Consider the following 56,525-nt stretch of genomic DNA (forward strand, 5'->3'; position numbering starts at 1 on the left):
CCAGGGACGCTCCGCGTTCCGCTTCTGCAAGGTGACGCAGAGCGTCACGGGATGCATTGCCCACGCAGAGCGTGGGAACGATCAATTGGCCGGTGCGATGAACGATCGCTCCTCACGCTCCGCGTGGGAATGCCACCAGGGACGCTCCGCGTTCCAACTTCACAGCGTCAATACCATCGCTGAATCTCAATCAACCCCTCCATCCCCGCATAATTGCGTGCACTGGAGTAGCGCCAATGCTCCGGTAACTCCACGTACCCGCGCTTCACTGGGTTGAGATGGATGTAATCCAGTTTCTGGCGCATTACCGCTTCGCTATAGATTTGCTCCGCATGTGAGCCTTCTTGCCAGAGTTGATAGACCCTGTCCTGCTTATGCGCTCGCTTGCTGAACCGCAGGCGTTGCAATGCTCGCTCAGCGCCCTTGCTCTGTAGGTCGTTGATGATCTGGCGCGCCGTAAAGGATTTGAACTGACACAAGCACTTGCTCAGATTCGGCGCTTGGGCAACGAAATGCAGATGGTTTTCCAGAACGACATAACCGAACAACTGCAAGTTTTGATGGGTTTGCTGATAGCGCCAGCACCCGAGCAGGTGATCAACGAGATAGGGCCGTATGAACAGCGGCAACCATTCCATCAATGTGCAGGTGAGAAAGTGGGGTTTTTCCGGTTCGGTGATGACGTAGCGGCTCCGGCCCATGGGATGCCTTCCTTTGCGGCGAGGGGAATGACTATGCTGCCGGTTCCGAGGCGCTTGAGGATAGACGAACAGGGCTCGGAGCACGTGGGAAGGGTCGGCAAACCCTCGATGATCGTTCCCATGCTCTGCGTGGGAATGCAGCCCGGGACGCTCTGCGTCCCCTTCAAGAGCCGAACGCGGAGCATCCGTAGAGGCATTCCCACGCGGAGCGTGGGAACGATCGACCGCAGTGGGCTTGTCGTCACAGATGCTTCAGCCGCTTGTGCCTACACGGGCGAAATCGTCGCCAGCACGCCGATCAAAAGAGTCAGTGCCAAAAACCCACCTAGAAAAATCGCCATCTTCGCCATGAGTACTCCTGGACCAAAAAATTGCAGTACACGGCAGCTCACTAGGCTAACCGCGTGGTTATTCTGGGGCCGGGCCCGGGTTCATTACAGAGGCACCTGGCGCAGAAAAATACGGATCAGACGCACGCCCTTCTACCCTCCTCGCGCAACGTCAATGAGCAAAAAAAGATAAAGCCCTACTGCATGCTTCTCTCACCAAAGGGAACGGATATACCAACGTATATTTTCATGTCCCAAGTCAGCGTGGTCATCGACCCGGGCAACACTTAATCTTGCCGGGCACTTAACGCCCCCGTTCAAGTGCGCTTCAACGTCATCACGTCCATTGATCGCAAGTGTGGTCGCAGCCCTGGTTTTCAAAGCGTAATAGAGGTGATCCATGCGCCCTTCATTCCTTGCACCTGCATTGACGCCCTTCAAAAACAGAGAACAACTCCCCGCCCATTCCTGGCGCGCCGACATAGCGTCCTTGGGCCTCCTGGTACTCTTGGCTGCCTTTGTATTCCATGGCCTGGATCAGATGAACCAGCCCCTCGGCGTGCTGGACGCTTCGCCACTGTCCCTGGACCTGGTGCACCTGCCGGAATATACCTTGCGCACCACGTTGCGCATGTTCATTGCCTTGTTTGTTTCATTGGTTTTTTCCTTGGTCATTGCCACCTTGGCAGCCAAAAGCCGCAAGGCAGCCATGGTGATCCTGCCGGCGTTGGATATTCTCCAATCCGTGCCAGTCCTGGGCTTTCTCACTTTTACCGTTGTGTTCTTCATGGGACTGTTCCCGGGCAAGGAAACCGGCGTGGAGTGCGCGGCCATCTTCGCCATCTTCACCAGCCAAGTCTGGAACATGACTTTCAGTTTCTATCAATCGCTGAGAACCGTGCCCAACGATCTCTACGATGTCAGCCGACAGTTCTCGTTTTCGCCATGGCAACGTTTCGTCAGGCTGGAGATGCCCTTCGCCACACCGGGCCTGGTGTGGAACATGATGATGTCGATGTCCGGCGGCTGGTTTTTCGTCGTCGCGTCCGAAGCCATTACCGTCGGCGACACCACCGTCAGCCTGCCGGGCATCGGTTCATGGCTGGCACTGGCGATCGAGCAGCAAAACATCGCCGCCATCGCTTGGGCGGTGCTGGCCATGGTTGGGGTGATCATTGCCTATGACCTGCTGTTCTTCCGGCCGATTGTCGCCTGGGCGGACAAATTCCGCTTCGAACAGACCGCCTCCCAGAAACGCCCACGGTCCAGGGTCTATGACCTACTGCGCTCGACTCGCCTGGTGCCCTTGGTGCTGCTGGCGCTGGGCAGCATCAAGGCCTCGTTGTTTCTGGAAAAGATCCCGCGGCTGCCGTCCATCCGCTTCAAGACCAGCGCCCGCGTCAACCGCGCCGCCGACCTGGCCTGGCTCGCCCTGGTCGCCGCGGCCTGCATCGCCGGCCTCCTGTACTTGTCGCGCTTCATTGGCAGCACGTTGGGCTGGGATGACGTCGCCAGTACCTTCGGCCTGGGCCTGGCCACCCTGTTGCGAGTCAGCGTGCTGATCGTGCTGGCCAGCGTATTGTGGGTGCCCATCGGAGTCTGGATCGGCTTGAACCCGCGCTGGGCCGAACGCCTGCAACCCGTCGCGCAATTGCTCGCGGCCTTCCCCGCCAACGTGCTGTTTCCGTTCGCGGTGATCGCCATCGTCGCCCTGAAACTCAACCCCGATGTCTGGCTCTCGCCTCTGATGATCCTGGGCACCCAGTGGTACATCCTGTTCAACGTGATTGCCGGTGCCAGCGCCCTGCCGACGGATTTGCGCGAGGCGGCGCGCAGCTTCCATGTGCGCGGCTGGCAGTGGTGGCGCCAGGTCGCGCTGCCGGGCGTCTTCCCTTACTACATCACCGGTGCCCTCACGGCAGCGGGTGGCTCATGGAACGCCAGCATCGTCGCCGAGGCGGTGTCCTGGGGTGATCAGCATCTGTATGCGTCCGGCTTGGGTGCCTTTATCGCCCAGGCCACCACGACCGGGGATCTGCATCGGGTGGCGCTGGGCGTCGTGGTCATGTCGATTTTCGTGGTGGGTTTCAACCGGTTGCTGTGGCGTCCGCTCTACGGTTTCGCCGAACGTCGGCTTCGAATTGATTGAGGGCAATCCCATGCAAGTAATAGACAAACGCTGCCTGGTGGATGTGCAGCAAGTCGGCCATGTCTACGGCACGGCTGGCGGTGCCGAGCGCCGGGTCCTGGACAATGTCTGCATGCGCCTGGACGAGGGCGAAATCGTCGGCCTGCTGGGGCGTTCGGGCTCCGGCAAATCGACCTTGCTGCGCTCCATCGCGGGCCTGATTTCGCCCACCACGGGAGTGGTGGATTTTCCGCCCAATGCCCAAGGGCTGGCGAGTTCGGTGCGCATGGTGTTCCAGAGCTTCGCCCTGTTCCCCTGGCTGACGGTGCTACAGAACGTCGAGGTCGGCCTCGAAGCCTTAGGCGTGGCGGCGCCCGAGCGACGTCGACGGGCGCTGGCCGCCATCGACATGATCGGCCTCGACGGCTTCGAAAGCGCCTTCCCCAAGGAACTGTCGGGCGGCATGCGCCAGCGCGTCGGCCTGGCCCGCGCACTGGTGGTCAACCCGGATGTGTTGTTGATGGACGAGCCGTTTTCCGCCCTGGACGTATTGACCGCCGAAACGCTGCGCACCGATCTGCTGGAGTTGTGGCGTGAGGGGCGCATGCCGATCAGGTCGATCCTGATGGTCACCCATAACATCGAAGAAGCCGTGCTGATGTGTGACCGGATACTGATTTTTTCCTCCAACCCGGGGCGAGTCATGAGTGAGATCGTCGTGGACCTCAGCCAGCCGCGCAATCGCGCCGACCCGGCGTTCCAAGCCTTGGTCGAACACATTTACGTGCAGATGGCCGGCGGCGCGAATGTCGGCTCCGCACGCCAGGAGACCTTTGCAGGCAGCGGCGTGGGCATGGTCCTGCCGTCGATTTCCAGCAATGCCCTGGCCGGGCTGATCGAAGCGGTGCAGGATCAGCCGTTTGCCGGCCAAGCGGATTTGCGCGAGCTCGCCGACGCATTGCGCTACACCGCCAGTGATCTTTTGCCGGTCGCCGAGGTGCTGCAGCTCCTGCGCCTGGCCGACCTGCAGGACGGCCACATCACCCTCCTGCCGGCCGGGCTGCGCTACGCCGAGTCAGCGGTGGATGAGCGCAAGCACCTGTTTGCCCGGCACCTGCTTAAATATGTGCCGTTGGTGGGGCATGTGCGCCGGGTGCTGGACGACCGCCCCACCCGCACCGCACCGGCCAGGCGTTTCCGAGACCAACTGGAAGATTTCATGTCCGAGCACGATGCCGCTATTACGCTGGACTGTGTCACGCAATGGGGGCGCTACGCCGAGTTGTTCGCCTATGACGAAGTGGCCGATCAGTTCAGCCTGGACAATCCATCCTGAGGTGCTGCGGTATAAACTGCGGGGATCGGTCGTTGGAGCAATGCGCGATGGACATTCAATGAGAAGAACCCAGTTGACCCTGCGTCTGGTGCTCCTGCTGGGATTGGCCCTCGGCATCGCGGCGATCGATACGGTCACCGACCTGGAAATCGCGGTCGGGGTCTTCCAGATCGTGGTGGTGCTGATCGCGGTGAGAATCCTGCCGGCACGCGCCGTGGCAGGGGTAGCGCTGATCTGCATGGTCCTGACGATCCTGAGTTATCGGCTGACGCGATTTGGCGACACGGAGGCCGGGCTGATCAACGTGCTGATCAGCCTCGCGGCCATCGCCGGCACGACGTACCTGGCGCTGCGGCTCTCGGCCGCCGTGGGCACGGTGCACCAGACCCGCGCCCACCTGGCGCACATCGCCCGCATCAACATGCTCGGCGAACTCGCCGCTTCGATTGCCCACGAAGTCAACCAGCCCCTGGCTGCCGTGGCCGCCAGCGGCGGTGCCTGCCTGCGCTGGATGGCGACCGAGCCGCCCAACCTGCCCAAGGCCCGCCAGGCGGTGGAGCGGATCATCGCCGACACCCACCGGGCGAGCGACATCATCGCTCGGTTGCGCGGCATGGCCCGGCATCAAGCACCGACGAAGCAGTGGCTGAACGTGGCCGACACGGTCCATGCCGCGTTGCGCTTGATGACGGGCGAGCTGAACGAGCAGAACATCACCTTGCAGGTACAGGTCCAGGACGGACTGCCGCCGATGCTGGCGGACGAAGTGCAGATCCAGCAAGTGATCCTGAACCTGGCGATGAACGCGCTCGACGCCATGCGTCAGGTTGACGTCGACCAGCGGGTTCTGCAGTTTCAGGTGACGCTCGAATCGCCTGGGCAACTGCTCTTTTCGGTATCCGACCAAGGCAATGGCTTGCCGGCCAGCGACCGCGAACGGGTGTTCGACGCCTTCTACAGCACCAAGCAGGACGGCATGGGGATGGGGTTGGCCATCAGCCGCTCGATCATCGAGGCCCATGACGGACGACTCTGGGCCACCAGCCATTCGCCCTCAGGTTCGACCTTTCACTTCACCCTGCCCGCCGTCACAAGGGAATCCGATGAGCCAGACTGACATGCATGACCAGCCCGACTCGAGGGTCTTCATCGTCGACGACGACCCTTCGGTACGGGCCTCCCTGCAAGACCTGCTGGCCTCCGTGGGCCTGGCGAGCATGGCCTTCGGCTCGGCCCGTGAATTCATGGACGCCGAACGGCCGGACGTTCCGGCGTGCCTGATCCTCGACGTGCGCATGCCGGGCCTGAGTGGGCTGGATTTCCAGCAGGAAATGGCGCGTTTGAATATCCAGGTCCCGGTGGTGTTCATCACCGCCCATGGCGACATTCCCATGTCGGTCAAAGCCATGAAGGCCGGGGCGCTGGAGTTCCTGACCAAGCCGTTTCGCGAACAGGACCTGCTCGATGCAATCACCCTGGGCCTGAACCGCGACCAGGAACGGCGCAAGGCCGCGGCGAGTGTCGACGCTCTGAAACGTCGGCATGACGCGTTGACTGACGGCGAGCGCGAGGTGATGGACCTGGTCGTGTCAGGGCTGTTGAACAAGCAGGTGGCCGCCCGACTGGGATTGAGCGAGGTGACCGTGAAAGTGCGGCGCGGGTCGTTGATGCGCAAGATGAATGCAGACTCGTTGGCAACGCTGGTGAAGATGTCGGAAAAACTCAAGGAAGCAGATCGCTAGCGGCCCATGATCACGGCTATCATTGCCGTTCGCCCCGTTGACGGGCGATGTCGTTGCCCCCCCTCAAGGACTCAGGTATGAACCTTCTGCCGTCACGCTCCACCCTCCTCGTCTCCAGCCTTTTGCTCAGCTCGCTGTGCTTCGCCGAAGGCGAGCCAACCGACGGCAGCCTCATCAAGGACTCGACCAAGGCAGCCGTCTCAAGCTTCATTACCGCCGGCAAGAACCTGTTGGGCGGCGTCAGCGAAGGCGTGCTCGATGGCCGCGAATCGGCCCAGGGTGCCGACGGCGCGACGATCATTTCTTCCAATGAGCAACTGAAAGACCGCGTCACCATCGAAGTCCTGAAGCTGGAGCCCGTCGACGACACCTTCAGCGTCACCCTCGGCTTCAAGAACAGCACCGACACCCAACTGCGCCTGATCAACCTTGGCCAGACGGGCGCCTTGCTCGCCATCGACCAGGCCGGTTACGCCAACAAGCTCGCAGGGTTTGAAAACCCGGATGAAGTCACCATTCCGCCGAAGACGGCCGTGCGGCAGAAGTTTGTGTTTGAAGGGTTGAACGAGAAAATCAACACCGTGCGCGTGTGGGGCCAGGATTATCAGGTTAAAAAATAAGGGGCGCTGCGTTGATCGTTCCCACGCTCCGCGTGGGAATGCATCCCGTGACGCTCTGCGTCACATGCCAAGGGCGGAACGCAGAGCGTCCCTGGTGGCATTCCCACGCGGGAGCATGGGAACGATCGATCCGCGTCAGCCGGCCTGGCACATCACCATCCGGTCAGGTAATCCTCAGTCAGCGGCGGCTTTTGCCACCTTCGCCGGCTCAAAATTCAACGCAAGCACACTCGCCAACACGATAACCGCCCCAACCATCACCATCGCCGCTGGGCGTTCGGCCAGGACTAGACAAGCCATCGACATCGCCGTGGGCGGTATCAGGTAAAGGGCCATGGAAGCGCGGCTCACGTCGCTGTGGGCCAGCACGTAAGCCCAAGCAAGGTACGCCAGCGCGCTGGGGAAAATACCGAGAATCAACACCGCCAGGTTCACCGAAGCCGAAGCCTGTCGCACCGCGCTCAACATGCCCGGCGCGAAAATGAACAACAGGAGTGTGCCCGACCAGACGGTGTAGCAAACCAGGGTCAAGCCGTCGTAGCGATGGGTATGGTGCTTCTGCAAAGCGAAATACACACTCCAGGACAGCGCCGCCAGCAGGATCAATAGCCCACGGACGTCCATGTCGCCCAAGCCTCGATCCCCCGTGACGACCACGGCAGCACCAAGCAAGCCGCACAGGACACAGCCCCATTGCCAAGCGCCGACTCTGTCCTTGAAGACAAAATGCGCCAGCAAAGTGCTGAACAAAGGCGTGGACTGGGCCAGAATACTGGCCGCCCCAGCACTGACACCCCGCTGACCGTAATTGAGGGCGATGTGGTGCAGACTCACGGCAAAGAAACCCAATACCGCCAGCAACGGTAAATCCCCGAGACGCGGCCAAGAAATACCCTTTGCTATCGCGACGACAGCCATGAACACCGAAGCGATGAGAAACCGCATCAATGCCAGCTGACCCGGTTCGTAAGCCTGCAAGCCGATGCGAATACCAATCGGCGAATAGGCCCAGCAAAGAATCACGAACAGCGTCGCCAGAATCAATTTCACGCGGGGTCTGCAGGGGTTCTTCAAGCCTTCCAACGGCACACATCGGGTTTCCATTCAGAGTTCCTGCGCACTGAGCGTCTGGTCGATTTACGCCGCAGTATCAAAACCACCCATCATCAATACAAGTGACTTAAACTCAGCCAACCATTCACTTTGGGTGAGCCATGGAACTGTCCCAACTGCGCATGCTCAAGACCGTCTGCGACACCGGCAGCATCGCCCGTGCCGCCGAAGTGCTGCACTGCGTGCCGTCCAACATCACGGCACGGCTCAAATCCCTGGAGCGGGAGCTGGGTACACCGTTGTTTTTTCGTGAAGGTCGCGGCTTGCGGGTCAGCCCGGCGGGCGAGGTGTTCCTGGGGTACGCGACCAAAATCCTCGGCCTGACGGAGGAAGCCCGCCGCGCGGTAAACCCCAGCCACACGCCAAGCGGACCGCTGCGCATAGGCGCCATCGAATCCAGCGCCACCGGGCGCCTGCCTCAGTTATTGGCCAAATACCACGCGCAGTATCCTCAGGTGTCGCTGGAACTGAGCACGGGGACTTGGGCACAGTTGCTGGACGATACCCAGCACCATCGGCTCGACGGTGTGATCGTGGCGGTCGATGTGGAACGGCCGGGGCTCAAGCGCGCCGTGATGTACCGCGAAGACCTGATGCTCATCGCCTCCGAATCCCACGGCCCCTTGCGCAACGCCGCAGACCTGCAAGGCAAGGCCATCTTCATGTGGCCCCCGGGCTGTCCGTACCGCCTTGCCCTGGAGCAGTGGTTGCTGCGCCATGACCAAGTGCAACCGATCATCAGCATCGCCAGCTATGGCGCCATCGTCGGCTGCGTCAGTGCCGGTGCCGGCGTCTCGCTGGTGCCTCGTGGGATCTATGAGCAGTATCGCCAGGGGGCTGGCTGGACAGGGTATGAGTTCCCTGAGCTGACGGGCATCGACAACCTGTTCTACTGGCATGAAAACGCTGGCCGGCATCCTGCCAGGGAAGCGTTTTTGACGATGTTGAAGACGGAGTTCGAAGGGTAGTTGCAACCTCGCCACAAACACCATTGAACTGCGCTGAGCGACATCCCGCCGCCCCTTCTTGTGGCGAGGGGATTTATCCCCGCTGGGGCGCGAAGCGGCCCTAAAAGCCGACAACTCGGTCCACCGACCAACACAAACCCCGTGGCGAGGGAGCTTGCTCCCGCTGGACTGCAAAGCAGTCCTGAAAACCTGTGTACCAAGCCAAATCTCAGGGCTTGTTCGAAGGGCCGCTTCGCGGCCGGCGGGAGCAAGCTCCCTCGCCACAGGTTCTCATCAATCTTGCCTGTCAGCGCACGGCTGAAAAATGTTACATAGTTGAAGGATCGGTCCTAACCGCACTACGACAGGGAGTCAGCTTTGGAACCAGCACCACCGTTTATCCTCCATGAAACGAACCATTGGACAGTCAACCATCACTTGGCATCCGCCCTGCCCGGCTACCTCATGCTCGGCGCCAAGGCTCACGTGAATTCATTGGCCCAATTGGCAGGTTGCGTCAGCCATTCAAATCAGCTGTACCGGTCACATGAACATCAAAACATCATCCGTTGCTCTACTCGGCATCTTGTCATTCATGCAAGCGTCAGCGTCCTTCGCGGACAACGCCAATGGGAAAACACTCTATCTTCAGCGATGCGCCGTGTGCCATGGCGCGGACATCAAGGGAACAGGACCATTGGCCAAGAAAAGCAGCCCGCCAACCCCTGACCTTACGACACCCGCCTTCAAGAAACGACTGACCGATTACCCGGGTGTGATTGTCTCTTCAATCATACTTCGCCCCAATGGAAACCTGATTCCAAGGACCTTGAAAGAGAATGGCGTGAAGATCCCGCCGCACCCTTGGAGCGTCAACGACCTGCGCGATCTGCATCAATACATGAGTGAGGTCATTTCAAATAAATGATCTTAGGGGGACTGCACCTCGGCTTATCGATAACAACAGGCAATGCCCAGGTTTCTCGGACTGGGTATTGGAGTGCTTTAAAAAACCGTCAGTAAAGCGTATTGGCAACACGCTCCGGCAGTGCCTTGTCATAAGCGTCGCCATCGACCTGCGATGGGCAAATGCGTTTGAACACCTCGCCTGCCGTGGGCAGTGCACTGCGCTCGATCTGCCGCTTCACATCCCATAGCCCCGCCCTGACCACCGCCCTGCTGCACTGGAAGTAAACACTGGTTACGGTGACTTCCAGAACGGTTCGAGGGAGTTGCCCTTTCACTGCGAAGCGGGACAACAGGGCTGGCTCGATGGATATCCTGGCCGTGCCATTCACGCGCAAGGTTTCCCCCACGCCGGGCACGAGGAAAAGCAGCGCGACCCGGGGATCCTCAACGATGTTTCGCAGCGAATCGATACGGTTGTTGCCGCGGCGGTCGGGCAAATACAGCGTCTTGCTGTCGTGGACATGAACGAACCCCGGCGCATCGCCCCTCGGAGACGCATCCAAGCCTCCGGGGCCTGAGGAAGCAAGAATCACAAAGGATGCAGCCTCTATGAAGGGCTGGTAAACCGGATGGATATGGTCGACTTCCTTGAGCATCGAGGGCGTCGCGACGGGGCCGTAGAGGCTTTCCAGTGCTTGCGTCGTGGTGATGTAGGCGCTGCTGTCGTTGTCGCGCTCCATACTCGTCTCCTCTGTAGATGTTTAAAAATCGCATTCAGTTGCGCCGCGCCCTCTCAACCTTCCAACCCAACGACGACCGAATCGACCGCTCTCAGGTCTTGGAGCTCATGCGCCCCTGGATCGCCACGCGCAAGCAACCCCAGGCAATAAAGCCGACGATCACGCCCTCGGCGACACCCACCAGTAAGTTGAAGGAAAAGCTCAGCGGCTGCTCGGCCCAATAGAACGTCGTCGAGCCCGTTCGAAAGCCACTGACGCGCAGCCGCCCGGTAAAAATGGCCGGCACCAAGGTCATGACGTTAGTCAGTTCCAGCACCGCAAAGAAGGCGCCCAATAGCGTGAGCAAGGCACGCGCCGGCACGCCCAGTTTCTCGGTCAGCTCAAGCGCAGGCGCGTCACCCTGTTCCCGGCGCTGACGGGCTGCCCTTACTGCCTTGCCGCTGCTAGGGGCCGGAGTTGGCCTGTAAGGCACCTTCACAACCAGCGCCGCCCCCTCGACGACCTCAGTGGGCAGCGCCACGCCCAGGTAATCGGCCAGCTCCCGCAGCCACACGTCCGTGCGTTGACTGCCCGGCACCACCGGAACGTTGTCGGTGGTCAGGCGCTGCGCGGTGCCATCGCGCAGTATCAGCCACAGCTGGGTGCGAGCTCGCCCAGCCTGCGGGAGGCGGCGCAGCTCGAGGGATTTGGCAACATCGATCCGGAAGGCCGATTGCACACGCTCGCGGCGCCCGAAAAAGTTACGGGTCAGGCGCTTGCCTTCGCCGTCGACCCGCGACAACACCAACGTCTCGTGGACGCCGGTGTACACCACCAGCAGCAGGCCAAGGGCAGGAATCAGCAGCCACAGCAGCACCATCAATAGAGCGGACAGTGGATCCACCTCCGCCATCAACGAGGCCCCATCAACCATCAAAAACACGGCGAACGCCATCGGCAAGATAAAGGCCAACGCCCCTATCACCAACACGACCAAGCTCTGCACCACGTTGCGCGAATGGATGTGCAGGTCACCCTGCGCGGTGCGCTCGAACCGATGTCCTATCAACATTGCATGCCTCCTGCTGCGTTGCTTTGCAGACTGTTCGAGGGGCCGGGATGACGATTGGAACGCCTCGGGCCGGGATGGTGTTCCAGAGGCGCAGGATACCGGATGTCGCGGCCTCGGGGTTGGGGTGGGGTTTTCTTCGGTGTGAGTAATTGCTCCTACAGAAATGGATAAAGTCGGTTCGTTTCCTTGGAGAGTTCTCATGATTCCTACGAAGGCCTCGGAATCTCTCACCTTGTTCGTCTTGGGTGCGCAAATCTATAGTCCCTCACGTCGCCCAAATGGCGATCAGGTTTGGCGACCTGGGATCACGTGCAAAAGTGCTGCGTTTTTTGCGATGGCTTTGGCACACTTGCGCGGCTGTCCGTTATGGCAGTTGTGCGCGGGAGACCTTCGGGTCTGCCGGTTCCGATCCCGGTTCGCCAACCTGCGTGCAACTGCCACCCAATTGTTTGGCGACGATTGAGTGGTTAAAACCTCACTAGATCGGAGCTTCAAACATGGAAAGATACGTTCCTATCACCGGCATCGACTGTACCCCTGCGTCCCTACTCATCGATACCCAAGCACCGCTTGACGTCTTGCATGCAACCGCTGACTACCGTATTCGCGTGGTTACCCAGGTCTTGGAAAACATTGCGTTTCGCTCCGAGATCGCCAGCGACACCGTGGTGCTGTCGGATTTTGCACAGCTTTTGGTGATTCCGCTGCGGGATGGGTGTGATTTGCTGGAGGTGATTGGTCGGCGGCTTCAGGCGCAGGTTGAAAACTGATGGAATTACGGGCGTCTGAGAACGCCCGTTTTTTCTATCCGTGACCATGAGCGACAGAGAACAACCCACAGCGGCCAAGCACTGGATTGTGTCGCAGGAGGCTATAAATGGCCAAAAAATCTAAGATTGCAGCCGCCCAGACCGCCGAGCCTGTGAAAGCTCTCGCAGCTAATTTAAAAGCCCCGGCCAAAGTTACAACGGCTAAAGAACTATCTGCTGCCGCCAAACCGAAGACTCCCCGAGGGGAAGCCGCTGCATCATCAAAACAGATGTACAACTCCCATTCTGACGCAGCTGAACGAATGCTGCAGTTGGCTCAATTCCTTTCTGAAGATCCGGAGGAAGCCAAGGTATTTGCGAAGAAGACGGGGGTGTACTCTGAAGCAGGCGAACTTACGGCTGCTTATCGATAATGTATCAAAACCTCCCTTCGTTCGTTTTGGGCTTCCATGGATGTGATCGAGATGTCGGCGAGGCTGTACTTGCCGGCGAGTCCCTTACACCAAGCACTAACGACTATGACTGGCTAGGGCAAGGCATCTACTTTTGGGAAAATAGTCCAGAGCGAGCTCTGAGTTATGCTGAAAGTATCAAGCGCTACAAGAAGCGCGGTAAAGGGGCAATCAAGAATCCTTATGTCATCGGCGCTGTCCTCGATCTTGGTCTCTGCTTCAACTTGACCGAGGAAGGTGCTTTATTAGAGCTTAAGAGCGCTTACGCCCTATTGGAAGCAACCGCAGCCGCCACCGGCAACCCTCTTCCGATTAATAGCCCAGGGTTCGAAAGCGACTTGGACCTGCTGAAATGTCACTTGGACTGCGCTGTATTTTAGAACATGCATACAGCCCGTACAAAACTTGATTTCCCCGCTTACGAAACTGCTCGATCACCTTTTAATGAAGGTGTAGGACTATATCCTGGGACAAGTTTTCGAGAAAAAACCCATATCCAGATTTGCGTACGTGAGATTAGCTGTATTAAAGGTTATTTTCGGCCGTTGAACGATGATGGCAGTCTATTTCAGGCTAACGGCTGATGGTGTAAAGAATAGGGTAGATTCATTTCTGTTCAAATACATCCACCCCTTCTTTCAGAGCTAATCTCATAGCGCGCGCTCATCGTTACCTGCCAGTTGCTTCGCCCCCCTAGCCTCAAGGTCGAGAGGGTCAGAGATTGGCTATCTACGGTGCTCATCAAGGACTGCTTTCGGCCCAGAGTGTGTAAAAACGCTTCGCCAAGATTGAAGTGCGCGCGTCTACGTTAAATCTGAAATTTATCGGCACGTCAGCAGATGTGGATTTCGCGTAGAAGCGCGATTTTAAGTCCGGTTTTGAGTACCTTTCGCGCTCAAAAACGTTTTTACACAGCCTCGGCCAGAAGCAGACGGTCACCTAAGATAAGTTTCCACCTCAAACGGCCCCAATGCTTGACATGGGGCCTCCGTAGCGGCGGGCGAAGCATGTGAACGTACCTGTTAGGACGTTGTACATTGACCTCTTTGAAGGAAATCTTTTAGCGCGGCCTGATAGAGCGTTAATGGTTGATTTTCCGCATTGAATAGGGCGAAGGGAATCATCGTGAGATGTGAGAAGGACGTGGAACTTATTGAATAAGTTCTTTGCCTGCAAAAGCTGTGGTCTTTATTCAGTATGAAATTAAACTTGAAAAGGTTTGGCCTTGAACACCAACTAGGAATTAAACCAAGACTCAAGCCCGTTAAGTATTCTTGTGCGCAAGCGCCGCCAGATGAAAATTCCGAGATTTTTATTTCTAAGGTAGGAAGGGGTAAAGCTGTAAGGTTTGAGCTAGTATTTTGCGCGCTTGGAATAAATTTTAGTGTCGTTGCGTATGCGTCCCTGGCAAAGCGACTATCTTTCCATGGAGAGTTTATTTCGTAACTGAAGCTGAAGATATTTTCTTTTTCTTCGGATTCAACGTGTTCGTTGATTGTCGGCTGGGACGAATAGGATGTGCAGCCAGAACACAATATCGCAATGCTGATGAAAACAAGTCCATTTGCTATTAAGCGGTGCATACTCAGTTTCCCCAACTATTAATTAGCCGACATATCTACCGCTTGATAACTGTATTGAATGCAACATAGCGTCTCATCCACACGCATGATTTTTGAATCAGAATAACAGATGAGACTGTGCGCGGGACATCTGAAGGAAGAAAGATGACAACGTTTCACGCACATTCCCGGTACATTCGCTGCTTCCCCACGACCGGCTTTCGACCACAAACAGCCACATGTTCTAAATCGATAGCCAATTGGATCGGCCGCTGCTTTGTCAATGTAGGTGAAAGCCTGCTTCTGGACGATTGCTGGCCTTCCTGAAGGGCAGCTTCTGGCCGAGGCTGTGTAAAAACGTTTTTGAGCGCGACAGGTACTCAAAACCGGACTTAAAATCGCGCTTCTACGCGAAATCCACATCTGCTGACGTGCCGATAAATTTCAGATTTAACGTAGATGCGCGCACTTCAATCTTGGCGAAGCGTTTTTACACACTCTGGGCCGGCTCCTGCCTAGCGAAAAGCGCCAATCGACCCAATCACAACAATAACAACAATAACAACAGAGGCCACAAATGCAGCCTCTCGGAGGGTTTAGTGAAACCGCCTTTCGCGTAATCACACAACTTGCAACGACACCTCTTTAATCGCCAGCAACCTCAGAAATCCACAGTAGCCGACACCTTCAGCGTACGCGGTGCCCCTTGGGTCAGATAACCACCGTTGGCCGAGGCCCAGTAATTCTCATCGGCGACGTTCTCCAGCATCGCGTTGAAGGTCACCCCGCGGCCATCCATTTTCGTCCGATAGCGCGCGCCCAGGTCGACGCGGGTCCAGGCGGGGATGCTGTAGTCGTTGGCGCTGTCAACGAACTGGCCGCCGGTGCGCAGTAGCAGGCCGTTCAGGCTCACCCCGGGCAAGCCGGGCACATCCCAATCGGCGCCCAGGTTGAACTGGAATTTCGGCACCCCCACCGCCTGGTTGCCATCGTCGCGACCGCCAGCGGTGCCGCGCAGTTCGGCTTTGGTCCAGGTGGCACCGCTCAGCAGGCGCAAGCCGTCCAGCGGCTCGCCGAACAGGCTGAGCTCCACGCCGCGATTGCGCTGCTCGGCATCCACTCGGTAGTAGCCGTCGCCACCGAGCACGCCCTGGGGCTGTTCGATGCGGAACAGGCTGAGGCTGCCACCGAAGGTGCCCCAGTCGAGCTTGGCGCCTATCTCGGTCTGCTTGGAGCGATAGGGTGCGAACATCTCGCCGTTGTTGAGTGCGGCGGCCGGCGCGGTCGGGCCCTGTTGCAGAGACTCGACGCGGTTGGCGTAGAGCGACAGGTACTCAGTGGGCTTGATCACCAGGCCATAGGCCGGCGTGGTGATGCTTTCCTGATAGCTGGAGGTGCGGGCACCGCTGGCCGCGCTCCAGGCGTCGGCACCGATGGATTGGCGGCGCACGCCCAGGGTCAGCAGCACGCGGTCGTCGAGCAAGCCCAGGGTGTCGGACACCGCCAGGCTACGGTTCTGCACCTTGGCGGTGGTGTCCGGGTCGTGGATATCGCCGGAGACGCTGGTGGCCGGTGGCTCGGCGACGGGCTGGCCCTGATACAGATTACCGAAACCACGACTGCCCGCCGCGGTGGTCTCGAACGCGTTGCGCTTTTCCTGCCAGATGCCGTTGGCGGCCAGGTTGATGCTGTGGCTGACCGGCCCGGTGGCGAGTTCGCCGCGCAGCCCGGTGACGGCGCTCAGGGTTTCCTGGTCCAGCGGCGAATAAAGGCGGCCGATACGGGCGTCGCCATTCGCGCCGTAGACGTAGTTGGAGGCGTAGACACCGTTCTCCCGCGTGTATTTGCCGCCTGCGCTCAGGTAGGCGGTCCACGTGGGCGACAGATCGTACTCGGCGCTGAACATGCCATAGGTGTCTTCGAGCTGCGACCAGCTCCAGGGTTGCGCGTAGTTGTGGTCGGAGTCCGGTGCCGACGGCGTCTTGCCGTTGAGTGTGCTGGTAGGTCCCGTCGTGGTGAGGTAGACCACCGAGCGCCCCTCATTGACCCGTTGCTTCTGGTAACCGAGATCCGCGGACAGGCGCAGACGGTCACCGCGGTAGTCCAGGCCTAGGGTGGCCAGGCTGAAGCGCGAGTGCTCATCGTCCACCGCGGTCTCGCCCTCGCGCTGGGCCAGGTTCACCCGCACGCCGAAGCGGTTGTCCTCGCCGAAGCGCTGGCCCAGGTCGAGGTGCCCGCCCACTCGGCTGTCGCTGGCATAGTCCAAGGTGGCGCTGCGTGTGGGGGTGTCTTCGGCACGCTTGGAGACCACGTTGATCGCCCCGCCGACACCGCTGCCCGACGGCGACACGCCATTGACAAAGGCGTTGGCCCCCTTGAACACCTCGACCCGCTCGACCGACTCGGTGGAGATGATCTGGCGCGGCAGAATGCCGTACAGCCCGTTGAAGGCAATGTCGTCGCTGAACAGCTGAAACCCGCGCACGACGAACACCTGGGAGAAGTTGCCGAAGCCGAACGACTGACGCACGCCCGGATCGCTGGCCAGCACATCGGCCAGGGTCTGCGCCTGGCGCTTCTCGATCAGCTCGGAGGTGTAGCTGGAGAAGGCGAAGGGCACATCTTGCATGTCCTGGTTGCCCAGCACACCGATGCGGGCACCTCGCGCCGCCTCGCCGCCGGCGTACTCGGCCGGCAGGTCGACACGGCCTTCGGCGAGCCCGCTGATGGTGGTCGGGCCCAGCTCCAGCAAGCCCTGCTCGGGCAGCGGCACCAGGGTGATGGTGCCGTCGTTGCCGGTCTGGAAGGTCAGGCCGCTGCCCTCCAGCAACCGCTGCAGGCCGTCGACCACCGAATAGTCGCCCTTAAGCGCCGGCACCACGGCGCTGCCACGGGTCAGGCCGGCGTCATAGAGCAGCCGCACGTCGGCCTGCTCGGCGAAATCGGTGAGCGCCGCGTCGAGCCGCTGGGCAGGCACGTCGAGCTCGACGGCTTGCGCCTGTGCGGCGGCAATGGCCAGGGGAAGAACGGCTAGCGCCGCGAGGAAGGAGGTCGACCGCATGCTGATGTCCTTGGCTTTCAATACGAAGAAGTCGCATTTGCAGGAACGGAAGACGAAGGCGGCGATGATTTCTGAACCATCGCCGCCTAAATATTTTCTTTTTTTGAAGGGACAGGCGCGGGCCTCAGCGGCGGGACGTGACCAGAATCAACCCCGGCAGGCGCACCAGACGCACAGGCAAGGTGGTTTCCACAGAGCTCAACACCGCCTGTGGGTCGTCAAGGGCGAACACGCCGGTCACTTGTAGCCGGCGAGCGGCTTCGTCGACAAACAGCACCCGCGCAGACTGGCTTCGCTCAAGCTCGGCGAACACTTGCTCCAGCGGCCGGTCGCGGAACACCAGCTTGCCGCGCTGCCAGCCCAAGCGCTGGCGCCCATCCAATGCTTGCGGCGCCTGCAGCGCCCCGCCGCGCCACTGCACCTGCTGCCCGCCCACCACGGGCAGCGGCTCGCACCCCTCGCTGGAGGCCAGCACGCGGCCCTCGCTTACCGCGAGGTCGACACCGCCCTCCTCCAGACGCACATCGAAGCGCGTGCCAGTGACGCGGATGCGCGCCTCGCCGGCCCTGACAATGAACGGCCGGGCCGGGTCATGGGCGACCTGGAAATCCGCCTCGCCGCGGTACAGCCTGACCTCGCGGCGACCGTCGACAAACTGCCAGTCCAGCGCCGAATCGCCGTTGAGGGTCAACAGCGAACCATCGGCCAGACGCACCTCGCGCACCTCCCCCGGCTGGGTACTGATGTCGGCATACAGGCCAATCCAGGTGCCGCGCGGTAGCCACAGGGCGAGCAACAGCATCGCGGCGCAGGCCAGTGGAGCCGCCCAGTGTCGACGACGACGCAGCACGCGCACCTGAGGCTGCTCGGTCGGACGTTCTATCTGGCCGAGCAACGACCACAGCCCTTCCACCTCACGCAACGCCTGCTCATGTTCGGGCGCCGCCTGGCGCCAGGCCTGCGCGGCAGCGCGATCGGCAGCGGTGGCGCGGCCAGAATGCAGCAGCACCTGCCATTGCCGGGCCTGATCGAGAAGCGAAGGATGAGTCACGGCTACGGGTCCATCTGCTGCTGGCAGTGTTCGAGGGCCTTCAGGATATAGCGTCCGGCCATGCTTTCCGAGACACCCAGGCGTTCGCCGATCTCACGCTGGGTCAGCCCGTCCAGGCGATTCCACAACAACGCCTGGCGCAGGTGCGGTGGCAAATCCTGGACCACGCGCTGCAGTCGCTCCAGGCGCTGGGCGTCACTTGCCGCTCGCTCCGGACCCGGCTGGGCACTGACCAATTCGATGGATATCTCCTCCTCGACGGGGCGGGATTTTTGCTGACGGCGGTAGTCGATGATCAGGTTGCGCGCGATGCGATAGAGAAATGCACGAAGATTGCCGATCTCTTGCCCGGACTCGCGCCGGCGAAAGCGCAACCAAGTCTCCTGGCGCAGGTCGGCCGCCAGTTCTGCGCACTTCACCTGGCGTGTGAGGAAGTGCAGCAGTTCACTCGAATGGCTCTCGAACTGGCCGTCGGTGGAATAAGGATCGGATGGCCTGGACACGCAAGCGACTCAAGCGAGGAAGAGTCGCGAGAATATATCAAATGATAATGACTTTCAATCACACCAGAGGCGAACACACGCGGGTCGCGGCCCTCCCCCGTACGAGGTTAAACGTCAAAGGTGAAGGCCTGCCGGACCTCTTGTTGCCAAGCTTCGAATAATCAACCTGCCGCGACTCGGCATCAGGCGATCAAGCCCAGCGTCAATGCCTTCAGGGTCGCGGCAGCTCGGGTCGAGCATTCCAGTTTGCGAAATATGCTTTCCATGTGTGTGCGAACGGTGCTCGGACTGATGTCCAGCAGTCGCGCCACCTGCTTGTTACTGGCGCCACGACTGATTTCCAGGAGTACATGACACTCCCGTGCGGTGAGTAACGAACTCTTCGACTGATGAGTCAGACGCTCGCCACGTGCAGCGGCGATAACCGCTTCGCATACAGCCTTGTCGAACAAACCACTGGCGGCCTCCTGCTCCAGCAGTCTGGCCGCCTCCGATTCGCCGTGGGCCGCCCTCCAGGGCCTGGCTTCCCTGAGTGCGACCCAGGCTACGGAAGTGGCGAGCAGTCGATGCTCGGCACACAGTGCATCCCCCATCACACCTCGAAAGTAGCCACTGCCGTTGAGCCGTTCGTAGGCATGGGCGGCAATCTCGGCAGGCACGGCCAGTTCACTGATAGGCCTGAGCGCCTGTTGCGTCCAGTAGGGAACCAGGTGTACCCGCTCCGCGGCGCCATAAGGAAGCGCCCCGGCGGTGTTCCAGAGCTGGTTGGAAACGGCTGCCCGACCCAGACCGTAGACGAGGGCCGCCTTTCCGAGCGCTGCCAGGGTGGGTTCACCTAGCCCCCACAGGCGCGCAGCCTCCATGGCGACATGCGCCACCCGCCGCGAATGCCCCGCCAGCCAGGGTAACTTCAAGTCAATCACGTCCCCCACCAAGGTCAGCGAGACGGAGCGTTCGGCCTCCCCATGGACCGGGTTTTGAGAGCGGCCATCCAGGTCTGCCAGCCACGCCCTGGCGTTATCCATGAGCAACGACGCGAGGGCAGCGGGATAGCGCCGATCCGACTGGTCGCGGATCCAGCGCAGCGCCGCGTCCAAGCCATGTGCTCGACTGAGAATATCCAGATCACCGGCAAGCACCACCTGATAGGCGACCTCCGGAATGTGCTCATGGGTCAAGCCCAGCGGCCGGCCAGTCCCGTCGTAGGTTTCGAATACGCGGCACAGGCCTGCCTCGACAGCGGCCCCCAGTTCGAGGGTTTTCGCGACTTCGCCGGAGACCTCGCAGTGCACAACGGCCAGCGGGGTCGCCTGATGCACCGCGTTCATGGCCTCTTTGCTCAGGGTCAGGTCGAGCATCGCGCGGCGGCCATCGACGTCATCACCGAGCAGATCCGCAAACCCTTCGGCATTGGCGGTGCAGCCGGACCAGCGCAGCAAGGCAACCTGCTCCGCCACCCTCAGGTGCTCGCCATCGCCGTGTGAGACCTGCGCCAGCCTGCGCGCCAGTGCGGCAACGCGTCGGGAATGGCCGAGTGGCTGGCCCATGCTGAGGTCCCCGACCTGACCGATCGCCTGCAGCGCTGCGCTCAATGAAATGTCCAGTTGCAACGCACTATCCATGAAAAATGCCTTGGGGTCGGATAAATGACCGATGCCCACGAAGCAGGCCAGTCAGCAGAATTGAGCTCCCACACAGGAGTTCATGCCATGAAAACATTCAGATCAAAAGCCGTCACCCTCGCCTTCGCCCTTGCAAGCACATTGGCCGCAGGTATCAGCCAGGCCCAAGATACAACGCCTTCGGTGGTCATCGTACACGGCGCGTTCGCCGACGGCTCCGATTGGGCCAAGGTCGTGCCGCTTCTGCAGGCCAAGGGGGTTGCCGTTTCGGTCGTGCAAAACCCGCTCACCTCGCTTGCCGACGATGTCGCTGCAACGCAAAGAACGCTGAACAATCAGACGGGGCCGGTCGTACTGGTCGGTCATTCCTGGGGCGGCACCGTGATTACCCAGGCCGGCAGCGACGAGAAAGTCCGCGCCCTGGTGTACGTCGCCGCCTTCGCTCCCGATGCCGGCCAAACCAGCGGCGAACAAGGCAAAGGCGCGCCCACACCCCCGGGCATCAGTCAAATCAAGGCTGACGGCAACGGTTTCCTCTACTTGACCCCGGAAGGCATGGCGAAGGACTTCGCCCAGGATCTTCCCGCGGCGCAGACCGCCGTGATGACCGCGACGCAAGGCCCCATCAAGGCATCCGCGTTCGAGGACAAAACAACCGTCTCTGCCTGGAAGACCAAACCGTCCTGGTATCTGCTCGCCACCGAGGACCGGATGATCCATCCCGATGTCCAGCGTTCTGCCGCCAAGCGTATCGGCGCCACCCTGGCACAGGTGCACACCAGCCATGTGCCCCAGCAGTCGCAGCCGGCCGAAGTGGCCAAGGTGATTCTCGAGGCCGTGAAAAGCGTCGGCGCGCAGTGATCGCTGCGACGCGACACCCCTGATAGTCCTGAACTCAAACGCCGCATCGATACGGAACGGACGCATGAATCATCGGCATGATCGGAACTACGACTTCATCGTGTGTGGTGCGGGTACGGCGGGTTGCGTGGTCGCGGCCCGCCTTGCCCAACAGGACAACGCACGCGTGTTGTTGATTGAAGCAGGCAACGAATACGCCGGCCCTGAGGTTGTAGAGCCGGCGCAGTGGCCGCTGAACCTCGGTTCAGAGCGCGACTGGGCATTCGCGGGACAACCCAATCCCCACCTCAACGGTCGTCGTCTTCCCTTGAACATGGGCAAGGGGCTTGGAGGTGGCTCCAGCATCAACGTGATGGTCTGGGCACGCGGGCATCGATCGGACTGGGATTACTTCGCCGCCGAGTCCGGCGATGGCGCCTGGGGATACGATTCAGTACTGGATTACTACCGCAGGATCGAGAACTGGCACGGCAGCCCGGATGCCGCACGGCGCGGTTCAGGTGGGCCCGTGCATGTCGAGCAGCCAGCCTCGCCTCAACCCCTCGCCTGGGCAACCCTGGAAGCGGCCGGTCGTTTGGGTATCCCCCGATATGGCAGTCCCAACGGAGCGATGATGGAAGGCCCGGGCGGAGCCGCTATCACCGATCTACGCATCAACCAGGGCAGGCGCGAATCCGTTTACGATTCCTATGTCCGGCCACGGCTGCACCAACCGAACCTGACTGTCCTCACCGGCGCGCTGGTGGCCCGTGTCCTGCTTAGCGGCACGAGGGCGGTCGGTGTCGAAGTGATCATCGAAGGGCAACGGCAGTGCTTCTATGCCGAAGCCGAAGTTGTCTTGTCCATGGGCGCGGTGAACACGCCCAAGGTGCTCATGCAGTCAGGCATCGGCCCGGAGAGTGAGCTGCGCCCCCATGGCATCGTCCCGATCAGTCACCTTCCCGGCGTGGGTCAGAATCTTCAGGACCACATTGCCTTTGGCTGTACCTGGGAGTACCTGCAACCCCAGGCGGTTGGTGGCGGCGGTTGTGAAACCACGTTGTACTGGAAAAGCGACAGTCGCCTGGACGCCCCGGACCTGCTGCACTGCCAGCTTGAATTTGCGGTGCCCTCTCCTGCTGAAGTGGGTATCCAGCCACCGCAACAGGGTTGGACGATGTTCGCAGGGCTGGCCAGGCCTGTCAGTCGAGGGCGCCTGCGTCTATCGGGCGCCGGGCCTTCGGATGCTCCACTCATCGAGCCGAACTCGCTGAGCGCACCCGAGGATATGGCGGCGGCGTTTGCATCGATCGACCTCTGCAGGGCACTCGGGAACAGCGAAACCTTCAACGACCTGGTAAAGCGCGAGGTGGTGCCCGGGCCGAAAGCTCACCGCGCCATGGAGCAATTCATCCGCAACTCTGCCGTGTCCTATTGGCACCTGTCCTGCACCGCGAAAATGGGCCGAGATGAGATGTCTGTGGTCGACCACCAGCTGCGCGTATATGGCATCGAGAAATTGCGGATCGCGGATGCCTCGGTCATGCCGCGCATCACCGTCGGCAACACCATGGCGCCTTGCGTGGTCATTGGCGAGCGGGCAGCCGATCTCGTCCTCGCGGCCCAGGGTGTTGATGCGTTAGAGAACAGACCTCTTTCAGCCAAAAAAGGAACGACTCCCTCAACTCGGCGATAGCGTCAGCCAGCGAGGCAAAGCGGGTCCGTCATGCCGAGGGCGCCTTGACTGCCCGCAGGTGCATGAAGATCACCCTGCAATTGTGGCGGTTGTCTGATCAGCTACGGTGCTCGCGGCCCGGACAGCACTTGGGGACAAGCCCACCGAACGTTTGAAAGCCCGGCTAAAGGCGGCCAATGAGCCGTACCCCAATTGGCTGGCGACGGTTTCGACAGGTTGATGCTCTCGCAGCGGTGATCAAGGCAACGGGCAGCAACCATCCGGTATTGGTCGGCTGGTCGTTGGGCGGCGTGGTCATATCCAACTACCTGGCCGCCTATGGTGACGCTGACCTCGGTGGCGTCATGTATGTCGACGGTGTAATCGAACTTAACGCTGCGCTGATCAGCGCAAGTACTGGCCGTACTGAAGCCATTCCTTGCCCGGAGCGAAGTCTGATATTCAGGGCATGAGGTCTCGTTGCGATGCAACGGTCAAGGGCCCATCAACCAGAGTCTGGATCTCTCTGAAGACATCCGAGGCCAACGTGGCCGGTACGCCCCAATAATCAAATATTCCCCCGTCATCTCGATGTTGGCCGCAAGTGACGAAAACACCTGTTCCAAAGCGCTGTTTCAGTCGAGTGGCCAACCAACCTACAAACCCACTGTTGTCCGCACCCTCTGGAAAATGGAAGCGGAAGACACCGAATAGCTCCTGCTCGACGGCATCGCAAGGGACCAGTTGACTCCATACGTTGTCATCCCGAACGAGCGCTAGCGCGTCAGGACGTACTGCGTTTGGAAAAGATGACAACGGAAATTCTAAAAACGCATACGTGCCGGTAAAGAACCTGACGCGCGCCTGGGTAGTCACGCGTAACAGTCGCCGCTCCGCGGTCTCTGCCGTTTCATGCGATATGTTCACCATTCCAGATCTCCGACCTATAAGCGCAAGGCGCTACCTTTGATTGACCTGAGGCATGTTAAGCAGGAGGATTTCCAAGATAAACGTTCGATATAGAACAACATTGACAACCAAAGGTTGTAGATATGGATAAGCTGAAAAGCATGGCGGCTTTCGTTGCAGCCGCCGAATCAAGTTCTTTTTCGGCAGCGGCGGCTGTATTGGGCGTCACCCCGCAACAGATTGCCAAACAGGTCGGCAATCTGGAATCGCAGCTAGGTCTCAAACTGATCACCCGAACCACTCGCCGACAAAGCCTGACCGCCTTGGGAAAAGAATATTATCTGCGCTGCAAAGCCATCCTGAGCGACGTTGAAGACGCCGAAGCGCTGGCACTTGCAGGGAACTCAACACCGCGCGGAAAGATAAGGATTAGCGCACCTTATAATTACGGCTCCCATCGATTAATCCCGTTCCTTACCCAATATCTGACGCGCTATCCAGAAACCGAAATTGAATTGGAATTGACAGACAGGTTTGTGAATATCGTGGAGGAGGGATACGAAGTGGTTTTCCGGCTAGGAAAACCGCGATTAGCCGACAGTGCAGCGTTGGTACAACGTGGTTTGAAACCTTTCAGGATGTTCGCCTGCGCATCTCCAGGTTACCTGTCGCGCAAAGGCACCCCGCTCCACCCCCAGCAACTCGTGGACCATGACTGTCTGGGGTATCTGTTTTCTGATCGAATGACAGACAAGCTTTGGCGGTTTACGAAAGACAGGCAGACATTTGCGATCCCCATTGCGAGCCGACTGAAAGTCAATAACACCCTGGCCAAGGTAAACGCAGCGTTGTTGGATTTCGGCATCACGCTCTGTGTGGAGGACGTGCTTGCGCCCTACGTGCAACGTGGGGAGCTGGTCGTACTCTTCGAAGACTTCGAAGGACCTACCTACCCCGTGAATCTGATATATCCAGCCGACCGTCGTCCCTCGGCAAAGGTCAGGCGCTTCATAGACGAAGTAGTCGTTGCTCTCGGCATGCCGCAAGCCCGGAGCAGCGAGGGCTGATATTTGGCGTTTTTACACCCAAAGGTCAGCCACTCCGATCAATTGAAAGACTTCCTCTCCCGGGGGCTCGGCGAAGATGATGTCCAGGTTACGGTAACCGGAGTGGTCCCCTACCAGGCTCAACTCGAATCGAGCCCCATTGGCGTCGGCTTCATAGCTTTTCAAGTAAGTCAGGTTCTTGGCTTCATTGACAACCACGTCCAACGTGCCGTTGTAACCATTTCCCAGCCGGGTAAAGCCCAAGGCGGACAAGTCGATCGTGTCCTCACCCGCGGTATAGTCAAGCAGGCGATCAGTGTGGTTTTCGGTGACGGTACGGTAGCTGTCGCTCAGTGCGTCGAAGCGGAACACATCGTTGTTAGCGCCACCCACCAACAGGTCCCGTCCCTCTGCGCCAACCAATACATCATTCCCCAGCGCGCCATAAAGGCGATCATCGCCTGCGAACCCTTCGATGATTTCGCCTCGAGCGTTGCCCTGTAAACGATCGGCTTCTTCGGTGCCCAGCAACCTGGCTTGCTGGAACAGGATGTTGGTTTCATTCAGCGTTTGGCTCAAGTCACCATCGAAGACCAATTCGAAGCGTTCCCCATCCGCGTTGCTATCAAAACTCTTGAGGTAGGTCCGCGTCCCGCTTTCATTGACTCGTATCGCCAGCGTTCCGTCATGTCCATTGCCCAGCCCGAGCAAGCCCAGGGAGGAGAGATCGATCGTATCGATGCTGGGGTCGAAGTCGATGATTCGGTCGCTATGGGCCGCGGTTGCGGTTCGGTAGCTGTCTGTGACTGACTCGTAACGGAACGTATCGGCCCCGGCACCGCCCGTCAGCAGGTCGCGACCTTGCTGGCCATCGAGCAGATCGTTACCGGCCCCGCCAACGATCGCATCATCAAAGGAGTTGGTACCCAGCAAGAAGTCATCATCGCGACCGCCGTCAAGATGGTAATAGCCGTCGTCGGGATTGCCAAAGCTGTGGTCCAGGCTACCGTCGGGGTTCAACTGAACCAGGGCGGCCAGATAGCCGTCCGCGCTCGTACCTTGGCTTGCGCCAATCAATAGCTTGCCGTCGGCCCGCACGATCATGTCGGCTACGGCGAAAGGCGCGTTTTCTGAGCCCCAACTTACCCAACCCTGATCACCGAAATCGGTGTCGAGCGAGCCGTCGGCGTTGAGTCGGATGACGGTCGCCACGCCACCCGAGGCGCCCGCCAGCAGGATTTTGCCGTCATCCTGGATAACGAGGGCATCTGCGTGAACATCCAGGGCCAGGCTGCCGCCGTTGGCAAAGCTGCTATCCAGGGTGCCGTCCTGGTTGAGGCGGGTCAGCGTATCTCGCCCCGTGACCAATACCTTCCCGTCTCCCTGCAGCGAAACGTCGATCGTGCCGCTGGGTTGAATGCCGACGGATGCTGGCAAGTGCAGGATCCCACCCTCTGCGAAAGACGAGACCAAGCCCCCCGTCGCGTCGAAGCGGGCGATATGGATTTCCCCAGAGGGGTACGCAGCGCTTGCGAAAAAGCTGCCGTCGCGTTGTACAGAGAGCGACGCTTGCTGGCCTAGAGATTCATTCCAGTAGAAAGGCACTGTCGCGGCGCCGCCGTTGCCGAAACTCGTATCGAGGCTGCCGTCAGCCAAGGTGCGACTCACGCCCGACACCCAGGCGTCGCCTACTTTCACGTATCGCGTCACCAGGTAGCCCCCTCCCGGCTGCACCGCTGCATTACCGCCGTCCTCGATATCGAGGGTCACAGGCAGGAGGGATTTACCGTCTCCACTGAAGTTGCGGTCCAGGCTACCGTTGGCATTGAACCGGACCAGACTGCCGGTGAAGCCTGAATCCTCTTCGCCCCCCAGCCCCAGGCGACTGTAGGCGCCCAGCCAGATAGTACCGTCTGGATCGACCGTGATTCCGCCGATTTTGTCCGAGCCCCATAAGGTTGTGGCTACCATGCCCGTGTCACCCACAGCCGAAGCGGCGGGCGAAGTGCTCTGCCCCATGTCCATGCCTCCGATAGCTATCTGTCGCCAAAAAACAATAGACACGACTTAGTCTGGTTGCCACTTTACGAAACGAAGAAAGGTTCTTGGACGACCCTCTACTCTGCTATCGACGCAACCAGTCTCGGGCAACTGTGCCAGGCTGGTTGAAGCCGTACAGCGTCCTGATATCACCCTAGACAGCACCTATCCGCTGGCCGAAGCCTCGGCTACGCACCGACGAGCTTCACGCGGCGGTCTCCAGGGCAAGGTCGTGCTGATCGCGCTCTTATGGCCCGACCTGCCCTTCATACCGCCGCCGAATCCGCTCCAGCCCCCCTGATCGCCGCAACTGCTCCAAAGCCTTGGTCCACGCCGCGACCACTTCGTCTTCAGAGTCCAAGCTAAAGGCGATATACAACGACGAACGATAAAGCTCGATGGGAATTTTCCGCAGCGTGCCCGGCGCGATGTTCAACTGGCGGCTGTAGTAAGCCACGCCCGCATCGGTGTCGCCGACAATGATGCCGGTGCGCCCGGCAAGCAGCATGCGATAGAGCAGCTTGCTTTCGGTGGCACTTTTGTCCAGGTTGTTGAAGCCCAGCGACTGCAGCCTCTGGGGCATCAGGCCGGCGTGGCGCGTGGTGATCTGCGGGGCACTCAGGAGTTGTTCCAGGGTGTTCAGCGGGGGCGTATTGGCCAATTGATAAGGGTGGATGGACTCTTCCACGATGGGCCCGACCCATTTGTACAGCGACTCGCGTTCTGGCGTGCGAAACAGGGAGTACATGATGGTCTTGGGGCGGTGCTTGAGTATTTGGGTGGCACGCATGCTGGGTTGCAGCAACACCTCGAAATCATCCCCGGTCAGCGCCATGATGGCCCGGACGATCTCGGTGGTCATGCCGGTGAGCCGGTTGTTTTCCAGATAGTTGTACGGTGCCCATTCTTCGGTGACGATCTGATACTGCTCGGCCCTGGCAACCGTGCCGAGCAAGAGACAAAGCAGCGCTGCAACCGATATCGAATGTCTCACGCGTACTCCTTGTGGACCGTTCGGTGTTCGTGCATGGGGGGGCCTGATTCAAGAGGGGCAAGGTAAGCATAGACCCAAACACTTGCCTGACAGTTGACGCAGTCCACATTCCACCCCTTAGCAGCCTCCGGACCTTGGTGTAGGATCAGCGCGACCGGATACGCGGCGCTCCCCTTGCGCCCTCCTCCCTGCGACCCAGCCCACATGAATCCTATCGATCCCCGGTCGTTTCAACGCATCATCACCGCCCATGATGGGCCACCCCTTCTTATGAGCCTCGCCCCATGAAAATCTGTGATCAATGCAGGTCCGTCATTCCTGACGAAAACGCTGCTTGTCCGCGCTGCGCCGAAAAAATGAGGCTCTCGGAAGAGGCTTTCGCCGCCACGTCCCAGCCGTCGAAAGGCTTGAAAATCCTTAAATGGGTGTTTATCAGCATTGTGGTTGCTGTGCTGGCGGCCGTAGCGGTGGTCGTGTGGATCTTTAATTCGTTGGGGCCGATGCCCTCTTTTGGTTGAGGGCGACTTCAGGCGCCACCACTGATCACGGCAACCGCAGCGAAACGCAGCTATCCGATTTTCCTATAGTTGCTATCGATGCCCACGCCGTTCTCGTCATCGGCCTCTCTCTCTAATCTGCCCACCAACGCGATCGATGACGATCGCCGCAGATCAAACCGACCTTATGGAGAGAGACACAATGAACACCTTCAACCGCACCCTGGCTGTCGCGACCCTGGCTTTGGCCACCCTCAGCGCCGAGGCCGCGTCGCCGGTCCAGGCCGCTGCAAGCGCATCCGCTGTCGGCAGCGTGATCCAGTCTGCCAGTTACATCACCACCAAGGATGGCGTTCAGCTGTATTACAAGGACTGGGGCCCGCGTGATGGCCAGGTCGTGACCTTCAGCCACGGCTGGCCGCTGGACTCCGACAGCTGGGAAGGCCAGATGATGTTCCTCGCCTCGAAAGGCTATCGGGTGATTGCTCACGACCGTCGCGGTCATGGTCGCTCCAGCCAGCCTTGGGAAGGCAACGACATGGACCACTACGCCGACGACCTGGCGGCGGTGATTGAAGCGCTGGACCTCAAGAACGTGACGCTGGTGGGCTTTTCGACGGGGGGTGGTGAAGTGGCGCGGTACATCGGCCGCCACGGTACCGGTCGGGTGAAGAAAGCCGTGCTGGTTTCTTCGGTGCCACCGTTGATGCTCAAGACAGACACCAACCCCGGCGGCTTGCCTATCGAGGTGTTCGACGGCCTGCGCAAGGCGTCCCTGGAGAACCGTTCGCAGCTGTACCTGGACATCGCCTCGGGCCCGTTCTACGGCTACAACCGCAAGGGTGCCAAACCCTCCCAGGGGCTGATCCAATCGTTCTGGGTGCAGGGCATGCAGGGTGGAAGCAAGAATACCTATGACTCGATTGCGGCGTTCTCGGCGACAGACTTCCGCGGCGATTTGAAGAAGTTCGACGTGCCGACCCTGGTCATCCATGGCGATGACGATCAGATCGTGCCCATCGACGCAGCAGGCCGGGCCTCGGCGGCGCTGATCAAAGGCGCCCGACTGATCGTCTACCCTGGCGCACCGCACGGTTTGACCGAGACGCACAAGGACCGCCTGAACCAGGATCTGCTGACCTTCCTCAAGGAATAACACCTGGATCGGTTGTGAGGGGCCTGCTCGCGAAAGCGGCGGGCCTGCTTGCATGGGTGTTGAATGGGCTGCCGTCATCGCGAGCAAGCTCGCTCCCACAGGGGGTCGGTTGTGACTCCAGACATGGCGTACATCCCGGATCAACTGTGGGAGCGAGCTTGCTCGCGATGACGGTGGAACACCTTGCATCTATTCCTCAGACCGCCCCGTACCCTCACGATCATGGGCATAGCATCGGTTGAGCGGAAACGCCGGCAACCAGGATTCACGGCGCACGGTCCAACTTTCGTAGGTGGGCATCAGTTGATTCGGCGCATCCAGGGTGCCCAGGTGAACTTCGATTTCGTCGCCAGAGCGGGCAAACAGTGACGAGCCACAGCGAGGGCAGAAAAATCGCCCGGCGTAGTCCCGGGTTTCACCCTCGATCGTCACCGCATCCTGGGGAAACACGGCCGCCGCGTAGAACAGTGCCCCGTGATGCTTGCGACAGTCCAGGCAATGACAGAGGCCGACGCGATACGGGCGTCCTGAGGCTTCAAGTCGAACATTGCCGCATAGGCAACCGCCGGTGAATGGGTTCATTGTGCATCTCCTCTACAACTGGACAGACAAACTTCACGAAACCGGTCGGTCAATGACAGGTGCATGCTGCGCCATCAATTCCGCCACCCAATCGATGAACACCCGCAGCTTGGCATTGACGTGGCGGTTCGGAGGGTAAGCCACGTAGAGCGGCATCGGGTCGAGGTGTCAGTCTTCGAACAACTGCACCAACTCGCCTTGCGCCTGGTGACGCCGGGACATGTACGCCGGCAACCAGAGCACGCCCAGCCCCGCCAGACCGGCGGCGAGGTAGGCGTTGCCGTCGTCGATGGCCAGGGCGTAGCGCCCTTTGACGTGAAGCAGCTCACTGCCACGGCGCATGGCGTAAGGCAAGGATTTACCGGTGCGCGCCCACAGGAAACCCACGGTGCGATGGTGCGAATCTTCCAATTCGCGCGGATGCGCGGGCCGGCCGAACCGTGCCAGGTAACTCGGGGCGGCGAAGACGCCGAGGGCGAGATCGCCGACGCGTCGGGCCACCAGCGACTGATCCGTCAGCTCACCGCCGCGCACCACGCAATCGACACTTTCATCGATCATGTCGACAATGCGATCACTGACGCCCATGTCGATCTGGATGTCCGGATAGCGTTCATAGAACGCCGGCAGGGCCGGTACCAGGATCATCACTGCCAGCGGGCTTGGCACATCCACCCGCAGGCGCCCGCGGGGTAGCGCCTGGGCGCTGGAGACGCTGGTCTCGGCATCGTCCATGTCGGCCAGCAAACGGATCACCCGTTCGTAATAAAGGGCACCGTCGGCGGTGACATTGACCTTGCGCGTGGTGCGGTTGAGCAACTTGACCCGCAACCGTGCCTCGAGCTGCTGCACCAATTGGGTCACGGTGGTCTTGCTCATGTGCAGGGTTTCAGCCGCCTTGGTGAAGCTGCCCGCCTCCACGACTCGCACGAATGCTTGCATCGCATCAAAACGATCCATTTCTACCCCAGGTATCGATCCGATTGTTTGGAGTTTACAAACAGTGATCGCCAAGGTTGCTCGTTTATCCCCCGGACACAAGCCCCTAGAGTGAATTCATCCTTTGGGACCCACTTTTTGATGGAGGTATTTCATGACACAGCGCGATGTAGTTTTTCCGCTCGGACGCCAGGCACTGTATGAGCGCAATCGCTATTCACCGGCGATTCGTTCCAATGGTTTCCTGTTCGTGTCGGGGCAAGTCGGCAGCACCGCCGACGGTTCGCCGGAACCCGACCTTGAGGCTCAGGTGCGGCTGGCGTTCAACAACCTGAAGGCGATCCTCGCCGCGGCCGACTGCAGCTTTGACGATGTGGTGGATGTGACGGTGTTCATGGTCGATCCCGAGTCGACCTTCGAACGGATCTGGAGCGTTGTGCCCGAATTCTGGGGCAGCGCGCCGCATCCGACACTGACGGCGGTGGGCGTGACGTGGTTGTATGGTTTTCAGTTCGAGATCAAGGTGATTGCCAGGTTGCCTGAGGCCACCTCGTGATGAACTGAGCTTTGCGCGTTGAATGTGTCGACGCCATCGCGAGCAAGCTCGCTCCCACAGGGGATTTGGACAGGCCGAAAAATCGAAGCCACCAACGATCCAGTGTGGGAGCAAGCTCACTCCCACAAGGGAATGGAAGTGCTGCGCCGGCTAACCCTTCACCGCTGCTTCAATCGCCGCGATGTCGATCTTGGTCATTGTCATCATGGCCTCGAAGGCCCGCTTGGCGACGGCCTTGTCAGGACTGGCGACCGCTTCAAGCAACACACGCGGGCTGATCTGCCACGACAAGCCCCACTTGTCCTTGCACCAGCCACAGGCACTGGCCTGGCCGCCGTTGTCGATGATCGCGTTCCACAAGCGGTCCGTTTCGGCCTGGTCTTCAGTTGCAATCTGGAATGAAAAGGCCTCGCTGTGCTTGAACACCGGCCCGCCGTTGAGGCCAATGCACGGGATGCCGATCACCGTGAAATCCACCGTGATCACATCCCCCTCCTTGCCCGACGGATAATCGCTCGGGGCCTGATAGACGGCGTTCACCGCACTGTCGGGAAACGTTTTGGCGTAGAACTGCGCAGCTTCGTGGGCACTGCCGTCGTACCAGAGGCAGATCCTGTTTTTATTGTTCATTCCGCTTCTCCGAAAGGGACTGGACGATAAAGTCTAGCAGTCCCCCGAAAGTTGCAGATGGCCGGGCCTCAGGTAAACAGATCGACCCCCAGCTGGAACGCGACCCACAACGCCAGGCCCGTGGCAAACATCAGCGCGATGTTCTCGAACAGGTTGTTGCGATATTCCTTGCCCAGCAGTGACTTCTGGTTGGACATGATCAGCAGGCCCAGGGAAATCACCGGCAAGCCGACGATATTCAGCGCGTTGACACCGATGGTCAGCGTGACGAAATCCGGCATGCCAGGGAGCGACCAGATCAACGGCGTCACGAGAATGAACAGCATGAACCATTTGTGCATTGGATCATGGTGGAATTCCTTGCCGTAGCGCTCCCGGCGCTCGGGCCGCACGTGCTGGAAGGCATCGGTGATCAGCATCGGAAACGCCGTGGTCTTGCCGGAGATGCTGGCGAACAGCGTGGCGAACACACCGATAAAGAACACGTACCAACCGATCGAGCCGAAAAACATTTCCAGGGCCTTGCCCAGATCGCCCAGGGTTTTGACCTCGATGCCGTTGGGTCGCAGGATTTCCGCACCGACGATCCAGATCGCCAGGTTGATGATGATCCCGACGAACACCGCAAACAGCAGGTCGTTACGCTGGATACGCTTGTGTTCAGGCCCCACCCAGCCCTTCTGGCGCATGACATACGGATGGACGAAGTTCGCGATGGAGCCGGCCACCGCACCGATCACCGAAACGGCCACCAGCAGCGCGCCGTGCACGCCTTCGTCGGGCGGAATGCTGAAGCCGATGGTGCCTTTGACGATGCCTGCGACATCCGGGCCGGACATCACTGCCAGGGCCAGGAACGCCAGCGTCATGATCGCCAGCAGGCCTTTCATCACGCCTTCGATCATCGAATAGATATTGCGCCCGACGAGCATCCACACCGCCAAGACCACCGCCACCGAACACAGCAGTGGATAGTCGACCTTGAGCAACATGGCCAGGGCTTCGCCAGCACCCTTGATCATGTAGGCATTCATCAGATGCCCCATGAGCAGCGCATACACCAGCAGGAACCAGGCGAAAAACGGATTGAGCTGGGCATAGCCTTGCAGGATGGTCATGCCCTGGTTATTGCAGAGCTGGAAGCGCGCGATGATGTTGACGATCAGATAGCGCAGCAGCAGAGAGACCGCCAGCACCCACATCATTGCGTAGCCGTAGTTCGCCCCCGCCACGGATGAGGTGATCAGGTCGCCAGCGCCCAGCCAGGAAAGAACGGCAATGATGCCGGGGCCGAGAAGCTTGAGCAGGCGCACGAAACGGCCTTGCACGGGCGTCGCAACCTTGCCTTCAGCGGAAGGAATGCTCGTCATGGATGGAATCTCCGTTTATTTTTTTTGTGAGAAACGGCCACAGTCGAACATACTAGATACGACGTCGTACAACCATTATTCATGCGTAATTATGTAAAAATGTTTCATGACCTCCCCCCCGAGATACCGCTGTATTCAAGAGCAAATTGCCACTAATCCTTCACCTGCTCGCCGTTATCGACCAACCAGCGCACCATCTTCGCCAACGGCACCCGATGCTGCTGGATGGCGCACCAACTGACGTGTTCATGGCGATACAACTCGACATAACGGTTGAGCAGCACATGGCGACCATCCTCGGCCAAGCGCAATTCAACTTCACGACAGTGCAATACATCCGGCTCGAGCAAGCGCATTCGCCGATGCAAGACCAACACCTGGTTATTCATCCGCGACGCCTCCATCCCGACACTGCGGGTTGTCCTCCATCACCGCGCCCAACTTGCCCTGCGCGACAAAATCGGCACGCCGCTGCGCCGTGGCATCGCGAAGCGCCACGTAGTAATCCGGTTCGGCCTGCAACGCGTCGGTCAGGGGCAATGCCTCGGCACGGCCATCGACAACGCCGCCGACGGTGTTGATCGTGCCCAGGGTGTCGACGGTGCTGCTGTTGTCGCCGAACGGGTCGACGGCAAAACTCAACACCTTGCCCGTCGCGTCCCGCAGGTTGGCGCTGCCCAGCAGCGGCAGTTCCATGGTGGGGCCGGGGGCAAGGTTCCAGACGCCGAAGGTCTGGCCGAAATCGGCGTTGTGGCGCTCGATGCCCAGCTTGCCCGACACGTCGATCAGCCCGACGATGCCCGCGGTGGTGTTGATGACGAACCGCCCCAGTGTATTGACCGAGCGTTGGCCATTGCCTTGCAGCAGGTCGTTGATGAACACCTTGGGCTCGCCGAAGTTCGCCACGAAGTTGTGGACGCCGGCCTGGAACATCTCCGGCAGCTTGCGATAACCACGGGCCACCGGGGCCAGCGCATAGTCATCCACGGTTCGGTTGAACGCGAATATGCCACGGTTGACCGGTTCTGCGGGATCGTAAACGTTGTAGGTCGCGCTTTCACACGAGCCCGGCGTTGCAGCGGGCGTACTGGAGCAACCGCTGGCGAGTGCCGCCAATACAACCACGACGGTGGATCGAACGAACAACGGAGCGGGCTTGGTGATCGGCATACAGGGTGATCTCGGCGAGGAATGGGATGCTGCCAATCAACTAAGAAACGGTGCCAGACACAGCTCTTGTGGCGAGGGGATTTATCCCCGCTGGGTTGCGAAGCGACCCTCAAACCAGACATCCCAGTGTGTCTGGTTCATTGAATCGACAGTTTTGGGGCTGCTTCGCAACCCAGCGGGGATAAATCCCCTCGCCACAGGTTCTGTGTGGGACCGGCTATCTTTTACTGACCGACATTGAGGCCATCCTGCCGCCGTTTTCTTGCCCGCAGATTTCCGGAATATTGCCCGCCGGCAACTTTATTACCGGGTTGAAATATATGACGCGGGCCCTGGATTGACCCTAGTATCCCCTCCTGTATTCATTACCCTGCGTGCCCACCGTGAGCCATTTATTACTGGTGGACGATGACCTCGAAGTCCTCGCCCTCTTGCGCAAGTTCCTCGAACAACATGGCTACAGCGTGGATGTGGCCGCCGACGGCAACGCCCTGTGGCAGGCGGTGGAACGCCAGGTGCCGGACCTGATCATCCTCGACGTCATGTTGCCGGGCGACAACGGGCTGGTGCTGTGCCAACGGCTGCGGGCCGAGCATACGGTCGGCATCATCATGCTCACCGCCATGGGCGAGTTGAGTGATCGCGTCGTCGGCCTGGAGCTGGGGGCGGACGATTACCTGACCAAGCCCTTCGATGCGCGGGAGCTGCTGGCCCGGGTGCGTGCCGTGCTGCGGCGCACCGGTGAAACCAGGGAGGCGCTGAGGGACGCCTCCCGGCCCATCCTGGAGTTCGAAAACTGGCAACTGGACGTCACCCGCCGCGAGTTGCGCTCACCGGACAAGGTCATGATCCCGCTGTCCACCGGCGAGTTCGAACTGCTGCTGGTGTTTGCCGAACACCCGCGCCGGGTGCTGACTCGCCAACAGTTGCTGGACCTGGCCCGCGGCGAAACCTTCGAGGCGTTCGACCGCAGCATCGACGTCCAGGTCAGCCGCCTGCGGCGCAAATTGGAGACCGACATCACCGGGACGTCGATGATCCGCACCGTGCGCAACAGCGGCTACCTGTTCAGCCCTCACGTGGTGAAGCGATGAAACCCGCGCGCTCGGGCACTCAACGTCCACGGGACACGGTGGCGCGCTGGATCGCCCTGACCACCATGATCGCCATGCTGACCTTGCTGGCCCTCAACGAACTGTTCAGCCTGCTGGCCGGTGCCTGGGCACGCCCTCCCCTGATGGAAACCGGCCTGATGGAAAAGGCCGCCGCCATCACCCGCATCATCGACTCCGTCGCCCCCGAACAACGCCCCGCGATTGCCGCGGCCGCCAGCGACCAGGCGTTCAACGCGCACTGGTTGCAGCGGCATGAAGAGGCGCGCCTGCCGGTGATCGACGACCCGGAGTTCAGTGAAGGTTCGGCGCTCCTGCGCCAGCAATTGGGCCGGCCGGATGCCCGGATCGAAGCCTACGAACCGGGGGACTGGCCGGCCGACCAACCGGATGCGCGCTACGCGGTGATCATCGAATTGGCCGACCATTCATGGGTGATTTTCTCCGTGCCCTCGCGCAGTTGGGGGCTGGGCGAATGGGCGCGCAACGGGATCATCATCGCGCTGATCCTGCTCTCGACGTTGATCGTCGCGCTGATCGCCACCCGGCACCTGGCGGCACCGCTGGAACGCTTTGCCGAAGGCGCCCGACGCTTTGGCGTCGACCATCAGGCGCCACCGATTCCGGTCATCGGCCCCCACGAAATCCGCCAGGCGATCCTCGCGTTCAACGCCATGCAGGCCCAGCTCAAGCACTTCCTGCAGGACCGCACCCAGATGCTCGCCGCCATCTCCCATGACTTGCGCGCACCGCTGACTCGCATGCGCCTGCGCGGGGAGTTCATCGAGGATGCCGAGCAGCAATCGCGCCTGTTCAGGGACGTGGATGAAATGCAGGCGATGGTCAACTCAGCCCTGGAGTTCTTCCGCGACGATGCCCGGCTCGAACATGCCACCGCGTTCGACCTGGCCGAACTGCTGCACACCCTCGTCGATGACCTCAAGGACGCCGGCACCGAAGTTGGGTTCGAAGGTGCCCAGCGCTTGGTGTATGTCGGTCGGCCCATCGGCATCAAGCGTGCCTTGGTCAACCTGATCGACAACGCGATCAAATATGGTGGCGAGCCGACGGTTCGACTCGAAGCCGACGCCCACCGTGTGGATATTCGCATCCTCGACCGAGGGCCGGGCATCGCCGCCCAATACCTTGAGCAGGTCTTCACGCCGTTCTTTCGTATCGAAGGTTCTCGCAACAAGCACACCGGCGGCGTCGGGCTCGGCCTGTCGGCGGCCCGGGCGACGGTGCTGGAGCATGGCGGGACGCTGACCCTGCGCAATCGCAAGGGTGGCGGATTGGAGGCCAGGGTCTCGCTGCCGCTTGACTGAAGGCCCCGATGTGTCGATCCGCGCTAAACAATCGGCGCCTTCCTCGGTAGGATGTCCGGCCTTTCCGGCCTGCCCCCGCCCCGGGAAGGCGCTCTTGTTTGTATCGCCCGACCCAGCGCCATCGTTCGCGCCCACGACAGACAAGAATCGACGGAGCCAAACCAAGGAATTCACCGATGATTCTTATCATTTATGCGCACCCCTACCCCGACAAATCGCGGGTCAACCAGCAGATGCTCAAGCGAGCATCCAGCCATCCGGACGTGGTCATACGTTCGCTCTATGCGCTGTATCCCGACTTCGACATCGACGTCGAGGCGGAACAGCGTGCGGTGGAACAAGCAGAGCTGGTCGTCCTCCAGCACCCGATGTACTGGTACAGCTCTCCGCCCTTGCTGAAATTGTGGATCGATAAAGTCTTCACCCACGGCTGGGCCTATGGCAAAGGCGCCACGGTTCTCAAGGACAAGCGCCTGCTGTGGGCCGTGACCACCGGCGGCGATCAGGGACATTTCCAGATCGGCGACTACCCAGGTTTTGCCGCGTTGGCCCAACCCCTCCACGCCACGGCCATCTATTGCGGCATGCGCTGGCTGGAGCCGGTCGTCGTGCATGGCGCCTATGCCGCCGAAGCGGACGCCCAACACGCCCAAATCGAACACTATGCCGCTCGCCTGGCCGCCTGGAAGGAAGATTGAAGTGGAAACTCACAGCCTGATTGAAATGCTCATCTACCTGGCCTCGGCGACGCTGATCGTACCGATTGCCGTTCGATTCGGCCTGGGCCCGGTGTTGGGTTATCTACTGGCCGGATGCATCATCGGCCCGTGGGGGCTGAAGCTGATTACCGACGTCAAGGCCATCCTGGAGTTCGCTGAAATCGGCGTGGTGTTGATGCTGTTCATCATCGGCCTGGAGCTCGACCCCAAGCGACTCTGGGCCCTGCGCCGGATGGTGTTTGGTGGCGGTGCCCTGCAGATGCTCGCCTGTGGCGCTGCCATTGGGTTGTTCTGCACGGCCTTGGGCCTGAACTGGACGGCAGCGTTGCTGGTCGGCCTGACCCTGAGCCTGTCTTCCACGGCCATCGCCATGCAGGCCATGAGCGAACGCAACCTGACCGCCACCGCAGTCGGGCGCAGCAGCTTTGCCGTGCTGCTGTTCCAGGACATCGCGGCGATTCCGCTGGTGGCGATGATCCCGTTGTTGTCGGCCCACGGCAACACACCTTCGGGCACCGCGCTGCTGCTATCGATTGGCAAAATCGTCGCCGCCATCGCCATCGTCGTGCTGTTGGGGCGCTACCTGACCCGCCCGCTGCTGCGCTTCGCCGCACGCTCAGGCCTGCGGGAGATTTTCAGTGCCGTCGCGCTTTTTCTGGTGTTCGGCTTCGGCTTTCTGCTGGAGGAAGCCGGCCTGTCGATGGCCATGGGCGCGTTCCTCGCCGGGGTGCTGCTGGCCAGTTCCGAGTACCGACATGCCCTGGAAAGCGACATCGAGCCGTTCAAGGGCTTACTGTTGGGTCTGTTCTTCATCGGCGTCGGCATGTCGATCGACTTCGGCACCCTGGTCAACGCACCGCTGAAAGTCATCACCCTGACCCTGGGTTTCATCCTGATCAAGCTGCTGGTGATCAAGATGGCGGGCCGGTTCCTCAACGTCCCCGCTGGCCAGCGCTCCTGGCAGGCGGTGTTGCTGGGCCAGGGCAGCGAGTTCGCCTTCGTGGTGTTTGGCGCGGCGACCGTGGCCGGCATCTTGACCGATCAATGGGGCAAGAGCCTGACCCTGGCGGTGGCCTTGTCCATGTGCCTGACGCCCTTGCTGATCCTGCTGCTGGATCGCTTCGAGTCCGTCACCCGGAAAAACAAACGCGAATCCGACCTCGTCGACCAACAGAACCCGCGGGTGATCATCGCCGGGTTCGGCCGCTTCGGGCAGATCGCCGGACGCCTGTTGATGTCCTGCGGCGTCGAGGTGGTGGTATTGGATCACGACCCTGACAACATCGAGACGCTGCGCAAGTTCGGGGTGAAAGTCTTTTATGGCGATGCCACGCGCCTCGACTTGCTGCATGCGGCCGGCGCGGCCCAAGCGGTGGTGTTGATCAACGCGATCGACAATCAGGAAGACAACCTGACGCTGACCCGGCTGGCCCAGGAGCACTTCCCCGCGTTGCAACTGATCGTGCGGGCGCGGGACATGGGCCACCTCATCACCCTGCGGCAGATGGGCGTGGAGGCGGCCGAGCGGGAAACCTTCGAGAGCGCGCTGGCATTGGGTCGCAGTGCGCTGGAGCACATGGGGGTCGGGGCTTACGAAGCGCGTGAACGGGCGGATCAGTTCCGGCGGCTGAACCTCAAGATGCTGGAGGAGATCGTCGCCCAGCCGGAAGACGACCTCAAGTTCCGCCACGACGCCTACCGACGTGCCAATGCGCTGCTCACGGAAATGTTCAACGAAGACCGTGCCCACCCCGTCGACAGCTGGCCGGAACACCATCGCAACGAAACCGACAAGACGCCGGGTTGACCGGCGTCATACGCGCCCGAACTTGCGCCGGACATCGGCTGCAAGTTGGCGCTGGCGCTGACCCCCCGTTCAGCGCCGATGCTGGCGAGACGCTGGTCTTTCAGGCCACTAGACCAATGCATCCAGCTCAGCGAGCATCGGCGCTGGGATCTTCAGCTCACTCGCCGTGAGGTTTTCCCGCAGGTGCGCCAGGGACGATGTGCCGGGAATCAGCAGCAGGTTCGGCGCACGTTGCAGCAGCCACGCCAGGGCCACGCACAGCGGTGACGCCTGCAAGCGCGCCGCCACGCTGGAAAGGGTTTGCGACTGCAACGGTGTGAAGCCGCCCAAGGGGAAGAACGGCACGTAGGCGATGCCCTGCCGGCCCAGGTCGGCGATGAGGTGTTCGTCGTCGCGATGGGTCAGGTTGTAGTGGTTCTGCACGCACACCACCTTGGCAATGCCCTGGGCCTGCTTGACCTGCGTGGCCGTGACGTTGCTCAGGCCCAGGTGACGGATAAGGCCCTGGCTCTGCAACTGTGCCAGTGTCGTGAACGACTCTTCGATGGAGTCTTCCGTGGGCGAATGCAGATCGCCCCACACTCGCAGGTTGACCACGTCCAGGACCTCCACGCCCAGGTTGCGCAGATTGTCGTGGACCGCCCGGGTCAGCTCGGCGGGGCTGTGGGCCGGGTTCCAGGACGCATCGGCACCGCGCACGGCACCGACCTTGGTCACGATGACCAGGTCCTGGGCATAAGGGTGCAGCGCTTCGCGGATCAGTTGGTTGGTGACATGGGGCCCGTAGAAATCGGCGGTGTCGATGTGGTTGATCCCGCTCGCCAAGGCTTCGCGCAGCACGGCGATGGCGGCCGTCGGGTTTTTGGGCGGGCCGAAGACCTGGGGCCCCGCCAACTGCATCGCACCGTAGCCCATGCGATTGACCGTGCGATCGCCCAGTAAAAAGCTGCCTGCCTTGCTTGCAATGTTCATCTCGTCGCCCTCGGATCAATGTGAGTGGGCCGACTATAGGCGTTGACCATTCCCTTGATAATCAGGTGCAATCGGCACGGGCTGTACGGCGGAGAGAACAATGGCAACGGATATTCAAGATTTGCTGGCCTTTGTGGCCGTGGTCAATGGGAAGGGCTTTCGTGAAGGCGCCCGGGTGAGCGGCAAGTCCGCGTCGAGCCTCAGCGATGCCGTACGCCGAATGGAAAGCCGGCTCGGCGTGCGCCTGCTCAACCGCACCACCCGCAGCGTGGTACCGACCGAGGCCGGTGCCCGGTTGATGGAACGCATCGTCCCGGCCCTGGGCGAGGTCGAAGCGGCGATGGACGTGGTCAACGACTTTCGCGACCGTCCTTCGGGCACCCTCAGGCTGAACGTGCCGGTCAGCGCGGCCCGGCTGGTGTTGCCGGCGATCATCACGCCGTTCCTGAACAGCTATCCCGACATCCGCCTGGAAGTGATCACCGAAGAGAGCTTCGTCGACATGCTCGCGGCCGGCTGTGACGCGGGCATTCGCTACGACGAACGCCTTGAGCAGGACATGATCGCCATCCCCATCGGCCCCCGCTTCCAGCGCTTCGCCACGGCCGCCGCACCGGCGTACCTCGATGCCCGGGGCAGGCCGGAACATCCCAGGGACCTGTTGGAACACGCGTGCCTGCGGGGCAAGTTCCCCAGCGGCGCCATGCCGCTGTGGGAGTATGAGCGTGACGGCGAAACCATTAGCGTCGACCCGAGCGGCCCGTTGATCACGCGCATTGGCGGTGCGGTGGACCTGTCGGTGCAAGCCGCTGTAGACGGTCTGGGCATCGTCTACCTGTTCGAAGACTGGCTGCGACCGTACCTGGACAGCGGTGTCCTCGAACCAGTGCTCGAACCCTGGTGGCAACGCTTCACCGGGCCCTTCCTCTACTACCCCGGTCGCCGCTACCTGCCCTCGCCGCTGCGGGCGTTCGTGGACTTCATCAATGCGCAACGGTATGGGAACGAGCTTGCTCGCGATGGCGTCAGCACAGCCAACATCCTCGCAAGCTGATACACCGCTATCGCGAGCAAGCTCGCTCCCACAGGGGTTCGGCTGTGTAGCTGAAAATCCCGCCCCACCACAAATCCATTGTGGGAACGATGCCGCCGCTGACGCCTCTGCCGTTGCATCTGGTTTTGATTCGCAGCCCCGCGGCGGCGCAGTCCTATGCGGATAAAGGAATGCAGGAACGCCGCAGCAAGGGACGGTAAACTGCGGCGGTCCTTTTTCTTTTCCAGCATGAGGCTTTGCATGAGCAACCCAGACATCACGTTTATTCCAGATCCGGATGCGGACTCCATTTCCTCCGACGTCGCCGGTTTCGGTGGCCTGCTGATTTCCACGCAAATCCCCACCCACGCCGACGGCAGCCTGGAACTGGGTGACATCACCCGGCAGAGTGAATGCACACTGCAAGCCCTCAAGAACGCCCTGGAGGGCGCCGGCAGCTCAATGGACCGGGTCCTGCACCTGACCATCTACCTGACCGACATGGCTGACCGCGCCGCATTCAACGAGGTCTACAAACGTTTCTTCGCCAAGCCTTGGCCGGTGCGTGCGGCGGTGGGTGTGGCGGCGCTGGCGGTTGAAGGCATGAAAGTGGAAGTAACCGCGATGGCGGCGAAGGGCTGAACTGACCACGCTCCAACAGACACGACTCCTTTGTGGCGAGGGGATTTATCCCCGCTGGGCTGCGCAGCAGGCCCAGGTTCTTTGTTTCAACACAAACTCTTGGGGCGGCTTCGCCACACAGCGGGCCCAAGCTCGCTGCCACAAAAGCCGCTCGAACATGCCCCAAATGCGCGATTGCCACGCAAATCGTCATTTTCGCACCTAGCCCGCTCCCTGCACGGGGTCTAAAGTGCGCCGTTTTCCCTCTTCACGGCTTACTTATGAATCTCTGGTTCCGACTGTTGCTGATGCTGTTCCGCCGCCCGTGGCGCAAGCCGGCGGCGCCCTTGGGCACCACGGTGGTGCGCATGCGGGTATGGCCGCTGGACCTGGACCTCAATCGCCACGTCACCAACGGACGTTACTTCACGTTGGCCGATGTGGGACGCATGGATTACGTGCTGCGCAGCGGCGCCTACAAAGTGGCGTTGCGCAACCGGGCGGTGCCGATCGTGGGGGATGTCTGGGGCAAGTTCAGGCGGGAATTGAAACTGTTCGAGGCGTTCGAGGTGCACACCCGTCTGCTCGGCTGGGACGAAAAATGGACGTTCATGGAGCACCGTTTCATCAGCCAGGGACGTGTGGTCGGAGTGGTGATCATGCGCGGCCTGTTCCGCTCGGCCAAAGGCACGATTGCACCGGCTGAGTTCATCCGCGGGCTGGGCCTGGCCGAACAGTCGCCAGCCATACCCGACTGGCTGGTCGCCTGGTCGCAAAGCTGCGATAGCTTGAGCCTCGGGCTTCGCCTGGAGGAAGGTGAGCGCTGATCCGCGCCCGTAGGAGCTGCGTAGGAGCTGACGAGTGCAACGAGGCTGCGATCTTTCCCCAGACACTTGAATCTCAAGCGTAAAGAACAAAAGATCGCAGGCTTCGCCAGCTCCTACAATCTCAAGCGAAAGAACAAAAGATCAGGCTTCGCCAGCGCCTACAGAAGCCCAGCGGGAGCAGCTCCCTCGCCACAGGGGGTCGGTGGGCAATCGCTGAACAAATCCCCGCCTATACTTCTCTGCCAATCCCCCCTGGGGCCTGCACTTCCAACAATAAAAAGCAGAGGTGGAACATGGTCTGGCAACAAGTCTACGATCCCTTCGGTAATGCGGTGCTGTCCACGCTCCTGGCGGCGGTTCCGGTGGTGGTGATGTTGGCGTCCCTGGCGTTCTTTCATGTCAAGGCACACCTGGCGGCCTTGCTGGCCCTGGCCTCGGCCTTGCTGATCGCGATTTTCGCCTTCGGCATGCCCGCTGGCATGGCCGGTTCGGCGGCGCTTTATGGCGCGGCCAACGGCCTGCTGCCCATCGGCTGGATCGTGCTCAACATCATTTTCCTGCACCGGCTGACCACCGAGAACGGTTCGTTCAAGGTCCTGCAGGACTCCCTCGCGCGCATCACCGACGACCGGCGCCTGCAACTGCTGTTGATCGCCTTTTGCTTCGGCGCGTTTTTTGAGGGCGCGGCGGGCTTCGGCACACCGGTGGCGGTGACCGGGGCGATCCTGATCGGGCTGGGTTTTTCCCCCTTGGCCGCCTCGGGTCTGGCGCTGATCGCCAACACCGCGCCCGTGGCCTTCGGCGCCCTGGGCACGCCCATCATCACCTTGGCCAAAGTCACCGGGCTGGATGAAATGGAGCTGTCGATGATGGTCGGTCGGCAGTTGCCGTTTTTCTCGGTGCTGGTGCCGTTCTGGTTGATCTGGGCTTTCGCCGGCTGGCGCAAGATGCTGGAAGTCTGGCCGGCGATCCTGGTGGCCGGGGTCAGCTTCGCCATCCCGCAGTTCCTGGTGTCGAACTACCACGGGCCGATGCTGGTGGACGTCATCGCCGCGCTGATTTCCATGGCCTGCCTCACCGGTTTCCTCAAGGTCTGGAAGCCGGCCACGGTGCACACCTCCGCCGCGCTGTCCGGGCGGGTCGACAACTCGAAGATCGACGCCAGCGAGGATGAAAAACCCACCGCCAGCGCGGCGTTTTCCAGCGACACCCGCCCCGCCGTGGGACGGGCCTGGATGCCGTGGATCATCCTCACGGTGTTCGTGTTCGCCTGGGGCACCCAGGGCTTCAAGAACCTGTTCGACACCCGTCCGGCGCTGGACCCGCAGACCCAATCAGCCAAGCTTGACCCCCAAGGCAAGCCGATGCGCGAGGCCAATCCGATCTTCTCGCCCCTGGTGACCTTCGGCACCATTCACCAGCAGATCGAAAAAGTCCCGCCCGTGGTGCCCCAGCCTAAAACCGAGGAAGCGGTCTACAAGTTCAACTGGTTCACCGCCACGGGCAGCGGCATCTTCCTGGCCGCGATTCTCGGTGGCTTGCTGATGGGCTATTCCATTCCGCAACTGCTGCACCACTACCTGCGAACGCTCTGGGTGGTGCGCTACTCGCTGATCACCATTGTGGCGATGTTGGCCCTGGGGTTCCTCACGCGGTATTCGGGCCTGGATGCGACCATGGGCCTGGCCTTCGCCGCCACGGGCATTTTCTACCCCATGTTCGGCACCCTGCTGGGCTGGCTCGGCGTGGCGCTGACCGGCTCGGACACCGCCTCCAACGTGTTGTTCGGCGGCTTGCAACGGGTCACGTCCGAGCAATTGGGCATCAGCCCGGTGTTGATGGCCGCGGCCAACAGTTCCGGTGGGGTGATGGGCAAGATGGTCGACGCGCAGTCGATCGTGGTCGCCTCCACCGCGACCCGTTGGTACGGTCACGAAGGCGAAATCCTGCGCTACGTGTTTTTCCACTCGGTGGTGCTGGCGATTCTGGTGGGCGGGCTGGTGACGTTGCAGGCGTATGTGGCGCCGTTCACGCATATGGTGGTGGGAGGACAGTGACAGAGGATCGGGCATGATTGATCGTTCCCACGCTCCCGCGTGGGAATGCATCCACTGACGCTCTGCGTCACGCTTAACGGAACGCGGAGCGTCCCGGGCGGCATTCCCACGCGGAGCGTGGGAACGATCAAAACAACGGTGTTACTGAACGCTTTTCAGCTTGACCACGTCACCGGACACCGAGGTGGTGTAGCCGGTCAGGACCCAGGCCCAGAACCAGTTTTCCTGGACTTGGGTGTTGATCATGGCGTCGCCGCCCTTGGCCTTGATCGCCGCGGTCTGTGCGCGTACGAAACGGTTGTTCTGGCGGATCGGGATCAGGCCGAACAGCAGCAGGCCGGTGGCCTTGGCTTCACTGTGGCCGACAACGGTGTATTGGCTGCTGTCGTATTGCTGGGTTTTCATCGGGGTGCCGGTGCAACCCGCCAGGGCCAGGCCCAACAGTGTGCAGGCGACAACTTTGCTGATGTGATTCATTTGACGCTCCATGGGAAGACGCCCGGGATCCGTCTCTCGGGCGGCGCGTACTCTAACCGATCAGCAATAAATTGACACACCCTAATCCGCCCAATTCAGTGCCTGAAAGGCTCGCCGCAGAGCCATCCGTCAGGTACGCCTCCAGCGAAACAGGCCCTTGTCGATAACATGAAAACTGCGCCACGGAAGGCAGTTTCTGTCTTGACGGCCGCCAGGTAGCGGCCGGTCCCGTTGGAGGGTTTTATCATGATTGACCTGACTGTCTGGAACATTACCCTGCCGGTGCAAACGCCGGCGCAGGTCGTGGCGACCAAAGCCATGCCGACCCTGAAAAACAAGTATTTCGACAATAACGGCCAGCGGATCGTCTTCTGGGCGCCGGTCACCGGTTCCCATACCGGTAAAAGCGAGTACCCGCGCTCCGAGCTGCGGGAAACCGGCAAGGACGGCAAGCTGCGCAACTGGCGCTATAACAGCGGCACCAATACCCTCAAGGGCACCCTGGCGGTGAACCAGGTGCCTTCCGAAGGCCGGGTGGTGGTGGCGCAGATCCACGCCAAGGATGCCCCCACGCCGTTGTTGAAACTGGTGTACCGCTACACCAAGGGCACCGGCAATATCGACGTGGAATACCGGGTCAAGCCCAAGGACAAGAAAAGCCCGGTGATCTACACCGTGCCAAACGTGCCGCTGAACAAGGCCTTCTCCTATTCGCTGCAGATGGACAAGCAAGGCAAGCTCTCGGTGCTGATCGGCAACAGTGGCAAACAGGTGAAACTGGACCCGTCCTGGTACGGCTATAACTTCTATTTCAAGGCCGGTGTCTACACCTTGGACAACAAGGGTTATTCCAACGAAGGCGGGAAAGTGACCTACACCAAACTGGACGTCAGCCACAAATGACTGACGCCCAGCCCTGCTTCAAGCCTTTGACGGCGCAACAAGCGCCTGCTGGCCACGGAAGGTAAACAGGAAGCAGACCCATACCAGCAGCGCAAAACCGGCCGGGAACAGCCAGATGCTCTGCCAGTCATGACCGCCCGCCACGACAAAGTGATCGGTCACCTGCCCCGCCACCCAGAAGCCGATCAGCATCCCCACACCATAGGTCGCCAGGGTAATCAGGCCCTGGGCCGAGCTGCGAAAGCGCTCCGGTGCCTTGGCGTCGGTGTAGATCTGCCCCGAGACAAAAAAGAAGTCGTAGCAGATGCCGTGCAAGGCAATGCCGGTGAACAGCATGAACGCCAGGTCGCCGTTATTGCCGTAGGCGAACAACACGTAGCGCAGCGCCCACGCCAACATGCCCACCAACAATGCCAGCTTGATGCCGAAGCGCTGGATGAACAGCGGCAACAGCAGCATGAACAACACCTCCGAGACCTGCCCGATGGCCATTTTCGCCGTTGGGTTGGTCATCCCGGTTTCAGCCAGGAACGGGTTGGCATTCTGGTAATAGAACGCCAGGGGAATGCAGATCAGGATCGAGGCGATGAAGAACACCAGGTAGCTGCGATCCTTCAACAGACCCAACGCGTCCAGCCCCAGCAGTTGCTTGACGCCGCCCACGCTGGCCTGTTCCTTGAGCGGCGCCGTGGCCGGTAGCGTGAAGCTGTAGAGCCCCAGGACCAGGGACGCGATGGCCGCCATCAGGAACGTATTGCGCAAGCCGCCTGCCGCGATCGCTTCGCGCGAATCCCAGGCGAACACGAAGCTGATCACCACGCCCGCGACGATCCAGCCAATCGTGCCCCACACCCGGATGCGGGAGAACTCCAGCGCCGGATCGCGCATCTGCCGGAAGGCCACGGAATTGACCAGGGCCAGCGTCGGCATGTAGACCACCATGTACACCAGCACGTACGGGTAGAACACGCTGAAATCCGCCGCCGAATACAGCTGATACAGCAACACCGCGCCGAGCAGGTGCAACACCGCCAGGATCCGTTCGGCGTTGAAGAAACGGTCGGCGATCAGGCCGATGACGAACGGCGCAATGATCGCCCCCCACGATTGCGTGGAGAACGCCATGCCGATCTGCCCCCCGCTGGCGCCCAGCGTGCTGGACAGGAAGGTGCCGAGGGTGACGAACCAGCCACCCCAGATAAAGAACTGCAGGAACATCATCACGCTGAGGCGTGCATTCATCGTGGTCATGAGCGTCACCGTTTTATTGTTGTTCTTGTGAAAATGGAGTTTTGCAGAGCTCCTGTGGCGAGGGGATTTATCCCCGCTAGGCTGCGAAGCAGCCCCAAAAAACAGTCGACTCAATCAACCTGGGCGAACCGGGATGCCAGGGTTTAGGACTCCTTCGCAGCCCAACGGGGATAAATCCCCTCGCCACAGGGTTATCTCATCGGCATTGGGGGCAAGCCCAACAACCGCCGGTTGGAATCCTCATCCGCCGTGACGCTGGCGAAATCGTCGAACGCCTTACGGGTCTTGCTGATCATGTGCCGCTGGATGAACGCCGCCCCTTCTGCGGCGCCCTGTTGTGAATCCTTCAAGCAACATTCCCACTCCAGGACCGCCCACCCGCTGAAATCGTATTGGGTCAGCTTGCTGAAGATCGATTTGAAATCGATCTGGCCATCCCCCAGGGAACGGAACCGCCCGGGACGATCGACCCAGCCCTGGTAGCCGCCGTACACCCCCGAACGGGCATCGGGGCGGAACTCGGCGTCCTTGACGTGGAACATGCGGATATGTGCGTGATATCGGTCGATGAAGCCCAAGTAGTCCATCTGTTGCAGCAGCAGATGACTGGGGTCGTAGAGAATCGCCGCCCGTGGGTGATGATCGACCGCCTCCAGGAAACGTTCGAACGAGGCGCCGTCGTGGAGGTCTTCGCCGGGGTGGATCTCGTAGCACAGGTCCACCCCCGCCGCGTCGAAACAATCGAGAATCGGCAACCAGCGTCGGGCCAGTTCGGCGAACCCCTGCTCCACCAGGCCCGCCGGCCGCTGCGGCCAGGGGTAGAGATACGGCCACAGCAGCGCGCCGGAAAACGTCGCATGGGCCTTGAGACCCAGCCGCTGGCTGGCGCGGGCGGCCAGCTTGAGTTGCTCGATCGCCCACTCGGTCCGCGCCTGGGGCTGGCCACGCAAATGGGCCGGGGCGAAGTCATCGAACAGCGCGTCGAACGCCGGGTGCACCGCCACCAACTGGCCTTGCAGGTGCGTCGATAACTCGCTGATCTCGACACCGGCCTGGGCACAGGTGGCCTTGAGCTCATCGCAATAGACCTGGCTCTCGGCGGCCCGGGCCAGGTCAATGTATTGCGTGCCCGATGTCGGCAGTTGAATGGCCTTGTAGCCTTGTGAAGCGGCCCACTGGGCGATGTTGGCCAGGGTGTCGAACGGGGCTTCGGCGGACATGAACTGCGCCAGGAAAATGCCCGGGCCGCGCAGGCCGCTGGGTGTCTTGTCGAGGGTATTCACAACAGGGATGCTCCGGTTTGCACGGTGGTCCATTTCGCGTCGCCACGGTGATTGAGGATGGCGGCCTCGATGAACGCCATGCCACGCAAGCCGATCTCGATGCCCGGTACGCCCGGGGCGTCGGGGCCTTCGACATGGCTGCGAATGGCGTGGGCGAAATCGCCGTAGAGGTTGGCCATGGCTTCCAGGTAGCCCTCGGGATGCCCGGCCGGCAGACGCATGCGCCGCGTGGCCGCCGCGCACAGCCACGGCTGGCCGAGACCGCTACGCAGGGTGCGCAAAGGCTGGTCGAAGGCGCGATGGATCAGGCTTGCCGGCTCTTCCTGGCGCCATTCCAAGGCGCCCTTGTCGCCGTAGACGCGAAGCTTCAGCGGGTTCTCTTCGCCGGTGCAGACCTGGCTTGCGATCAACACACCGCTGGCGCCACCCGCCATCTTGAACAACATCGCCGCATCGTCATCCAGTTGCCGCCCCGGAATGTGCGTGCCCAACGCCGCGCATAGTTGCTGGATCGGTTGGTCCGCGACGAACTCGGCCAGGGAAAACGCATGGGTACCAATGTCGCCGATGCAACCGCCCAGGCCGGACTGGCCGGGGTCGTCGCGCCATTCGGCCTGCTTATTGCCCTGGGCGGCGACATCCTGGCTGAGCCAGCCTTGGGGGTACTCGACCAGCACTTTGCGCACCTGGCCGATCACGCCCGAGCGCACCATGTCCCGGGCCTGCCACACCATGGGATAGCCCAGGTAGGTGTGGGCCAGGCCATAGAGGCAACGGCTGCCCTGCAGCACCTCGCGCAGGGCCAGCAATTGCTTGAGGTCCAGTGCGGCGGGCTTCTCGCTGAACACATGGAAACCGGCTTTCAAGGCCTGGCTGGCGATGGGTGCATGAAGATGATTGGGGGTGACGATGACCAGCAATTCCATGCGCTGGTCAAGCGGCAGCAGCGCTTCGGTGTCGAGCATTTGCTGCCAGTCGTGATAACAACGGGACGCGGCCAGGCCCAGGGCCGTACCCGTCTGCCGAGTGTTGTGCGGGTTGCGGCTGAACGCGCCGCACACCAGTTCGAAACCGCCGTCCAGGCCCGCGGCCTGACGGTGAGCCTGGCCGATGAAAGCGCCCTCTCCACCGCCGACGAAGCCCATTCTTATTTTCGGTGCTACAGGATTCATCGCGATTCTCTTTCTGTCAGGATGACGATGTAACCGGTTACATCATGGCGGAAATCTAGGCTCAGTTTCCCCGCGTGTCAAACCCAACGGGTTCACCGTTGAATATTTGTGAGGCGCTCAACCTGCGGTAAGCTCCCCCACCGTACCCCTGTTCCCCGAGGTGATTTTGTCCAACATTCGTGAGGTGGCCCGGCTGGCGGGTGTTTCGGTGGCCACGGTGTCCAGAACCCTGAAATCGCCCGAGCGGGTACTCCCCGAAACACGGGACAAGGTCAACGCGGCAGTGGAACAGGCCGGCTATCGGCCCAACCTGATGGCGGTGCAGTTTCGCTCCCGCCGGACCGGCAACCTGGTGATCCTGGTGCCGGCCATCGCCAACACGTTTTTCGCCCGGGTCATCAGTGGCGCGCAACAGGCGGCGCAGGCGGCGGGTTATCGATTGCTGTTGTGCGACACCCAGGGTCGGGCGCAGATCGAGCGGGAGTTCGCCGCCCTGGTCTACGCCCACCAGGCCGACGGGGTGATCCAGTTGCGTGCCAGCGATCCTTTCGAATCGATACCCACTGGTGCCGACAGCCTGCCGCTGGTCAACGCCTGCGAAGTGGTCAAAGGTGCCCCCTACCCGACTATCAGCCTGGACAACCGAGCCGCCGCCCAGGCCATGACCGAACACCTGATCGGCCTCGGCCATCGCCGCATCGGCATCATCAAGGGACCGCGCAGCAGCCCCCTGACCCTGGACCGCGTGGCCGGCTACCAGGATGCCCTGCACCGGGCCGGCATCGCCGTCGACCCCAGTCTGATCTGCCATGGCGACTTCACCTTGAAGGCCGGTGACGACGGTGCTGGCGCGATGCTGGCGTTGGCTGATCGCCCCAGTGCGCTGTTCTGTGAAAACGACGAAATGGCCATCGGCGCCCTCAGGCGCATCAAGCGAATGGGCCTGCGAGTGCCCGAGGATATTTCCCTGGTGGGCTTTGACGACATCCCGTTCGCCGCCTACTGCGACCCGCCCCTGACGACCATTTCGCAGCCCGCCGAGATCTTTGGGCAAAAAGCGGTGGAGATGCTGATTGCCCTGATCGAGAAAAAGCCGATTGCCGAACGGCATGTGGTGTTGCCGTTTGAGTTGACGGTGCGGGGCAGTACGGCTCCTTTGGCATGACAAGGAACCTGTGGCGAGGGGATTTATCCCCGCTGGCCGCGAAGCGGCCCTAAAGCCTGGCATCTCGGTGTATCAGGCTCATGAGGTTGACTGAGCTCAGGGCTGCTTCGCAGCCCAGCGGGGATAAATCCCCTCGCCACAATGGTCAACAGGCTGAAGATCAGTTGTTGCATCAGGCAAACGTCGCCCCCCGTGTATTCACGAACAGCGAGTACAACGAGTGGCTGCCGGCCATGAACAGCCGATTGCCTTCCCGGCCGCCGAAGCAGACGTTGGGGCAGCGCTCCGGCAGGGAGATGTGCCCGATGGCCTTGCCTTCGGGGTTGAATACCCGCACGCCGTCGAGCTTTTCCAGGTCGGCCTTGGGGTCGCCGTTGCCGCCCCAGCCGCACCAGAGATTGCCGCTTTCATCGCACTTGATCCCGTCGATCGCCGCGTAATCCAAGCCTTCGATGTGCTTGCGCCGCTCGCCCAGGGTGCCGTCGTCTTTGACGGCGATGGCCCAGATCAAGCGGTTGGGCTTGGCCCGGCCTTCGACCACATAGAGGATTTTTTCGTCCGGGGAAAAACACAACCCGTTCGGCCCCGCCAGGTCGTCGATCACCCGACTGACCTTGCCGGTTTCACCGTCGATGCGATACACCGCATGGGGCTGGACGGGCGTGACTTTGTGCCCCTCGTAGTTGTTGCCGGTCTGGAACGGCGGGTCGGTGAACCAGACCGAACCGTCCCTCTTGCAGACGATGTCGTTGGGCGAGTTGAAAGGCTTGCCCTCGAAACTGTCCGCCAGCACGGTGAGGGTGCCGTTGTGCTCGGTGCGGGTGATGCGCCGGCCTTCGCTGGAGGTGGTGGAGCCTTCGCACACCAGCAGCCGCCCCTGCCGATCGCGGCACATGCCGTTGGAGAAATTGGCATTTTCTCGGTACACCGACAGCCCGCCGGTGATTTCATCCCAGCGCACGATGCGGTTGTTGGGAATGTCACTGACCAGCAGATAACGCCCGTCACCGACCCACACTGGCCCCTCTGCCCAACGCAGGCCGGTGGCGAGCTTCTCCACGCTGGCGTTGAAGATGCGCAAGTCCATGAAGCTGGGGTCAAGGATATTGATCAGCGGGTCTGGGTAACGCTGGCTCAAGGGCTCGGCCTGGGCAAGCCCGGGCAAGTTGCCAAGGGTGGCGGCGGCGGCCGAGACCACCAGGGATTTTTTCAGGAACACCCGGCGGCCCTGATCGGCGGCGGTTGCAGATTGCGAAACATCCATCGTGCGTCTCCGTTAATTATTATTGGACGGGACGACAGTTTTACCCTGTGATAAGACATCGTACAAGAATACGAAAAGGCCCATCCGCACAATCGATCAGTCCGGATGCAGCGGTATACGCACAGTAAAGGTGGTGCCGACTCGCGCCTTAGAATGCACGTCGATGGTGCCCTTATGGGCCGATACGATCGCTGAAGCGATGTGCAAGCCCAGTCCGAGCCCGGCCGTGGAACCGTACTGCGTTTCACGCAGATTTCGAACCATCGGGTTGAAGATTCTGGCAATGGCATCTTTCTCGATAGGCTTGCCCTGGTTGTTGATCGCGATCACTGCCATATCCTTTTCAGCGCTCACCGAAACGGTAATCGGCGTGCCTTCGGTGCCATGCTGGACGGCATTGCCAATCAGGTTGGCGAAGACCTGCTCCATGCGAGCCTGATCGAACAGCCCCTCCAGGGCACCGGTCGTTTCAAAGATGATTTTGCTTTCCGGATGATAGGCCCGCGCCTCCTCCACCATGCCCTCGCAGGCCAGTACCAGGTCACCGTTGAAGCGTCGCACCGGAATACCCGAGCCGAGTTGGGTTCGGGTGAAATCCAGCAGATCGCCAACGATTTTGTTGGCGCGCTTTACGCTGGTGTAGATGCGCGAAGTGATCTTGGTGGCTTTGGCGGGCAGGTCCCCCGCCCGGAGCAGCACTTCGGAACTCAGCAGGATCGCGCCCAAGGGGCTGCGCAGGTCGTGCCCGAGAATTCCGAGAAAGATGTTGCGCGATGCATCCACCGCCCCGGAGTAGCTGACGACAGACTCGGCCAAGGCCTGGTCCACGGCCTCGTTGAAGCGAATCAGATCGTCCATGACCTGCTTGTGATCCAGCTGCGTATGCGGCATCCAGAGCATGAGCACGCTGGTGCGCAGGGCCCGGTATTCGGAGACCATTTGCTCCACGGTAAAACCCGAGGACTGGCGGATGACCGCATGGGTTTCGGCGGCGGTTTCGGTATCCGTCGCCAGCGCCTCCCCGTGGGACTTGGCAATCGCCTCCTTGCGCGTTTGCGAAGTGCGCAGGTCGGCGGCGATGGTGCGCAGCATCTGTTCGGCATGGTCGCGCAAGGCAATGGAATCCATGCCAATGGACGCGGGGGTGATGGTTTTGGCGAAGTCTTCCCACGCCTGAAGAATCGGCTCGATATTGTCGAGAATGAAATCAGCCAGGCGCATGAGTTAATCCGCAAAAAGGGCAAGGCTGTAAACGACACAGCGGCCAGGTTTGTTTTACAGCAAAGCGCCGGACAATGTACGAGACATACGCTGTAGCGAGGGAACTTGTCTGTTACCACCCCATGGGGTAAAAAGCCCTTAGTCGTACGACAACCTATAACTAAAAATAACCGCTCGAGGCCTTTTGCCTTGGCGGCCGCCTTCGAGACACCTGCCATGACCCGCTCCACTGTCACACCTGATACCCCCACGCCACTACCCCGCCATCTCGCGGTGCTCGTCCTGCTGTGCATGGGCTGCGCCTTCGCCGGCAACCATGTCGCCGCCCGGGCCGCCTTCGACGACGGTGCCGGGGTGCTGCTGGCGATCCTGCTGCGCTCGGGCGGGACGCTGCTGGTATTGGCGACGATGGTGCTCTGGCAACGCCAGCGTCTGCGCCTGCCGCCCGGGGCGTGGCGTTGGCAGTTGACCCTGGGGTTGTTGATCGCCGCCCAGAGCCTGTGCCTGTACTCCGCCGTGGCGCGCGTGCCGGTGGCGTTGGCCCTGTTGGTGGGCAACGTGTTTCCGATCCTGCTGGCCTTGCTGACCTGGGCATTGGGCGGCCCCCGCCCGACGGCGCGCACCGCCGCATTGATGGGCATGATCCTGGTGGGGCTGGTGTTCGTGCTGGAAGTGCCGGCACGCTTATCCTCCGCACAGGACGTCGGCCCGCAATGGTTGCTCGGGGTGGGCCTGGCCTTCTGCGCCGCCTGCGTGTTCGCTTGCGCGCTGTGGATCACCGACCACAAATTGTCCCAGGTGCGCGGTTCGGTACGCAGCCTGTTGACGATTTTCATCGTGTTCAGCAGCGTCAACCTCGCCGGCCTGACCGGTGCCCTACCCGGCGGTTTCGACCTGCCGGCCAGCAGCACCGGCTGGCTGGCCCTGGCGACCCTGGTGGTGCTCTATGGTACCGGGTTCATCGTGCTGTTCATTTCCGTGCCCCGCCTGAACATGCCACGCAACGCTCCGGTGATGAACATCGAACCGCTGGCGACACTGCTGATCGGCTGGCTGGTGCTGGACCAGATGCTCAACCTGGGCCAAGTGATGGGCGGCGCGATTGTGGTAACCGGCATCGTGCTGCTGACCTATCGCAAGGTTGAACGGGTCAAGGTGCCTGTGGCTGGAACGGCGAATTGAACTGACTGAATCCACTGTGGCGATGGGATTTTTCCCCGCTTGACCGTAGAAGCTGTCGAGCGAAGCGAGGCTGCGATCTTTTCCCAGACAATTGAGACACGAGCGAACGCTCAACAGGTCAAGATCAAAAGATCGCAGCTTCGGCAGCTCCTACAGGGTATTGGGCGAGCACACAGACAAGTCCCCATCCCCTGAAACTAGTTTCCAAACCCACAGTCCTACCCCAGCCGTGAAAACCTTGCCAACCTGCGACCAGGGGTTTTCCAGCTGATCGGCGCCAAGCTTGGCGCTAAAGCAACTCCCTCTCTTGAGCCGTTCGCCCCATGCGCCACCTTGTTCGCTCTTGCCGTTTCGTTTCGCTGTGCCTGCTTGCCTTGTTTCCCTTATTCACCAGCCCCGCCCATGCGCGCGGCGAAAGGCAACTGGTGGACGCCATCAACGACTTCCGCAGCCAGACCCGCCGTTGTGAGTGGCGCACGGTGCGCGCCACGCAGCCGCTGGTGCTGCGTTCGAACCTGGGCTTGCCGATCGGCTTTCGCGGTGGCCTGCGGGAAACCTTGCAGGACGCCGGCTATCAAGCCTGGGTCGTGCGCAGCATCCGCCTGACCGATGCACGGGATGCCGAAGAGGCCTTCGAGATGTTGGCGGACGAGCATTGCGCGGCGCTACTGGATAACCAGTACGCCGATATCGGCGTCAATCGGGTCGGTGACGAGTGGCGCCTGGTGTTGGCGCAGCCCATGGGTGGCACGCGGATGAGCGACGTGGGTTCGGCGGACAAGACGCTGCTGGCCCAGGTCAACGCCGCCAGGGCCAAGCCAAGGATGTGCGGACGCCAGCGCTTCGCGGCCACTCGGCCGCTGAGCTGGAACGCCGCATTGGGAACGGCCGCCCAAGGCCACAGCCGGTCGATGGCCCAGGACAATTATTTCGCCCATCGCGACCCGGACGGTCGCTCCACCTCCGATCGCGCCAGGAGCGCCGGCTTTCGCGGGCGTAAATTGGGCGAGAACATCGCCGCCGGCCAACGCTCACCGAGCCAGACCCTGCACGATTGGCTCGCCAGCCCCGGACACTGCGCCAACCTGATGAA

At 61.0% G+C, this 56,525-nt stretch carries 51 protein-coding genes and 4 pseudogenes (1 of these 55 running past the window's edge); 30 read left to right on the top strand and 25 right to left on the bottom strand.

What is annotated here, in order from left to right:
* Positions 1 to 167: 167 nt before the first annotated feature.
* Entirely contained in the window at positions 168 to 701 is a 534-nt protein-coding gene (locus BM317_RS12930; RefSeq protein WP_092167289.1) for an REP-associated tyrosine transposase, read from the bottom strand.
* A gap of 870 nt (positions 702 to 1,571) precedes the next feature.
* Here BM317_RS12930 and BM317_RS12940 point away from each other — a divergent pair.
* The 5 genes from BM317_RS12940 (at position 1,572) to BM317_RS12960 (ending at position 6,856) form a co-directional block, all read left to right on the top strand.
* The gene (locus tag BM317_RS12940; protein ID WP_256574137.1) at positions 1,572 to 3,179 is read left to right on the top strand and encodes an ABC transporter permease; all 1,608 of its coding nucleotides are present in this window, start codon (positions 1,572 to 1,574) and stop codon (positions 3,177 to 3,179) included.
* 10 nt (positions 3,180 to 3,189) lie between these two features.
* A complete protein-coding gene (locus tag BM317_RS12945; RefSeq protein ID WP_092167284.1) occupies positions 3,190 to 4,494 on the top strand; it encodes an ABC transporter ATP-binding protein in 1,305 nt (434 codons plus the stop codon).
* 58 nt (positions 4,495 to 4,552) lie between these two features.
* Entirely contained in the window at positions 4,553 to 5,611 is a 1,059-nt protein-coding gene (locus BM317_RS12950) for a sensor histidine kinase (protein WP_092167282.1), read from the top strand.
* Positions 5,598 to 6,236 carry a response regulator transcription factor gene (locus BM317_RS12955; protein ID WP_092167279.1) on the top strand — a complete coding sequence of 213 codons (639 nt, stop codon included), beginning with the start codon at positions 5,598 to 5,600 and terminating at the stop codon, positions 6,234 to 6,236. Before BM317_RS12950 ends, BM317_RS12955 begins: the two co-directional genes overlap by 14 nt.
* 77 nt (positions 6,237 to 6,313) lie before the next feature.
* Positions 6,314 to 6,856, top strand: a complete 543-nt coding sequence (locus tag BM317_RS12960; protein WP_092167277.1) for a hypothetical protein — start codon at positions 6,314 to 6,316, stop codon at positions 6,854 to 6,856.
* A 174-nt stretch (positions 6,857 to 7,030) separates the two neighbouring features.
* On the opposite strand, the gene BM317_RS12965 is transcribed toward BM317_RS12960, so the two are convergent.
* Positions 7,031 to 7,960 (bottom strand): DMT family transporter, encoded by a 930-nt coding sequence (locus BM317_RS12965; RefSeq protein ID WP_092167274.1) that lies wholly within the window; start codon positions 7,958 to 7,960, stop codon positions 7,031 to 7,033.
* A 110-nt stretch (positions 7,961 to 8,070) separates the two neighbouring features.
* Here BM317_RS12965 and BM317_RS12970 point away from each other — a divergent pair, with 110 nt between their 5' ends.
* From BM317_RS12970 to BM317_RS12980, 3 genes and pseudogenes are all read left to right on the top strand, one after another.
* Positions 8,071 to 8,937: a LysR family transcriptional regulator gene (locus BM317_RS12970; protein ID WP_092167272.1), complete on the top strand. Its 867-nt coding sequence runs from the start codon at positions 8,071 to 8,073 to the stop codon at positions 8,935 to 8,937.
* Between the two features lie 357 nt (positions 8,938 to 9,294).
* A pseudogene (locus BM317_RS31115) lies at positions 9,295 to 9,423 on the top strand (HIT family protein); the annotation flags it as partial.
* A 40-nt stretch (positions 9,424 to 9,463) separates the two neighbouring features.
* A complete protein-coding gene (locus BM317_RS12980; protein WP_092167269.1) occupies positions 9,464 to 9,844 on the top strand; it encodes a c-type cytochrome in 381 nt (126 codons plus the stop codon).
* An 88-nt stretch (positions 9,845 to 9,932) separates the two neighbouring features.
* On the opposite strand, the gene BM317_RS12985 is transcribed toward BM317_RS12980, so the two are convergent.
* Together BM317_RS12985 and BM317_RS12990 are read right to left on the bottom strand one after the other, a co-directional pair.
* Positions 9,933 to 10,565, bottom strand: a complete 633-nt coding sequence (locus BM317_RS12985; protein WP_092167266.1) for a pyridoxamine 5'-phosphate oxidase family protein — start codon at positions 10,563 to 10,565, stop codon at positions 9,933 to 9,935.
* A gap of 91 nt (positions 10,566 to 10,656) precedes the next feature.
* Positions 10,657 to 11,616, bottom strand: a complete 960-nt coding sequence (locus BM317_RS12990) for a hypothetical protein (protein WP_092474499.1) — start codon at positions 11,614 to 11,616, stop codon at positions 10,657 to 10,659.
* Positions 11,617 to 12,113: 497 nt separating this feature from the next.
* Between BM317_RS12990 and BM317_RS12995 the strand changes: the two genes are divergently transcribed.
* The 3 genes from BM317_RS12995 (at position 12,114) to BM317_RS13005 (ending at position 13,218) form a co-directional block, all read left to right on the top strand.
* On the top strand, positions 12,114 to 12,386 hold the full coding sequence (locus tag BM317_RS12995) for a hypothetical protein (protein WP_092167261.1): 273 nt from the start codon (positions 12,114 to 12,116) through the stop codon (positions 12,384 to 12,386).
* Positions 12,387 to 12,493: 107 nt separating this feature from the next.
* Positions 12,494 to 12,799 (top strand): hypothetical protein, encoded by a 306-nt coding sequence (locus tag BM317_RS13000; RefSeq protein WP_092167258.1) that lies wholly within the window; start codon positions 12,494 to 12,496, stop codon positions 12,797 to 12,799.
* Entirely contained in the window at positions 12,799 to 13,218 is a 420-nt protein-coding gene (locus BM317_RS13005) for a hypothetical protein (protein WP_256574138.1), read from the top strand. The genes BM317_RS13000 and BM317_RS13005 overlap by 1 nt, the downstream gene beginning before the upstream one ends.
* A gap of 1,843 nt (positions 13,219 to 15,061) precedes the next feature.
* On the opposite strand, the gene BM317_RS13015 is transcribed toward BM317_RS13005, so the two are convergent.
* The 4 genes from BM317_RS13015 to BM317_RS13030 all read right to left on the bottom strand — a co-directional run bounded on the left by BM317_RS13015 (position 15,062) and on the right by BM317_RS13030 (position 20,637).
* Positions 15,062 to 17,461 (bottom strand): TonB-dependent receptor, encoded by a 2,400-nt coding sequence (locus BM317_RS13015; protein WP_092167253.1) that lies wholly within the window; start codon positions 17,459 to 17,461, stop codon positions 15,062 to 15,064.
* A gap of 124 nt (positions 17,462 to 17,585) precedes the next feature.
* Complete coding sequence (locus BM317_RS13020; protein WP_092167250.1) at positions 17,586 to 18,512, bottom strand: FecR family protein; 927 nt, start codon at positions 18,510 to 18,512, stop codon at positions 17,586 to 17,588.
* 2 nt (positions 18,513 to 18,514) lie between these two features.
* The gene (locus tag BM317_RS13025; protein WP_092474501.1) at positions 18,515 to 19,015 is read right to left on the bottom strand and encodes an RNA polymerase sigma factor; all 501 of its coding nucleotides are present in this window, start codon (positions 19,013 to 19,015) and stop codon (positions 18,515 to 18,517) included.
* A gap of 182 nt (positions 19,016 to 19,197) precedes the next feature.
* On the bottom strand, positions 19,198 to 20,637 hold the full coding sequence (locus tag BM317_RS13030) for an HD domain-containing phosphohydrolase (RefSeq protein WP_092167245.1): 1,440 nt from the start codon (positions 20,635 to 20,637) through the stop codon (positions 19,198 to 19,200).
* Between the two features lie 87 nt (positions 20,638 to 20,724).
* On the opposite strand from BM317_RS13030, the gene BM317_RS13035 reads away from it, so the two are divergent.
* On the top strand, positions 20,725 to 21,498 hold the full coding sequence (locus BM317_RS13035; RefSeq protein WP_092167242.1) for an alpha/beta hydrolase: 774 nt from the start codon (positions 20,725 to 20,727) through the stop codon (positions 21,496 to 21,498).
* A 64-nt stretch (positions 21,499 to 21,562) separates the two neighbouring features.
* Complete coding sequence (locus BM317_RS13040) at positions 21,563 to 23,173, top strand: GMC family oxidoreductase (protein ID WP_256574139.1); 1,611 nt, start codon at positions 21,563 to 21,565, stop codon at positions 23,171 to 23,173.
* 69 nt (positions 23,174 to 23,242) lie between these two features.
* Here the strand turns inward: BM317_RS13040 and BM317_RS13045 are convergent.
* Positions 23,243 to 23,398, bottom strand: a pseudogene (locus tag BM317_RS13045) (helix-turn-helix domain-containing protein); the annotation flags it as partial.
* Between BM317_RS13045 and BM317_RS13050 the strand changes: the two are divergent.
* Positions 23,398 to 23,565 (top strand): annotated as a pseudogene (locus BM317_RS13050) (alpha/beta hydrolase); the annotation flags it as partial. The pseudogenes BM317_RS13045 and BM317_RS13050 overlap by 1 nt on opposite strands.
* Before the next feature lie 49 nt (positions 23,566 to 23,614).
* On the opposite strand, the gene BM317_RS31120 reads toward BM317_RS13050, so the two are convergent.
* Positions 23,615 to 24,082 carry a DUF6196 family protein gene (locus tag BM317_RS31120; protein ID WP_092167239.1) on the bottom strand — a complete coding sequence of 156 codons (468 nt, stop codon included), beginning with the start codon at positions 24,080 to 24,082 and terminating at the stop codon, positions 23,615 to 23,617.
* 122 nt (positions 24,083 to 24,204) lie between these two features.
* On the opposite strand from BM317_RS31120, the gene BM317_RS13060 reads away from it, so the two are divergent.
* A complete protein-coding gene (locus BM317_RS13060; protein ID WP_092474503.1) occupies positions 24,205 to 25,128 on the top strand; it encodes a LysR family transcriptional regulator in 924 nt (307 codons plus the stop codon).
* Between the two features lie 12 nt (positions 25,129 to 25,140).
* Here the strand turns inward: BM317_RS13060 and BM317_RS13065 are convergent, their stop codons facing one another.
* Together BM317_RS13065 and BM317_RS13070 are read right to left on the bottom strand one after the other, a co-directional pair.
* Complete coding sequence (locus BM317_RS13065; protein WP_092474505.1) at positions 25,141 to 27,126, bottom strand: M10 family metallopeptidase C-terminal domain-containing protein; 1,986 nt, start codon at positions 27,124 to 27,126, stop codon at positions 25,141 to 25,143.
* A gap of 268 nt (positions 27,127 to 27,394) precedes the next feature.
* Positions 27,395 to 28,141: a substrate-binding periplasmic protein gene (locus BM317_RS13070; RefSeq protein WP_092474506.1), complete on the bottom strand. Its 747-nt coding sequence runs from the start codon at positions 28,139 to 28,141 to the stop codon at positions 27,395 to 27,397.
* Between the two features lie 284 nt (positions 28,142 to 28,425).
* On the opposite strand from BM317_RS13070, the gene BM317_RS13080 reads away from it, so the two are divergent.
* Together BM317_RS13080 and BM317_RS13085 are read left to right on the top strand one after the other, a co-directional pair.
* A complete protein-coding gene (locus tag BM317_RS13080; RefSeq protein WP_092167228.1) occupies positions 28,426 to 28,659 on the top strand; it encodes a hypothetical protein in 234 nt (77 codons plus the stop codon).
* Positions 28,660 to 28,840: 181 nt separating this feature from the next.
* Positions 28,841 to 29,794 carry an alpha/beta fold hydrolase gene (locus BM317_RS13085; RefSeq protein WP_092167226.1) on the top strand — a complete coding sequence of 318 codons (954 nt, stop codon included), beginning with the start codon at positions 28,841 to 28,843 and terminating at the stop codon, positions 29,792 to 29,794.
* A gap of 189 nt (positions 29,795 to 29,983) precedes the next feature.
* Here BM317_RS13085 and BM317_RS13090 read toward each other — a convergent pair whose 3' ends face one another.
* Positions 29,984 to 30,376, bottom strand: coding sequence for a GFA family protein (locus BM317_RS13090; protein WP_092474510.1), 393 nt, complete (start codon positions 30,374 to 30,376; stop codon positions 29,984 to 29,986).
* Between the two features lie 33 nt (positions 30,377 to 30,409).
* A pseudogene (locus BM317_RS13095) lies at positions 30,410 to 31,336 on the bottom strand (LysR substrate-binding domain-containing protein).
* Positions 31,337 to 31,469: 133 nt separating this feature from the next.
* On the opposite strand from BM317_RS13095, the gene BM317_RS13100 reads away from it, so the two are divergent.
* Positions 31,470 to 31,871, top strand: a complete 402-nt coding sequence (locus BM317_RS13100) for a RidA family protein (RefSeq protein ID WP_092474513.1) — start codon at positions 31,470 to 31,472, stop codon at positions 31,869 to 31,871.
* A gap of 150 nt (positions 31,872 to 32,021) precedes the next feature.
* Here BM317_RS13100 and BM317_RS13105 read toward each other — a convergent pair whose 3' ends face one another.
* From BM317_RS13105 to BM317_RS13120, 4 genes are all read right to left on the bottom strand, one after another.
* Complete coding sequence (locus BM317_RS13105; RefSeq protein WP_092167219.1) at positions 32,022 to 32,501, bottom strand: VOC family protein; 480 nt, start codon at positions 32,499 to 32,501, stop codon at positions 32,022 to 32,024.
* A 68-nt stretch (positions 32,502 to 32,569) separates the two neighbouring features.
* Positions 32,570 to 33,871, bottom strand: a complete 1,302-nt coding sequence (locus BM317_RS13110) for an Nramp family divalent metal transporter (protein ID WP_092167216.1) — start codon at positions 33,869 to 33,871, stop codon at positions 32,570 to 32,572.
* Between the two features lie 152 nt (positions 33,872 to 34,023).
* Positions 34,024 to 34,260 (bottom strand): hypothetical protein, encoded by a 237-nt coding sequence (locus BM317_RS13115; protein ID WP_092167214.1) that lies wholly within the window; start codon positions 34,258 to 34,260, stop codon positions 34,024 to 34,026.
* Positions 34,253 to 35,041 carry an MlaA family lipoprotein gene (locus tag BM317_RS13120; protein ID WP_092474515.1) on the bottom strand — a complete coding sequence of 263 codons (789 nt, stop codon included), beginning with the start codon at positions 35,039 to 35,041 and terminating at the stop codon, positions 34,253 to 34,255. The genes BM317_RS13115 and BM317_RS13120 overlap by 8 nt, the downstream gene beginning before the upstream one ends.
* Before the next feature lie 383 nt (positions 35,042 to 35,424).
* On the opposite strand from BM317_RS13120, the gene BM317_RS13125 reads away from it, so the two are divergent.
* From BM317_RS13125 to kefC, 4 genes are all read left to right on the top strand, one after another.
* On the top strand, positions 35,425 to 36,135 hold the full coding sequence (locus BM317_RS13125) for a response regulator (protein WP_092167329.1): 711 nt from the start codon (positions 35,425 to 35,427) through the stop codon (positions 36,133 to 36,135).
* Positions 36,132 to 37,478, top strand: coding sequence for a sensor histidine kinase (locus BM317_RS13130; RefSeq protein ID WP_092474517.1), 1,347 nt, complete (start codon positions 36,132 to 36,134; stop codon positions 37,476 to 37,478). The genes BM317_RS13125 and BM317_RS13130 overlap by 4 nt, the downstream gene beginning before the upstream one ends.
* Before the next feature lie 176 nt (positions 37,479 to 37,654).
* A complete protein-coding gene (gene kefF / locus BM317_RS13135) occupies positions 37,655 to 38,176 on the top strand; it encodes a glutathione-regulated potassium-efflux system oxidoreductase KefF (RefSeq protein ID WP_092167207.1) in 522 nt (173 codons plus the stop codon).
* A 1-nt stretch (position 38,177) separates the two neighbouring features.
* The gene (kefC, locus tag BM317_RS13140) at positions 38,178 to 40,004 is read left to right on the top strand and encodes a glutathione-regulated potassium-efflux system protein KefC (protein ID WP_092474519.1); all 1,827 of its coding nucleotides are present in this window, start codon (positions 38,178 to 38,180) and stop codon (positions 40,002 to 40,004) included.
* A 108-nt stretch (positions 40,005 to 40,112) separates the two neighbouring features.
* Here the strand turns inward: kefC and BM317_RS13145 are convergent, their stop codons facing one another.
* Entirely contained in the window at positions 40,113 to 40,976 is an 864-nt protein-coding gene (locus BM317_RS13145) for an aldo/keto reductase family oxidoreductase (protein ID WP_092167203.1), read from the bottom strand.
* A 100-nt stretch (positions 40,977 to 41,076) separates the two neighbouring features.
* Between BM317_RS13145 and BM317_RS13150 the strand changes: the two genes are divergently transcribed.
* From BM317_RS13150 to BM317_RS13165, 4 genes are all read left to right on the top strand, one after another.
* A complete protein-coding gene (locus BM317_RS13150) occupies positions 41,077 to 42,030 on the top strand; it encodes a LysR family transcriptional regulator (protein WP_092167200.1) in 954 nt (317 codons plus the stop codon).
* A gap of 240 nt (positions 42,031 to 42,270) precedes the next feature.
* Positions 42,271 to 42,651 carry a RidA family protein gene (locus BM317_RS13155; RefSeq protein WP_092167198.1) on the top strand — a complete coding sequence of 127 codons (381 nt, stop codon included), beginning with the start codon at positions 42,271 to 42,273 and terminating at the stop codon, positions 42,649 to 42,651.
* A gap of 260 nt (positions 42,652 to 42,911) precedes the next feature.
* Positions 42,912 to 43,457: a thioesterase family protein gene (locus BM317_RS13160; RefSeq protein WP_092474521.1), complete on the top strand. Its 546-nt coding sequence runs from the start codon at positions 42,912 to 42,914 to the stop codon at positions 43,455 to 43,457.
* 293 nt (positions 43,458 to 43,750) lie between these two features.
* Positions 43,751 to 45,514, top strand: coding sequence for an L-lactate permease (locus tag BM317_RS13165; RefSeq protein WP_092474523.1), 1,764 nt, complete (start codon positions 43,751 to 43,753; stop codon positions 45,512 to 45,514).
* 141 nt (positions 45,515 to 45,655) lie between these two features.
* Here the strand turns inward: BM317_RS13165 and BM317_RS13170 are convergent, their stop codons facing one another.
* A complete protein-coding gene (locus BM317_RS13170) occupies positions 45,656 to 45,991 on the bottom strand; it encodes a hypothetical protein (RefSeq protein WP_072406748.1) in 336 nt (111 codons plus the stop codon).
* Between the two features lie 246 nt (positions 45,992 to 46,237).
* Here BM317_RS13170 and BM317_RS13175 point away from each other — a divergent pair, with 246 nt between their 5' ends.
* The gene (locus BM317_RS13175) at positions 46,238 to 46,894 is read left to right on the top strand and encodes a polysaccharide lyase family 7 protein (protein ID WP_092167191.1); all 657 of its coding nucleotides are present in this window, start codon (positions 46,238 to 46,240) and stop codon (positions 46,892 to 46,894) included.
* Positions 46,895 to 46,912: 18 nt separating this feature from the next.
* On the opposite strand, the gene BM317_RS13180 is transcribed toward BM317_RS13175, so the two are convergent.
* From BM317_RS13180 to BM317_RS13190, 3 genes are all read right to left on the bottom strand, one after another.
* Positions 46,913 to 48,145, bottom strand: coding sequence for a nucleoside permease (locus BM317_RS13180; protein ID WP_092167188.1), 1,233 nt, complete (start codon positions 48,143 to 48,145; stop codon positions 46,913 to 46,915).
* Positions 48,146 to 48,336: 191 nt separating this feature from the next.
* Positions 48,337 to 49,428 (bottom strand): sugar phosphate isomerase/epimerase family protein, encoded by a 1,092-nt coding sequence (locus tag BM317_RS13185; RefSeq protein WP_256574141.1) that lies wholly within the window; start codon positions 49,426 to 49,428, stop codon positions 48,337 to 48,339.
* Positions 49,425 to 50,600 carry a Gfo/Idh/MocA family protein gene (locus BM317_RS13190; protein WP_092474526.1) on the bottom strand — a complete coding sequence of 392 codons (1,176 nt, stop codon included), beginning with the start codon at positions 50,598 to 50,600 and terminating at the stop codon, positions 49,425 to 49,427. The genes BM317_RS13185 and BM317_RS13190 overlap by 4 nt, the downstream gene beginning before the upstream one ends.
* A gap of 166 nt (positions 50,601 to 50,766) precedes the next feature.
* Between BM317_RS13190 and BM317_RS13195 the strand changes: the two genes are divergently transcribed.
* Positions 50,767 to 51,765 (top strand): LacI family DNA-binding transcriptional regulator, encoded by a 999-nt coding sequence (locus BM317_RS13195; protein ID WP_092474529.1) that lies wholly within the window; start codon positions 50,767 to 50,769, stop codon positions 51,763 to 51,765.
* A gap of 172 nt (positions 51,766 to 51,937) precedes the next feature.
* Here BM317_RS13195 and BM317_RS13200 read toward each other — a convergent pair whose 3' ends face one another.
* Both BM317_RS13200 and BM317_RS13205 read right to left on the bottom strand, forming a co-directional pair.
* Positions 51,938 to 53,029 carry an SMP-30/gluconolactonase/LRE family protein gene (locus BM317_RS13200; protein ID WP_092474531.1) on the bottom strand — a complete coding sequence of 364 codons (1,092 nt, stop codon included), beginning with the start codon at positions 53,027 to 53,029 and terminating at the stop codon, positions 51,938 to 51,940.
* 96 nt (positions 53,030 to 53,125) lie between these two features.
* The gene (locus tag BM317_RS13205) at positions 53,126 to 54,250 is read right to left on the bottom strand and encodes a sensor histidine kinase (protein ID WP_092167177.1); all 1,125 of its coding nucleotides are present in this window, start codon (positions 54,248 to 54,250) and stop codon (positions 53,126 to 53,128) included.
* A 216-nt stretch (positions 54,251 to 54,466) separates the two neighbouring features.
* Here BM317_RS13205 and BM317_RS13210 point away from each other — a divergent pair, with 216 nt between their 5' ends.
* Together BM317_RS13210 and BM317_RS13215 are read left to right on the top strand one after the other, a co-directional pair.
* Positions 54,467 to 55,432, top strand: a complete 966-nt coding sequence (locus BM317_RS13210; protein ID WP_092474533.1) for an EamA family transporter — start codon at positions 54,467 to 54,469, stop codon at positions 55,430 to 55,432.
* A 323-nt stretch (positions 55,433 to 55,755) separates the two neighbouring features.
* Positions 55,756 to 56,525 carry the 5' portion of a CAP domain-containing protein gene (locus BM317_RS13215; RefSeq protein ID WP_092474535.1) on the top strand. 91 nt of this gene lie beyond the right edge of the window, so only the first 770 of its 861 coding nucleotides appear in the window; its start codon is at positions 55,756 to 55,758; the stop codon falls past the right edge of the window.

Origin of the sequence: Pseudomonas sp. NFACC24-1 (assembly GCF_900115235.1) — a bacterium.
GTDB lineage: Bacteria > Pseudomonadota > Gammaproteobacteria > Pseudomonadales > Pseudomonadaceae > Aquipseudomonas > Aquipseudomonas fluorescens_AA.

What these genes read in the sequence shown, in the direction of transcription:
- BM317_RS12930 (WP_092167289.1), bottom strand. Translation starts at nt 701, where the DNA reads ATGGGCCGGAGCCGCTACGTCATCACCGAACCGGAAAAACCCCACTTT.
- BM317_RS12940 (WP_256574137.1), top strand. Translation starts at nt 1,572, where the DNA reads ATGAACCAGCCCCTCGGCGTGCTGGACGCTTCGCCACTGTCCCTGGAC.
- BM317_RS12945 (WP_092167284.1), top strand. Translation starts at nt 3,190, where the DNA reads ATGCAAGTAATAGACAAACGCTGCCTGGTGGATGTGCAGCAAGTCGGC.
- BM317_RS12950 (WP_092167282.1), top strand. Translation starts at nt 4,553, where the DNA reads ATGAGAAGAACCCAGTTGACCCTGCGTCTGGTGCTCCTGCTGGGATTG.
- BM317_RS12955 (WP_092167279.1), top strand. Translation starts at nt 5,598, where the DNA reads ATGAGCCAGACTGACATGCATGACCAGCCCGACTCGAGGGTCTTCATC.
- BM317_RS12960 (WP_092167277.1), top strand. Translation starts at nt 6,314, where the DNA reads ATGAACCTTCTGCCGTCACGCTCCACCCTCCTCGTCTCCAGCCTTTTG.
- BM317_RS12965 (WP_092167274.1), bottom strand. Translation starts at nt 7,960, where the DNA reads ATGGAAACCCGATGTGTGCCGTTGGAAGGCTTGAAGAACCCCTGCAGA.
- BM317_RS12970 (WP_092167272.1), top strand. Translation starts at nt 8,071, where the DNA reads ATGGAACTGTCCCAACTGCGCATGCTCAAGACCGTCTGCGACACCGGC.
- BM317_RS12980 (WP_092167269.1), top strand. Translation starts at nt 9,464, where the DNA reads ATGAACATCAAAACATCATCCGTTGCTCTACTCGGCATCTTGTCATTC.
- BM317_RS12985 (WP_092167266.1), bottom strand. Translation starts at nt 10,565, where the DNA reads ATGGAGCGCGACAACGACAGCAGCGCCTACATCACCACGACGCAAGCA.
- BM317_RS12990 (WP_092474499.1), bottom strand. Translation starts at nt 11,616, where the DNA reads ATGTTGATAGGACATCGGTTCGAGCGCACCGCGCAGGGTGACCTGCAC.
- BM317_RS12995 (WP_092167261.1), top strand. Translation starts at nt 12,114, where the DNA reads ATGGAAAGATACGTTCCTATCACCGGCATCGACTGTACCCCTGCGTCC.
- BM317_RS13000 (WP_092167258.1), top strand. Translation starts at nt 12,494, where the DNA reads ATGGCCAAAAAATCTAAGATTGCAGCCGCCCAGACCGCCGAGCCTGTG.
- BM317_RS13005 (WP_256574138.1), top strand. Translation starts at nt 12,799, where the DNA reads ATGTATCAAAACCTCCCTTCGTTCGTTTTGGGCTTCCATGGATGTGAT.
- BM317_RS13015 (WP_092167253.1), bottom strand. Translation starts at nt 17,461, where the DNA reads ATGCGGTCGACCTCCTTCCTCGCGGCGCTAGCCGTTCTTCCCCTGGCC.
- BM317_RS13030 (WP_092167245.1), bottom strand. Translation starts at nt 20,637, where the DNA reads ATGGATAGTGCGTTGCAACTGGACATTTCATTGAGCGCAGCGCTGCAG.
- BM317_RS13035 (WP_092167242.1), top strand. Translation starts at nt 20,725, where the DNA reads ATGAAAACATTCAGATCAAAAGCCGTCACCCTCGCCTTCGCCCTTGCA.
- BM317_RS13040 (WP_256574139.1), top strand. Translation starts at nt 21,563, where the DNA reads ATGAATCATCGGCATGATCGGAACTACGACTTCATCGTGTGTGGTGCG.
- BM317_RS31120 (WP_092167239.1), bottom strand. Translation starts at nt 24,082, where the DNA reads ATGGTGAACATATCGCATGAAACGGCAGAGACCGCGGAGCGGCGACTG.
- BM317_RS13060 (WP_092474503.1), top strand. Translation starts at nt 24,205, where the DNA reads ATGGATAAGCTGAAAAGCATGGCGGCTTTCGTTGCAGCCGCCGAATCA.
- BM317_RS13065 (WP_092474505.1), bottom strand. Translation starts at nt 27,126, where the DNA reads ATGGGGCAGAGCACTTCGCCCGCCGCTTCGGCTGTGGGTGACACGGGC.
- BM317_RS13080 (WP_092167228.1), top strand. Translation starts at nt 28,426, where the DNA reads ATGAAAATCTGTGATCAATGCAGGTCCGTCATTCCTGACGAAAACGCT.
- BM317_RS13085 (WP_092167226.1), top strand. Translation starts at nt 28,841, where the DNA reads ATGAACACCTTCAACCGCACCCTGGCTGTCGCGACCCTGGCTTTGGCC.
- BM317_RS13090 (WP_092474510.1), bottom strand. Translation starts at nt 30,376, where the DNA reads ATGAACCCATTCACCGGCGGTTGCCTATGCGGCAATGTTCGACTTGAA.
- BM317_RS13100 (WP_092474513.1), top strand. Translation starts at nt 31,470, where the DNA reads ATGACACAGCGCGATGTAGTTTTTCCGCTCGGACGCCAGGCACTGTAT.
- BM317_RS13105 (WP_092167219.1), bottom strand. Translation starts at nt 32,501, where the DNA reads ATGAACAATAAAAACAGGATCTGCCTCTGGTACGACGGCAGTGCCCAC.
- BM317_RS13110 (WP_092167216.1), bottom strand. Translation starts at nt 33,871, where the DNA reads ATGACGAGCATTCCTTCCGCTGAAGGCAAGGTTGCGACGCCCGTGCAA.
- BM317_RS13115 (WP_092167214.1), bottom strand. Translation starts at nt 34,260, where the DNA reads ATGAATAACCAGGTGTTGGTCTTGCATCGGCGAATGCGCTTGCTCGAG.
- BM317_RS13120 (WP_092474515.1), bottom strand. Translation starts at nt 35,041, where the DNA reads ATGCCGATCACCAAGCCCGCTCCGTTGTTCGTTCGATCCACCGTCGTG.
- BM317_RS13130 (WP_092474517.1), top strand. Translation starts at nt 36,132, where the DNA reads ATGAAACCCGCGCGCTCGGGCACTCAACGTCCACGGGACACGGTGGCG.
- kefF (WP_092167207.1), top strand. Translation starts at nt 37,655, where the DNA reads ATGATTCTTATCATTTATGCGCACCCCTACCCCGACAAATCGCGGGTC.
- BM317_RS13145 (WP_092167203.1), bottom strand. Translation starts at nt 40,976, where the DNA reads ATGAACATTGCAAGCAAGGCAGGCAGCTTTTTACTGGGCGATCGCACG.
- BM317_RS13150 (WP_092167200.1), top strand. Translation starts at nt 41,077, where the DNA reads ATGGCAACGGATATTCAAGATTTGCTGGCCTTTGTGGCCGTGGTCAAT.
- BM317_RS13155 (WP_092167198.1), top strand. Translation starts at nt 42,271, where the DNA reads ATGAGCAACCCAGACATCACGTTTATTCCAGATCCGGATGCGGACTCC.
- BM317_RS13160 (WP_092474521.1), top strand. Translation starts at nt 42,912, where the DNA reads ATGAATCTCTGGTTCCGACTGTTGCTGATGCTGTTCCGCCGCCCGTGG.
- BM317_RS13165 (WP_092474523.1), top strand. Translation starts at nt 43,751, where the DNA reads ATGGTCTGGCAACAAGTCTACGATCCCTTCGGTAATGCGGTGCTGTCC.
- BM317_RS13170 (WP_072406748.1), bottom strand. Translation starts at nt 45,991, where the DNA reads ATGAATCACATCAGCAAAGTTGTCGCCTGCACACTGTTGGGCCTGGCC.
- BM317_RS13175 (WP_092167191.1), top strand. Translation starts at nt 46,238, where the DNA reads ATGATTGACCTGACTGTCTGGAACATTACCCTGCCGGTGCAAACGCCG.
- BM317_RS13180 (WP_092167188.1), bottom strand. Translation starts at nt 48,145, where the DNA reads ATGACCACGATGAATGCACGCCTCAGCGTGATGATGTTCCTGCAGTTC.
- BM317_RS13190 (WP_092474526.1), bottom strand. Translation starts at nt 50,600, where the DNA reads ATGAATCCTGTAGCACCGAAAATAAGAATGGGCTTCGTCGGCGGTGGA.
- BM317_RS13200 (WP_092474531.1), bottom strand. Translation starts at nt 53,029, where the DNA reads ATGGATGTTTCGCAATCTGCAACCGCCGCCGATCAGGGCCGCCGGGTG.
- BM317_RS13205 (WP_092167177.1), bottom strand. Translation starts at nt 54,250, where the DNA reads ATGCGCCTGGCTGATTTCATTCTCGACAATATCGAGCCGATTCTTCAG.
- BM317_RS13210 (WP_092474533.1), top strand. Translation starts at nt 54,467, where the DNA reads ATGACCCGCTCCACTGTCACACCTGATACCCCCACGCCACTACCCCGC.